The organism is Sporosarcina ureae, assembly GCF_029267015.1.
Lineage (GTDB): Bacteria > Bacillota > Bacilli > Bacillales_A > Planococcaceae > Sporosarcina > Sporosarcina ureae_D.
In genome coordinates, this window is record NZ_JARIEA010000035.1 from 1 (window position 1) to 57,671 (window position 57,671).

General features: G+C 42.4%; 61 protein-coding genes and 2 riboswitches. Of the genes, 17 read left to right on the forward strand and 44 right to left on the reverse strand.

Going from position 1 to position 57,671, the window contains the following annotated elements; all coding sequences use genetic code 11:
- The 11 genes from Q7P97_RS05040 to Q7P97_RS05090 all read right to left on the reverse strand — a co-directional run.
- On the reverse strand, positions 1-794 hold a 794-nt coding region (locus Q7P97_RS05040), incomplete at its 3' end, for an undecaprenyl-diphosphate phosphatase (RefSeq protein WP_303967436.1).
- A gap of 275 nt (positions 795-1,069) precedes the next feature.
- Positions 1,070-1,702, reverse strand: a complete 633-nt coding sequence (locus tag Q7P97_RS05045; protein WP_303967439.1) for a response regulator — start codon at positions 1,700-1,702, stop codon at positions 1,070-1,072.
- Positions 1,677-2,720 carry a sensor histidine kinase gene (locus Q7P97_RS05050; RefSeq protein WP_303967442.1) on the reverse strand — a complete coding sequence of 348 codons (1,044 nt, stop codon included), beginning with the start codon at positions 2,718-2,720 and terminating at the stop codon, positions 1,677-1,679. Before Q7P97_RS05050 ends, Q7P97_RS05045 begins: the two co-directional genes overlap by 26 nt.
- Positions 2,717-3,418: a cell wall-active antibiotics response protein LiaF gene (gene liaF / locus Q7P97_RS05055; protein ID WP_303967445.1), complete on the reverse strand. Its 702-nt coding sequence runs from the start codon at positions 3,416-3,418 to the stop codon at positions 2,717-2,719. The genes Q7P97_RS05050 and liaF overlap by 4 nt, the downstream gene beginning before the upstream one ends.
- 50 nt (positions 3,419-3,468) lie before the next feature.
- Positions 3,469-4,101: a PspA/IM30 family protein gene (locus tag Q7P97_RS05060; protein WP_303967448.1), complete on the reverse strand. Its 633-nt coding sequence runs from the start codon at positions 4,099-4,101 to the stop codon at positions 3,469-3,471.
- Positions 4,102-4,116: 15 nt separating this feature from the next.
- The gene (locus tag Q7P97_RS05065) at positions 4,117-4,461 is read right to left on the reverse strand and encodes a lmo0954 family membrane protein (RefSeq protein ID WP_303967451.1); all 345 of its coding nucleotides are present in this window, start codon (positions 4,459-4,461) and stop codon (positions 4,117-4,119) included.
- A 1,107-nt stretch (positions 4,462-5,568) separates the two neighbouring features.
- Positions 5,569-6,030 carry a DinB family protein gene (locus Q7P97_RS05070; RefSeq protein ID WP_303967455.1) on the reverse strand — a complete coding sequence of 154 codons (462 nt, stop codon included), beginning with the start codon at positions 6,028-6,030 and terminating at the stop codon, positions 5,569-5,571.
- Positions 6,031-6,085: 55 nt separating this feature from the next.
- Positions 6,086-6,448: a hypothetical protein gene (locus Q7P97_RS05075; RefSeq protein ID WP_303967458.1), complete on the reverse strand. Its 363-nt coding sequence runs from the start codon at positions 6,446-6,448 to the stop codon at positions 6,086-6,088.
- Positions 6,449-6,595: 147 nt separating this feature from the next.
- Positions 6,596-8,791, reverse strand: coding sequence for a sensor histidine kinase (locus tag Q7P97_RS05080; RefSeq protein ID WP_303967461.1), 2,196 nt, complete (start codon positions 8,789-8,791; stop codon positions 6,596-6,598).
- The gene (locus Q7P97_RS05085) at positions 8,791-8,970 is read right to left on the reverse strand and encodes a hypothetical protein (protein ID WP_303967464.1); all 180 of its coding nucleotides are present in this window, start codon (positions 8,968-8,970) and stop codon (positions 8,791-8,793) included. The genes Q7P97_RS05080 and Q7P97_RS05085 overlap by 1 nt, the downstream gene beginning before the upstream one ends.
- Positions 8,948-9,637 carry a response regulator transcription factor gene (locus tag Q7P97_RS05090; protein ID WP_099625371.1) on the reverse strand — a complete coding sequence of 230 codons (690 nt, stop codon included), beginning with the start codon at positions 9,635-9,637 and terminating at the stop codon, positions 8,948-8,950. Before Q7P97_RS05090 ends, Q7P97_RS05085 begins: the two co-directional genes overlap by 23 nt.
- A gap of 296 nt (positions 9,638-9,933) precedes the next feature.
- On the opposite strand from Q7P97_RS05090, the gene Q7P97_RS05095 reads away from it, so the two are divergent.
- Positions 9,934-10,113: a hypothetical protein gene (locus Q7P97_RS05095; protein WP_303967469.1), complete on the forward strand. Its 180-nt coding sequence runs from the start codon at positions 9,934-9,936 to the stop codon at positions 10,111-10,113.
- A gap of 155 nt (positions 10,114-10,268) precedes the next feature.
- On the opposite strand, the gene Q7P97_RS05100 is transcribed toward Q7P97_RS05095, so the two are convergent.
- The 6 genes from Q7P97_RS05100 to Q7P97_RS05125 all read right to left on the reverse strand — a co-directional run bounded on the left by Q7P97_RS05100 (position 10,269) and on the right by Q7P97_RS05125 (position 18,702).
- Positions 10,269-10,967, reverse strand: coding sequence for an ECF transporter S component (locus Q7P97_RS05100; protein WP_303967471.1), 699 nt, complete (start codon positions 10,965-10,967; stop codon positions 10,269-10,271).
- Positions 10,940-12,613, reverse strand: a complete 1,674-nt coding sequence (locus Q7P97_RS05105) for an ABC transporter ATP-binding protein (RefSeq protein ID WP_303967474.1) — start codon at positions 12,611-12,613, stop codon at positions 10,940-10,942. Before Q7P97_RS05105 ends, Q7P97_RS05100 begins: the two co-directional genes overlap by 28 nt.
- Positions 12,595-13,437 (reverse strand): energy-coupling factor transporter transmembrane component T, encoded by an 843-nt coding sequence (locus tag Q7P97_RS05110; RefSeq protein ID WP_303967647.1) that lies wholly within the window; start codon positions 13,435-13,437, stop codon positions 12,595-12,597. Before Q7P97_RS05110 ends, Q7P97_RS05105 begins: the two co-directional genes overlap by 19 nt.
- Positions 13,438-13,550: 113 nt before the next feature.
- Complete coding sequence (locus tag Q7P97_RS05115) at positions 13,551-15,869, reverse strand: S-layer homology domain-containing protein (RefSeq protein ID WP_303967476.1); 2,319 nt, start codon at positions 15,867-15,869, stop codon at positions 13,551-13,553.
- Positions 15,870-15,948: 79 nt separating this feature from the next.
- Positions 15,949-18,057 (reverse strand): DUF4430 domain-containing protein, encoded by a 2,109-nt coding sequence (locus Q7P97_RS05120; protein WP_303967479.1) that lies wholly within the window; start codon positions 18,055-18,057, stop codon positions 15,949-15,951.
- 144 nt (positions 18,058-18,201) lie between these two features.
- Positions 18,202-18,386, reverse strand: a riboswitch (cobalamin riboswitch).
- Between the two features lie 139 nt (positions 18,387-18,525).
- Positions 18,526-18,702 carry a hypothetical protein gene (locus Q7P97_RS05125; RefSeq protein WP_099625366.1) on the reverse strand — a complete coding sequence of 59 codons (177 nt, stop codon included), beginning with the start codon at positions 18,700-18,702 and terminating at the stop codon, positions 18,526-18,528.
- Between the two features lie 362 nt (positions 18,703-19,064).
- Here Q7P97_RS05125 and Q7P97_RS05130 point away from each other — a divergent pair, with 362 nt between their 5' ends.
- Positions 19,065-20,555, forward strand: coding sequence for a glycine betaine uptake BCCT transporter (locus Q7P97_RS05130; RefSeq protein WP_303967486.1), 1,491 nt, complete (start codon positions 19,065-19,067; stop codon positions 20,553-20,555).
- Positions 20,556-20,602: 47 nt separating this feature from the next.
- Here the strand turns inward: Q7P97_RS05130 and Q7P97_RS05135 are convergent, their stop codons facing one another.
- The 7 genes from Q7P97_RS05135 to Q7P97_RS05165 form a co-directional block, all read right to left on the reverse strand.
- Entirely contained in the window at positions 20,603-21,883 is a 1,281-nt protein-coding gene (locus Q7P97_RS05135; protein WP_303967489.1) for an O-acetylhomoserine aminocarboxypropyltransferase/cysteine synthase family protein, read from the reverse strand.
- A 497-nt stretch (positions 21,884-22,380) separates the two neighbouring features.
- Positions 22,381-22,484: riboswitch (SAM riboswitch) on the reverse strand.
- A 168-nt stretch (positions 22,485-22,652) separates the two neighbouring features.
- Positions 22,653-23,429: a sulfite exporter TauE/SafE family protein gene (locus tag Q7P97_RS05140; protein ID WP_303967491.1), complete on the reverse strand. Its 777-nt coding sequence runs from the start codon at positions 23,427-23,429 to the stop codon at positions 22,653-22,655.
- A 57-nt stretch (positions 23,430-23,486) separates the two neighbouring features.
- Positions 23,487-23,714, reverse strand: a complete 228-nt coding sequence (locus Q7P97_RS05145) for a sulfurtransferase TusA family protein (RefSeq protein ID WP_085427863.1) — start codon at positions 23,712-23,714, stop codon at positions 23,487-23,489.
- A 57-nt stretch (positions 23,715-23,771) separates the two neighbouring features.
- On the reverse strand, positions 23,772-24,893 hold the full coding sequence (locus Q7P97_RS05150; protein ID WP_303967495.1) for an MBL fold metallo-hydrolase: 1,122 nt from the start codon (positions 24,891-24,893) through the stop codon (positions 23,772-23,774).
- On the reverse strand, positions 24,890-25,468 hold the full coding sequence (locus tag Q7P97_RS05155; RefSeq protein WP_303967497.1) for a sulfurtransferase TusA family protein: 579 nt from the start codon (positions 25,466-25,468) through the stop codon (positions 24,890-24,892). The genes Q7P97_RS05150 and Q7P97_RS05155 overlap by 4 nt, the downstream gene beginning before the upstream one ends.
- A 45-nt stretch (positions 25,469-25,513) precedes the next feature.
- Positions 25,514-25,993 (reverse strand): DsrE/DsrF/DrsH-like family protein, encoded by a 480-nt coding sequence (locus tag Q7P97_RS05160; protein WP_099634248.1) that lies wholly within the window; start codon positions 25,991-25,993, stop codon positions 25,514-25,516.
- 90 nt (positions 25,994-26,083) lie between these two features.
- Complete coding sequence (locus Q7P97_RS05165) at positions 26,084-26,347, reverse strand: metal-sensitive transcriptional regulator (protein WP_085427859.1); 264 nt, start codon at positions 26,345-26,347, stop codon at positions 26,084-26,086.
- A 295-nt stretch (positions 26,348-26,642) separates the two neighbouring features.
- On the opposite strand from Q7P97_RS05165, the gene Q7P97_RS05170 reads away from it, so the two are divergent.
- Together Q7P97_RS05170 and Q7P97_RS05175 are read left to right on the forward strand one after the other, a co-directional pair.
- The gene (locus Q7P97_RS05170; RefSeq protein ID WP_085427858.1) at positions 26,643-26,864 is read left to right on the forward strand and encodes a DUF2187 family protein; all 222 of its coding nucleotides are present in this window, start codon (positions 26,643-26,645) and stop codon (positions 26,862-26,864) included.
- A 107-nt stretch (positions 26,865-26,971) separates the two neighbouring features.
- Positions 26,972-27,628, forward strand: a complete 657-nt coding sequence (locus tag Q7P97_RS05175; RefSeq protein WP_303967502.1) for a substrate-binding domain-containing protein — start codon at positions 26,972-26,974, stop codon at positions 27,626-27,628.
- Here Q7P97_RS05175 and Q7P97_RS05180 read toward each other — a convergent pair.
- Entirely contained in the window at positions 27,611-28,498 is an 888-nt protein-coding gene (locus Q7P97_RS05180; protein ID WP_303967503.1) for a DMT family transporter, read from the reverse strand. The two genes, Q7P97_RS05175 and Q7P97_RS05180, sit on opposite strands and share 18 nt — an antisense overlap.
- Positions 28,491-29,411: a LysR family transcriptional regulator gene (locus Q7P97_RS05185; RefSeq protein WP_303967506.1), complete on the reverse strand. Its 921-nt coding sequence runs from the start codon at positions 29,409-29,411 to the stop codon at positions 28,491-28,493. Before Q7P97_RS05185 ends, Q7P97_RS05180 begins: the two co-directional genes overlap by 8 nt.
- A 113-nt stretch (positions 29,412-29,524) precedes the next feature.
- Between Q7P97_RS05185 and hutG the strand changes: the two genes are divergently transcribed.
- The 4 genes from hutG (at position 29,525) to Q7P97_RS05205 (ending at position 34,450) form a co-directional block, all read left to right on the forward strand.
- Entirely contained in the window at positions 29,525-30,484 is a 960-nt protein-coding gene (gene hutG, locus Q7P97_RS05190; protein WP_303967508.1) for a formimidoylglutamase, read from the forward strand.
- On the forward strand, positions 30,481-31,671 hold the full coding sequence (gltS, locus tag Q7P97_RS05195) for a sodium/glutamate symporter (protein ID WP_303967511.1): 1,191 nt from the start codon (positions 30,481-30,483) through the stop codon (positions 31,669-31,671). The genes hutG and gltS overlap by 4 nt, the downstream gene beginning before the upstream one ends.
- Before the next feature lie 594 nt (positions 31,672-32,265).
- Positions 32,266-33,492: a peptidase T gene (gene pepT, locus Q7P97_RS05200; protein ID WP_303967514.1), complete on the forward strand. Its 1,227-nt coding sequence runs from the start codon at positions 32,266-32,268 to the stop codon at positions 33,490-33,492.
- Between the two features lie 4 nt (positions 33,493-33,496).
- Positions 33,497-34,450, forward strand: a complete 954-nt coding sequence (locus Q7P97_RS05205; protein WP_303967516.1) for a DMT family transporter — start codon at positions 33,497-33,499, stop codon at positions 34,448-34,450.
- 49 nt (positions 34,451-34,499) lie between these two features.
- Here the strand turns inward: Q7P97_RS05205 and Q7P97_RS05210 are convergent, their stop codons facing one another.
- From Q7P97_RS05210 to Q7P97_RS05225, 4 genes are all read right to left on the reverse strand, one after another.
- A complete protein-coding gene (locus Q7P97_RS05210; RefSeq protein WP_303967518.1) occupies positions 34,500-35,393 on the reverse strand; it encodes a DMT family transporter in 894 nt (297 codons plus the stop codon).
- A 279-nt stretch (positions 35,394-35,672) separates the two neighbouring features.
- Positions 35,673-36,743 carry an ABC transporter substrate-binding protein gene (locus Q7P97_RS05215; protein ID WP_303967650.1) on the reverse strand — a complete coding sequence of 357 codons (1,071 nt, stop codon included), beginning with the start codon at positions 36,741-36,743 and terminating at the stop codon, positions 35,673-35,675.
- Positions 36,744-36,775: 32 nt separating this feature from the next.
- Positions 36,776-37,555: an ABC transporter ATP-binding protein gene (locus tag Q7P97_RS05220; RefSeq protein WP_085427851.1), complete on the reverse strand. Its 780-nt coding sequence runs from the start codon at positions 37,553-37,555 to the stop codon at positions 36,776-36,778.
- Between the two features lie 5 nt (positions 37,556-37,560).
- The gene (locus Q7P97_RS05225) at positions 37,561-38,319 is read right to left on the reverse strand and encodes an ABC transporter permease (protein WP_303967653.1); all 759 of its coding nucleotides are present in this window, start codon (positions 38,317-38,319) and stop codon (positions 37,561-37,563) included.
- 167 nt (positions 38,320-38,486) lie between these two features.
- Here Q7P97_RS05225 and Q7P97_RS05230 point away from each other — a divergent pair, with 167 nt between their 5' ends.
- A complete protein-coding gene (locus Q7P97_RS05230; RefSeq protein ID WP_303967523.1) occupies positions 38,487-39,194 on the forward strand; it encodes a hypothetical protein in 708 nt (235 codons plus the stop codon).
- A gap of 38 nt (positions 39,195-39,232) precedes the next feature.
- Here the strand turns inward: Q7P97_RS05230 and Q7P97_RS05235 are convergent, their stop codons facing one another.
- The 3 genes from Q7P97_RS05235 to Q7P97_RS05245 all read right to left on the reverse strand — a co-directional run bounded on the left by Q7P97_RS05235 (position 39,233) and on the right by Q7P97_RS05245 (position 42,145).
- Positions 39,233-39,511 carry a hypothetical protein gene (locus tag Q7P97_RS05235; RefSeq protein WP_303967525.1) on the reverse strand — a complete coding sequence of 93 codons (279 nt, stop codon included), beginning with the start codon at positions 39,509-39,511 and terminating at the stop codon, positions 39,233-39,235.
- A 97-nt stretch (positions 39,512-39,608) separates the two neighbouring features.
- Positions 39,609-40,688: an AI-2E family transporter gene (locus tag Q7P97_RS05240; RefSeq protein WP_303967528.1), complete on the reverse strand. Its 1,080-nt coding sequence runs from the start codon at positions 40,686-40,688 to the stop codon at positions 39,609-39,611.
- A gap of 260 nt (positions 40,689-40,948) precedes the next feature.
- Complete coding sequence (locus Q7P97_RS05245) at positions 40,949-42,145, reverse strand: MFS transporter (protein WP_303967529.1); 1,197 nt, start codon at positions 42,143-42,145, stop codon at positions 40,949-40,951.
- Between the two features lie 153 nt (positions 42,146-42,298).
- Between Q7P97_RS05245 and Q7P97_RS05250 the strand changes: the two genes are divergently transcribed.
- A complete protein-coding gene (locus Q7P97_RS05250; protein ID WP_303967531.1) occupies positions 42,299-42,421 on the forward strand; it encodes a hypothetical protein in 123 nt (40 codons plus the stop codon).
- Between the two features lie 141 nt (positions 42,422-42,562).
- Complete coding sequence (locus tag Q7P97_RS05255) at positions 42,563-42,772, forward strand: CsbD family protein (RefSeq protein ID WP_303967534.1); 210 nt, start codon at positions 42,563-42,565, stop codon at positions 42,770-42,772.
- 91 nt (positions 42,773-42,863) lie between these two features.
- Here Q7P97_RS05255 and Q7P97_RS05260 read toward each other — a convergent pair whose 3' ends face one another.
- Positions 42,864-43,337, reverse strand: a complete 474-nt coding sequence (locus Q7P97_RS05260) for a general stress protein (RefSeq protein WP_303967536.1) — start codon at positions 43,335-43,337, stop codon at positions 42,864-42,866.
- A gap of 196 nt (positions 43,338-43,533) precedes the next feature.
- On the opposite strand from Q7P97_RS05260, the gene Q7P97_RS05265 reads away from it, so the two are divergent.
- The 3 genes from Q7P97_RS05265 to Q7P97_RS05275 all read left to right on the forward strand — a co-directional run bounded on the left by Q7P97_RS05265 (position 43,534) and on the right by Q7P97_RS05275 (position 45,119).
- The gene (locus Q7P97_RS05265) at positions 43,534-43,800 is read left to right on the forward strand and encodes a DUF3243 domain-containing protein (protein WP_085429050.1); all 267 of its coding nucleotides are present in this window, start codon (positions 43,534-43,536) and stop codon (positions 43,798-43,800) included.
- A 15-nt stretch (positions 43,801-43,815) separates the two neighbouring features.
- Complete coding sequence (locus Q7P97_RS05270; RefSeq protein ID WP_303967539.1) at positions 43,816-44,055, forward strand: YczO family protein; 240 nt, start codon at positions 43,816-43,818, stop codon at positions 44,053-44,055.
- Positions 44,056-44,216: 161 nt separating this feature from the next.
- The gene (locus Q7P97_RS05275) at positions 44,217-45,119 is read left to right on the forward strand and encodes an EamA family transporter (RefSeq protein WP_303967541.1); all 903 of its coding nucleotides are present in this window, start codon (positions 44,217-44,219) and stop codon (positions 45,117-45,119) included.
- A gap of 166 nt (positions 45,120-45,285) precedes the next feature.
- On the opposite strand, the gene Q7P97_RS05280 is transcribed toward Q7P97_RS05275, so the two are convergent.
- From Q7P97_RS05280 to Q7P97_RS05315, 8 genes are all read right to left on the reverse strand, one after another.
- Positions 45,286-46,317, reverse strand: a complete 1,032-nt coding sequence (locus tag Q7P97_RS05280; protein WP_303967543.1) for a DUF4179 domain-containing protein — start codon at positions 46,315-46,317, stop codon at positions 45,286-45,288.
- On the reverse strand, positions 46,314-46,883 hold the full coding sequence (locus Q7P97_RS05285; protein WP_303967546.1) for a sigma-70 family RNA polymerase sigma factor: 570 nt from the start codon (positions 46,881-46,883) through the stop codon (positions 46,314-46,316). Before Q7P97_RS05285 ends, Q7P97_RS05280 begins: the two co-directional genes overlap by 4 nt.
- Positions 46,884-46,963: 80 nt before the next feature.
- Positions 46,964-47,527 carry a hypothetical protein gene (locus Q7P97_RS05290; protein ID WP_303967549.1) on the reverse strand — a complete coding sequence of 188 codons (564 nt, stop codon included), beginning with the start codon at positions 47,525-47,527 and terminating at the stop codon, positions 46,964-46,966.
- A complete protein-coding gene (locus Q7P97_RS05295; RefSeq protein ID WP_303967552.1) occupies positions 47,520-48,407 on the reverse strand; it encodes a hypothetical protein in 888 nt (295 codons plus the stop codon). The genes Q7P97_RS05290 and Q7P97_RS05295 overlap by 8 nt, the downstream gene beginning before the upstream one ends.
- Positions 48,408-48,419: 12 nt before the next feature.
- Positions 48,420-49,049, reverse strand: coding sequence for an alpha/beta hydrolase (locus Q7P97_RS05300; protein ID WP_303967554.1), 630 nt, complete (start codon positions 49,047-49,049; stop codon positions 48,420-48,422).
- 89 nt (positions 49,050-49,138) lie between these two features.
- Positions 49,139-50,113, reverse strand: coding sequence for a c-type cytochrome (locus tag Q7P97_RS05305; protein WP_303967557.1), 975 nt, complete (start codon positions 50,111-50,113; stop codon positions 49,139-49,141).
- Between the two features lie 194 nt (positions 50,114-50,307).
- Positions 50,308-50,985 carry an ABC transporter ATP-binding protein gene (locus Q7P97_RS05310; RefSeq protein WP_303967559.1) on the reverse strand — a complete coding sequence of 226 codons (678 nt, stop codon included), beginning with the start codon at positions 50,983-50,985 and terminating at the stop codon, positions 50,308-50,310.
- A 1-nt stretch (position 50,986) separates the two neighbouring features.
- Positions 50,987-52,018 carry an ABC transporter permease gene (locus Q7P97_RS05315; RefSeq protein ID WP_303967562.1) on the reverse strand — a complete coding sequence of 344 codons (1,032 nt, stop codon included), beginning with the start codon at positions 52,016-52,018 and terminating at the stop codon, positions 50,987-50,989.
- 168 nt (positions 52,019-52,186) lie between these two features.
- On the opposite strand from Q7P97_RS05315, the gene Q7P97_RS05320 reads away from it, so the two are divergent.
- Positions 52,187-53,137 (forward strand): ABC transporter ATP-binding protein, encoded by a 951-nt coding sequence (locus tag Q7P97_RS05320; RefSeq protein ID WP_303967565.1) that lies wholly within the window; start codon positions 52,187-52,189, stop codon positions 53,135-53,137.
- Positions 53,130-54,647 carry an ABC transporter permease/substrate-binding protein gene (locus tag Q7P97_RS05325; RefSeq protein ID WP_303967569.1) on the forward strand — a complete coding sequence of 506 codons (1,518 nt, stop codon included), beginning with the start codon at positions 53,130-53,132 and terminating at the stop codon, positions 54,645-54,647. Before Q7P97_RS05320 ends, Q7P97_RS05325 begins: the two co-directional genes overlap by 8 nt.
- A 119-nt stretch (positions 54,648-54,766) precedes the next feature.
- Here the strand turns inward: Q7P97_RS05325 and Q7P97_RS05330 are convergent, their stop codons facing one another.
- On the reverse strand, positions 54,767-56,008 hold the full coding sequence (locus Q7P97_RS05330) for an acyl-CoA dehydrogenase family protein (RefSeq protein ID WP_369823517.1): 1,242 nt from the start codon (positions 56,006-56,008) through the stop codon (positions 54,767-54,769).
- A gap of 404 nt (positions 56,009-56,412) precedes the next feature.
- Here Q7P97_RS05330 and Q7P97_RS05335 point away from each other — a divergent pair, with 404 nt between their 5' ends.
- Complete coding sequence (locus Q7P97_RS05335) at positions 56,413-57,015, forward strand: YgaN family protein (protein ID WP_303967576.1); 603 nt, start codon at positions 56,413-56,415, stop codon at positions 57,013-57,015.
- Between the two features lie 51 nt (positions 57,016-57,066).
- Here the strand turns inward: Q7P97_RS05335 and Q7P97_RS05340 are convergent, their stop codons facing one another.
- A complete protein-coding gene (locus tag Q7P97_RS05340; protein ID WP_303967579.1) occupies positions 57,067-57,504 on the reverse strand; it encodes a GatB/YqeY domain-containing protein in 438 nt (145 codons plus the stop codon).
- Between the last annotated feature and the right edge of the window lie 167 nt (positions 57,505-57,671).

The window sequence follows — 57,671 nt, forward strand, 5'->3', positions numbered from 1 at the left end:
ACGATACGATAAATCGCAAACGGCATCAACTTGACTTTCGAAATCAACTTCAGGAAGAAACGGATTGAAATCAGTGCGAACACAAACGCACTCAAGAAACCAACCACGTAAAAACCAATGTCATCCATCGACATATACTCCCAGTTCTTCAACACCGACACAAGACTTGCGCCCATCATGATCGGAACCGCCATGATAAACGTGAAATCAGCTGCCGTCCGATGATTCATCCCGAACAACACACCACCGGAAATCGTCGCACCCGAACGGGAAAACCCTGGCCACAACGACAAACACTGAACAAGCCCAACCGTGAATGCCTGTCTGTATGTAATCTGATCCAACGACACCACACTTGGATTTTTCGGTCCAAACTTATCCGCTGCAATCATCAAAAATGCACCTGCGACTAGCGCAATAATAACTGTTTCCACGCCGAATAAATAATCATCGATCAAGTCCTTAAACGCAAATCCGAAAATGACAGCCGGCAACATGCCCACGATCACGTGAAGTAAATTGAAACGCTCACTCATCTTGACATCGCTATCGACTTTATACAAACCGACTAAACTAAATAACCGTTTCCAAAATACCACGACTACAGCTAGGATGGATCCGAGCTGAATCACAATCTTAAATGTAATGGCAGGATACTTTCCTAAGAACTCTTCCGTCTTCAGCCACATATCATCAACAATGATCAAATGACCTGTTGAAGAAACGGGTGCGAATTCAGTCATTCCTTCTACGAATCCTAAAATCAACGCTTTAATTAAATCAAATAATTCCATATGACTCTCTTTCCGCGAAGGCTGTCCTTCTGCTATTCTATTTTCTGTTATACAGTCTACCATGACGACACAAACAGTGGATAAGTTTCCGGAAAAATATTTCTATCCACATGTGTATACTTTTTTATTTTGCATATAACTGAATACTTATACACATAGTACGTGGATAGTTTGTGGGGAAGTCCGTAATTTCAGTTTATTTCTGTTGGAATCAATGCTTATCCACAACTTCACCGTCTATCTACTCATATGTGGCGACTTTTACTTGTAGACTATCAATTCGTTAATTTATTTTGAAACGCATAAATAACCGCCTGTGTGCGGTCTTGGACTTCCAATTTGGATAACAGATTACTGACATGGGTCTTCACCGTTTTTAACGCGATGAACAGCTCATCCGCTATTTCCTGATTAGATTTTCCCTTAGCCAATAATAACAACACTTCCAGCTCACGGTCGGTTAAATCTTCATGCAAGGCATGTGTTTGACCGCCGCGCATCTTCGTCATCATTTTCGATGTCACTTCAGGCTCAAGCACCGTTTGTCCTTGCATTGTATCTCGAATAGCATCTGCCACACGTTTCGCATTAGACGTCTTCAAAATATAACTGACAGCTCCCGCTTCAAGTGCAGGATATAATTTATCATCATCAAGGAAACTGGTGACAATAATCACTTTCGCTTCGGGCCATTTCTCGATGATCGCAGCCGTCGCTTCAGCCCCGTTCATGACTGGCATCACCATGTCCATTAAAATAATATCTGGTCGTAAATCCAGCGCTTTTACCACTCCGATTTGACCATTCTCCGCCTCCGCAATCACTTCGATATCCGGTTGCATTTGCAAATACGTCGACACACCAATGCGCACCATTTCATGATCATCCACCAACAGCACTCGAATCATCCGCCAGCTCCCCTTTCAAAATCGGTAACTTCACTTCCACAATCGTCCCTTGAGATGGTACCGAGACAATCTTACAACTGCCGCCAATCTCAATCGCACGCTCCTTTACGTTCTGCAAACCGTACGACCCGCCTTTGCCGTCATCTTGCTTAAATCCGACGCCATTATCCTGCACGCGTAAAATTGCCAGCCCATCTCGTTCGATTAATAAAATCTCCACTTCTGTCGCTTTTGCATGACGCAGCGTATTTGACAACGTTTCCTGAGCAATCCGGAACAAATGATCTTCCGCACCTTTAGACAACTCGATATCCTCTAAACGATGTGTAATATCAAACGTCACTTTTTCCTGTAATTCACTTAATAATTCTTCCAAACCTTTCGCGAGCGTCTGATTATGCAGGGCAGCCGGACGTAAATGAAGAAGCAACGCACGCATTTCCAATTGTGCTTGCTGAACCATTTTTTCTACTTGTAGTAACGGCTTATGAATTGGACCTTCTTCCGCCTGTTCCGCAAGTGCCGACAACAGCATCGAAGCCGCGAACAATTGCTGGGACACGGAGTCATGCAACTCCCTTGCTAATCGCTGACGCTCTTGTATTATACGTTCCTGAATGAGTTGGTCTTGCGTCTCTACTCGTTCATCCGTAATACGACGCAAACTATTTCGCTGCGCTTCCAGTACTTCGTATAGTTGTTCAATCGAACGGTTGGTCTTCCTCTTCACTTTATTCGACTTCGTAAATTCCTGCTTTGCATATAGATCCTGTAATTTCCCGATAATAATATTCTCTTTTGTTCTGCCATTCTGGCCAATCCAACCCGCAATCACCAAGCTAATAATGAAAATCGTCGAAAATAACCAAGCAATGAGGGGCATATCCGCAGCTTCCATATTAAACAACAAATACTGATATTCTACGAGCCTGCCATCAATGAAAAAATAGAAAAAGACCGCGACGATTGCGCTGAATGTCAACGTCAATAGAATGGTGCGACCAATGATTGCCTTCATTTTCTACGCACCTCCACATCACCAATCCAAGTGAATACCGAAATAATCAACTCAGGATCATTCGGACGCTTCGTTTCATATCCATCATGCGCTTGCACGCTTTCATTGAATAGCTGTTGCGGCGCATTGCCTAGAAGTTCTGCTTCGCCGTATAATGTCGCATAATGAATTCTTACCGGTATATCATAGGGCAATTCAATCAGAACCTTCCCGAAGATTTGCCGAATCGAAATGAACGAAGCTCCCCTTGGCAAGACCGTATCCGTTACATCGACATGTACATCCCCAAAAAATCCTTGCATATGCACGTCTTCCCACTCGTACGTCGAAAGCGGTGTTGACTGTATGGAAAACAATCGATTCCTCCACAAACCTTGCGATCGTCTCTCTCTTGGTTTCTGTAGATTACCGAACACTTCGCTGGCAGGCGTGCCTCTCCATAATTTCATTATAATATACAAGACAATTACCAAAATCAGCAGTCGCACACTCCACAATGTCAGGAGCGCAATGACGATGAAAACAATCCCTGTTATCGCTGTCCACTTTCCACGTTTTCGATAACCATAATCAAGAAATCCCCAACCGAGAAGGAGGAAGATGAAATTGCCGTTTGAAAACAGCATCGATTCGACGAAAGCAATCGCCAATAGAGCAAGCAAGTAGACCGAAACTTTAGTTGAATCCCTTTTAGCCATTCCATTCTCTCCCTTCTCGATAGAGGAAGCGTAATGCTTCCTCTTACAGTTTACACAATATCTTGAGTTTTTGCGTTAGATTTCTCTAATGAATCTAATCGTTGTTCCATCGATGAGTGGGATTGCGTCGTTCTTCTGCCGCTACCCAAGTTTTCGATGTATGAATGTAAGTCATCCAGTGTGGAAAATGATTGATCGGGCTTAACGAAACGATCCATCTTTTCCTTCGCTCGCGTAACATTCTCTTTGCCCATCAATTGCAGTTGACGAACACGCATGTCCTTCACCCGGTGCTTCATCTCTTCGAATTTACGTTCCAATGAAAGCAATTCTTGCGTAGCATCTTGAATACTTGCCGATAAACGCGCTACCCGTCCTTCATACGCTTCTATTTCTTCTTGTGCGAACGTAATTAATTCAGTTTCTCCTGCCCCTTCAGCAAGTTCTAATTGATGACGACGCTTCATCGCCATTAACTCTGCATCCTGTCGTTCATTTTCCAATTCCTCTTTCAGTTTCCCTTGACGTTCCAATAGCTTACCAATTTCCGCAGTCTGCTTTTGTGCATCCAGAAAATATTGATTGAGCATTTCTAGCGGGTTTTCTTTCCTTTGTGGCTTGTCCATCAACTTATTGAGATCTTCTTGTACGGTATATTTTACTCTATGCCAAAATGCGTTCATACTGCATCTCTCCTTTTATTTTGTAAGTTCGTTCCACTGGCGTTCAAAGTTTGTGAATGGGTCATCTGAAATGACGTTCGGGTTTACGTTACGGTCGTTCCACTTGCGGTATACATAGTAGATTCCAATGACTGCGACGATACCGATGAATGCACCGATGTTTGAAATCGAGCTGATGACGCTAATGACTAGGACGGTCATCCAAAATACTTTCGCGAATATCGAGTGACTCTTTCTCCAGTAGTGGTAGCTAACGAGCGCGATCGCCCCTGTGACAGCTAGTACGACGATGGACCCGAGATTCAATACGGCAGCCAGGCCTGCGATAATGCCAAGCAAGAATAAACCAATTTTCTTCATGTTGATGTCCTCCCTTCATTTGTAACCTTAGTTTATAATGAATTCCGGCTTTCTCCGACGGTCCCATAGCGGATTTCTAACTCAGACTTAGGGCTGAGTGTGAGTAGGTATCGAAATTAGGAACGGGTTGGTGGAAGGACTTTGACGATGTGGTTGCGGGTCTTTGTTAGTTATTTTTGGGGGCGTTGCTCGACTGGTTGTTGGGGACTGAAGTTAGGGAGTGTCTGCTTTCTGGACTCGCGCAGGCACGTGGGGGATTGCCTCCAGCCATGAGCCAGCTGGCGGTGGTGCTGCCAGTTGTCTCACGGCCACGGCCTACCCCGCAGTTGTGCCTGCGCTGCTGAGGGGTATTTATTTTGGTTGTGGTTTTAATAGGTAAAAGATCAGTGACATCGTGATATCTATTATGTAATTCTTGCGAAGGAAGTGTAGGAACTGCCCTACACCCAATCCAACGAAAGCGCCTGCTGTGGTAGGCGTAGCGAGGAGACAAAGACAGGCGCTCTTCCTGTCTATGGCTCATCGCGAAAGCCATCCACCAGCGCCGAAGTGGGGACAACGAACTAACCACTTACATAGGCAGCTAAACCACAACCTCCTGCTAAAACAAGGAAAAGAAAATGCACGCGCAAGAACCATAACCCAACGACGCTTATTACGCACTCTTAACAGAAACATAATCCGACGGCACTTCAACAAGTAAAAACAACTACCCGAACTGCCCTACACCCAATCCAACGAAGGCGCCTGCTGTGGTAGGCGTAGCGAGGAGACAAAGACAGGCGCTCTTCCTGTCTATGGCTCCTCGCGAAAGCCATCCACCAGCGCCGAAGTGGGGACAATGAACTCTCCACTTACATAGGCAGCTAAACCACAACCTCCTGACCAAACAGGAAAAAGAAAACGCACGTGCAAGAACCACAACCCAAAGCCGCTTATTACGCATACTGAACAGAAACGTAATCCGACAGCACTTCAACAACTAAAAACAACTACCCAGAACCGCCCTATACCACTCCCTACTTACCAACTGAATAAATCCCAATCCCAACACAAAAAAGCTGTTCAAGAAATCCATTACGATCTCCTGAACAGCTATCTTCGAATTTATCTACTTGCCTTAAGTAAGCCATCAATCAAACCGGCATGCATACCTTCATGCCACGTTAGAAACTGCAGTACTTCTTCGACTGTTTCCAACGTAATGAACTTGCCGATTGAAATGGGTGTGTTCAATCGATGCGACAGCTGTAGTTCGGTCAGTTGCGAAATACGCTTACCTTGACCTTTCATCGCAACGATTAACTCCTCTTTTGCTGGAGGAGTGCTTGGCCAAGTAGATGGACTTGTTCCTGGCGCAAAGAATTCTGCCCATTCCAACTTGTCGACTGGGTAGTCATTCATTGCACGGTTAAGAAGATCTTCAGTCAATGAATAAATATGTCCTACATTCCATTGAACGGTATTAGAAAAGCCTTCCGGTTGAGCGTCCCACGCATGCTCATCCGCTCGTTTAATGAGGCCTAATGTATACCCTCTTGCCATGGAAAACTGTTGCAATGCACCCATTCATTCCACCTCTTCTTCTAATCTAAAAACAGCCTTGCACTTAGGCAGGCTGACTTTACGATGGATTTTCTTCTTGCTTTTTGATATTTTTATGCTGATTCCACTGGTCATGCGCTTCGGTATTGTATTCACGATTATATTCTTCCTGATCTCCATAAGGGAATTGCTCACCCGGTGTCAGATCATGATAGTTTTGGCTCGGTGATTTATTTTGACTGTAAGCGGAAGGTTTATGTTCTCCTGAGTCTTCTTGAGCGTTTTCCCTGAACGATTCGCTTGAATCAGAATCTGCTGGATCCGCAAGTGGCAATTCATCAGGTACTACTACGCCTTCAACTGCATCTGTTTGTTCATCCATCTCTTTAACTTTTGGAGTTAGATCTCTTTTGTTTGGATACTTTCCATCAACGATTGTCATAAAACATTCCTCCCTTTCATGCAGTCAATAATAGATAGACTGCACTCCTTATACTTACCCTTATTCGCCATAATCAAAACGTAATCCTTTTAAAAATTTAAAAACAGAACAAAATAGGAATTTCCTCCCATCTTGTTCTGTATCCATTTAACTACCGATGATATCAATCGTTACTTTGAACAAATCTCCGTCGACTTCCACTTCCATTCGTCCTCCATGTAGCTCGACAATAGATTGCGCAATCGCCAAACCTAGACCAGAACCTTCCGTTTGTCTAGATTCATCGCCCCGTTTAAAGCGCTCGAATAACTCATCTGTATTATCCCCCAGCTCATATCTAGCGACGTTTTTCAAGATAATGCGCGCGTTTGATCCGACTTGCTGGAGATTGACGTACACTCTCGTTCCTGGCAATGAATATTTCCACACATTGACCAGCAGATTGTCGAGCACTCTCCACCATTTTTGACCGTCTACCATCGCAAAGACTGGTTCGTCAGGTAAAATAGTTCGAATGTGCAAATCTTGCTTAACAAACTCTTCCGCATGTTCCGCCAATGCCTGTTGCATCAACTGATTCAAGTCCACACGTTGCTTGACCATTTCCAAATTACCACTTGCCATTTTCGAGACTTCGAATAAATCTTCAATAAGCGTTTTCAAGCGCTGTGATTTCTGATCTAGAATGCCGACATACTTCGCTCGGTCTTCTGCCGATAACGTTTCGTCTTTCAACAAATCCGTATACGTGATAATAGAAGTAAGCGGCGTCCGCAAGTCATGACTAACATTCGTGATCAATTCCGTTTTTAAGCGTTCACTTTTTGCTTGTTCATTGATCGAGACACGCACACCTTCACGCAAATTATTCAAATTGGCTGCGTGTTTCGCAAGTTGCGACTTGCCTTTGACCGGAATCGCCTGTGTCAGGTGACCGGCTGCCATATCATTTGTCGCAGCCAATATACGATTCAAATAGGCTGCTTTTTTCACAAAAATGAATAAGGCAGGTATGGCGACAAGTACTACACAAAAGATGTAAACGACAATGAGCGCCGGATCCATGAACCCACCTACGAATCCTATTCCGGCTAGGAAAAATATAACTAGCAGTAAGGACAGCTGGATACCGATCGACCGGTTGCTGAATACATCCCGCACATCTTGGATGAATTGCATACTATAGCTTTCTTGAAACGCTCTTTCTAGTGCTCGAGGTTTCCGATATTGCTCAACTAGATGAGTCGCTTGGAATGCTAGTAACGCGGTAAACAGAATACCCAATAGTACAAAACTAACGATTATGTTTCCTATGACACCTAGTCGTAAACTTGTTAACTGATACATTGCATTGTAAATGGCCGACTGTATATAAAGAGCCAATATACTTCCTGTCAACAACAACAGGATTACTTTCACATCTATTTTCCAACGACTATACATCGTTGCAAATCGCGACTCAAGCACCCACTCTTTGCGAAACTTCATAACCGTGAACAACGCCACCAGCGCTAATGCTCCTACAACCCACAGCGCATAGATCATATACTTCCCACGTATAAAGTTATCATTTTCTTCCGCAAGCGAACCTAACACAGCTGCATCTGACGGAATAATAATAGTACCTTCAAAATATTGCGGAGGATTGCTGATCGTCGCAATCTCCTCGTCAGAAAATGATATACCTTCCTCCATTGGGTATTCATAGCCATTATCAAACTGAGCTGAATCTGCTTTAAAATAGCCTCGTGCGTCATTGAATTGTTCTGTGAACAGCGACGTCACTTCGACATCACCTCTAGTAAATCGTTCGCCTGTTTCTGTGTTCACTAGATCATAGGCGATTGGAATATTCGTTTCTTGATAACTTTGCGTTTCATTTATTAAGCGCTCTAGCTTTTGAGCTTTATCAGCACGTATTTTATCTTTTACATAACTATCGCTTTCAAAGTTCTTCTTAATATCATCTAGCTTGATATTCCGCTCTTTGACGAGCGCTAACAGCAATGTTTCGTTTTGATCTTTTTTTGCTTCCGTGATCCTATCGGCATACTGTTGCTGGATATTGTCCAGCTGTTCAGGTAGCGTACCATATCGCTCGCGATACTCTTTGACGTCGCCATCTGAGACATATAGTTCCTTCTCCACCTTTTTCAAGTCTACGGGATTCAGAATAGATTCAGACAGATTCGTGTACACTTGCTCCATTCGATATTTAAAATCATCTTGATCGGTAAACGACTTCCCAATCAATTGCGGTCCATAATGAATGATGGAAGGCAATGCGATTAACACAAGGGTCACAAGCGCTGACCAGATGAGTAGCTTTATATTTTTATTCATCACGCGTTTCCTCCCTTTATAATTCGTACAAAGTAATCGGTAGCTAAACTTATTCGATCCAAACCGTTGATGAATAGATCAATCGCAAATGAAGCACAGTATATAAGAGTGCAGAATGCGAGCGCAATCGCAAACAGTGACCAAACTATTCCACTTTTATTTCTCGATTTTGTAGCCAACACCCCACACCACCTTCACGTAACGCGGATTTTTCGGATCTACTTCAATTTTTTCTCGGATTTTCCGAATATGCACCGCCACTATATTTTCCGCGTTATACGCTTGTTCATTCCAAACGCGTTCATATATTTCATTGATCGAAAACACACGTCCTGGATGTTTCATAAGAAGTTCCGTAATCTTGAACTCAATCGGAGTCAGCCGAACCGGTGTCCCATCCACCGTCAACTCTTTCGCCTCTTCATTTAATACGAGACCATTGACTTCAATCACTTTCTGTCCTTCATACGTCCCAAGCCGTACATATCGGCGAAGCTGTGATTTCACGCGCGCCATGAGTTCTAATGGATGAAATGGCTTCGTGACATAATCGTCAGCGCCAACCGAAAGTCCGTGAATCTTATCCGAGTCTTCCGCTTTCGCACTTAGCATGATGATCGGAATATTTTGCATTTCCCGTATTTTAAACGTCGCCGTTATCCCATCCATATTCGGCATCATAATATCCAATATCAACAAATGAATTTCATTATTTTGTAGTAACGCCAACGCCTCTAGTCCATCTTCCGCCTTCAACACATGATATCCTTCATTTTTCAAATAAATCTCAATTCCATCACGAATTTCCTTATCGTCATCCGCGACCAACACTGTAAATTCCGCCACGTCCGTCACCCCGTCTCACTGATAACTTCATTCTATCACCCAACTCTTAACAAAGAACGAGGATAAATATGAAGAAATTCTTAAGAAGTTTTCGAATGAAATTCTTTGCGCTCATTGCTCTGCCGCATCCGCTCTTAGAAACCTGCAAGTGATCATAGCCAGTGCGCTAACGCTCATAGGATCCGTTTAACTGATCATAGACGACCAGTAACTGCTCATTGCGCGTCGTGAACCGCTCATAGCCCATGCATAATCCTTCAAAAACGAGCCACACTTCTATAACGGAGGTGACAAACATGCCAAACAAGAAAAACAAGAACAATACTAACAATATGCGTGAGGAATATGGCTTCGGTTATGATCTGAGTCCGGATGATTTTGATGTAGTTGGACAAAACGACGCGGCCAAGAAGAAAAATGCCAATACAAAAAAGAATCCATTGACGGAAAAGGATCACCCGATTAATCATCCTTAAATTTAGAATGTAGCACTAGTAAATAGTCATTCTGAAAGTGCTGGGACCTAAGCAGATAATCTATTCCAAGTAAAAAACCCAAAACAAAAACCGCGTGTACCCAATATGCTTGTAAATTGGATTCACGCGGTTTTTCTATTTGTACTCAGCCTTTCCTATCCAGGCTGTTCCTGCAACAATCCATACTTCCCCTGAATTCGCCGCAAGATCTTCATCCAACTGGCACTAAACACTACAATGAAAAACACATTCGATATAGCATGCGCCAAGTCAAAGTAGACACTCGAAACGAAGATTCCAACGACATAACTCCACGTCAGCGCTTCGATATTTCCAACAATCACCCACATATTCATGATCCAACCGAAAATATAGCCCCAGATGAAACCGAATGTACATTTCCCCCATAACGTTTTCATCCATGACGTGTTACGTAATAATCCCGCCGTCATCCCCATCATGCCCCATCCGTACATCTGCCAAGGCGTCCATGGACCTTGTCCTAGGAAGAAATTCGAAACAATCGCCGCCACTGCCCCCACGATAAAGCCTGACTCCGCCCCAAAAACCAACCCCGCCATAATGATAATAAATGAAGTTGGTTGGATACTCGGAAGTCCCGCAAATGGCACGCGCCCGACTGCTGCAATAGCTGCCATCATCGCTAGTAAAACAACTTCCCTTCCCCCTACATCCCGCCACTCAAAACGGGCAAAGAAAGGTATCATAATCGCCGCAATCACAATCATACTCAATAGAAGATAGGCTTTATAATGAAAGAAGACAATTGAAATCACGAGTAACGCCAATAATATAACCGATACTATTAATAAATACTTTCGCGAACGCCCCATGTGCTAGCAGCCTCCTCATACGTCAACACTTCCGGCCGTCTAGTTTCCCTTGTTGCTCGATTAATAGCCGTCGTGTAGAAATAATTGCCTTTGAATAACTCATCTGGTGTACCGTCTGCTGCTATTTCACCGTCGAACATCATCGCACATCGCTCTGCATAACTTGCCGCAAAGCCAATATCATGTGTCACCATGAAAATAGTCAGTCCGTCTTGCTGCAACCCATATAATAACTCGCCCAGATGTCGTTTAGACACTGGATCCATCCCTTTAGTAGGCTCATCAATGAACAACATCTCGGGCTCACCCATCAAAATACAAGCGAGGGCCGCTTTCTGAACTTCGCCACCTGAACAATCGTACGGATGACGCGCACGTAAATGGGAAATCCCAAACGACTCAAGCAGACGAATCATACGTTCTTCCGTATCGGATAGCTTTAAGCGCTCCCCAATCATTTGCATCTCCTCTTCAATCGTTTGCTGAACAAAATACGTTCGAGGATTTTGCGGTAAGTAGGCAATTTTCCCAAGCCACTCAGAATCCTTCATCTTCTTCATGTCTTGCCCAAGTAAACGCACCTTGCCTCGCTGTGGTTTAATACTGCCAAGACTTGCACGTAATGCAGTCGTCTTCCCGCTACCATTTCCTCCGACCATCGCGAAGAACTGGCCTTTTTGGATGCGCAACGTAAAACTCTTCAAGATAAATGGCGCTTTCTTTTGATATTGGAAAAACACATCATCCATTTCAAGTATTATTTGCTTCTTAGATAGGGTAGATTGCAATTCAACAGGCACAATCTCCCGCTCTTCCCGGCCAACCCACTGTTTACATTCTTTCACCGTAAGCGGTATTTCAGAAACAACGGGATTTTCTTCAAATTCCATATAAAGCCGTGCAAAAGCAGGTACATAGGGAAAGAACTGCACCGCTTCCTCTGTGTACAGATCACTGATCACTTGTCGACTATTCCCTTCGTATCGAATCTTTCCTGATCCCATCAGAACGACACGATCTGCCACTGCATACAATTCTTCCAAACGATGCTCTACCAATACGATCGTCATGCCAGTTTCTTTATTCAATCGCTCCAGCATCAGCACCAATTCTTTTGCCGCCACCGGATCAAGTTGTGATGTCGGTTCATCAAGTAATAGTACACGGGGCTTCATGAGCAGTACGGATAATAGATTCAATAATTGTTTCTGACCACCAGACAATTCGGAAGGCTTTGCGTTCAACAAGTCCTCTACTCCAAAAAAATGCACCATTTCCGCTACACGCTTGCGCATTTCAAACGTCGAATATCCTAAATTCTCTAGCCCAAATACAATTTCCTGCATCACTTCATCCATGACGATTTGATTGTCCAGGTCTTGGAACACATAGCCTACTTGTTCGACCATCTGCCTCTCTTGCCACTCGCTGATCGGTTTATCTTTATAAAAAACATCACCTTCAAGCTTCCCGACAGGCGTCAATTCCCTCTTCAACAGTTTCAATAAAGTCGTCTTGCCACTGCCACTAGCCCCGCCAATAACGAGGAATTCCCCTTCATTAACGGAAAGTGTAACGTCCGATAGCACTTGCTGATCTGTAGTAGGAAAAGAAAACGAGACGTGCTTCAAATTGAATAATTCCATTTCAGTTGTTCTCTCCCCTCTACAAATACTGGAAACAACGCAATGGCCATTCCACAAATAAATACTATCCAATCAGAGAATGACAAATGCAATGTACCTAGTTCTGGATAAATCATGATTTTTCCATAGCCCATCAATCCACCCATGACACATAAAGCAAAGAATATAACTAAATAGCTCAACCAGTACGCATCAGATTTCGTCATGCGATAGGGGATATAGGGTCGCCGTTTACCTAAACCATAGCCTCTTGCTTTCATCGAATCTGCCGTTTCTACGGCTTCTTCCAATGACCACGACAACAGAATTTGCAACATTGACATGCCACTCTTTGCTCTCTCACGCAACGTCCCTTGTGTCATAGTCATTCCTTTTAAACGTTGTACATCCTGTATTTCCGTTAATCGTCTTTTCAATAACGGTACAAAACGAATCGACATCATAATCAAAAAAGCGGTACGTGGTAAGATTCTTGCAAATATGTATAATAATTTATTGCCATTCAATACATTGTTTAGCGAAACGAAGACCAGCAGAATCATCAACAACGACAGTGCAGTCACGACACCGTACAACGTCGCTTCGTACGTCACTTGTTTCCCAAAGATATAAAACCATACATGTGTCCCTCTTGAATTAATGAACGGATTGATCACAATAATAACTACCGTCATCATGATCATCAACGGTGCCCACTGCTTCATAGCTCGACCGCCGTCATGTGATAAATTGACTGCAATCAATGAAAGACTGCCCGCCAGCAAAAAGAGCGGATGGTTAAAAAACATCGCAAAAAATCCTACGCAAATATAATAGAAAAACATCACGAAAGGGTGAATTGCCTGTATTCCATTGCCCACAGCCCTTCCCCTCTCTCTCCACACAATCTACGATAAAGACAGATAATCTTGCACCACGTGGATGCAAGATTTCCTGATCATTTTGTATTCAAAAACTCGATTAACATTTTTACCGAATGCGCACGAGACGTAGAGTTATTTGGCATGAAGTTGCCTTTTTCTCCCTTAGCCATATTCAAATCATATAGCATCGTCATCGCCCGTATTGCTTCCATATTGTATGAATGAATATCACGGAAAGGTGCTACTTGCTTAATCGTATACGCTTCACCATTCTTCACTTCATACGCACGGAATAACATCAATGCCATTTGAGCACGCGTTACTTTTTGTGCCGGCATAAATTTACCGTCTTTTCCATTTACGATTCCATTATGGTATGCAGCCGCAATTTGTGCTTGCGTGCTTGACGCATAATTTTGCGTATCCAAGAATGGTGCTTTCTTATCCGTCTTCAAGTCCAGTGCACGCACGATAATAGATACCGCTTGAGCACGCGTCAATGATTGATTCGGCTTGAACGTACGATCCTCATAACCGCTTGCGATTCCTTGCTCCACTGCCTGATTAATATATTCTTTTGCCCAGTGCCCTGTAACATCCGTAAACTGTGGAGTTGGAGTGGGTTCTGGTTCTGGTTTTGGATCTGGGTTAGGTGTTGGTTCAGGATCTGGCTTTGGTGCCGGAAGAACCGGTACATCTTTGAAGTCGTACAATACACCTTTATTTTTCGTGAATAAATCAAATGCTACTAACGCTTGCAAAGCTTGCTCTGTGGCCATGCTATTCGACCGGCTATCTCCCGCTGTATGCTGGAATCCACCGTCGGATGTTTGGAAACTCAATAGGTGATCGATCAAGTTGATGCCGTTCTTCGTAAACACGGGCATACGTGGATCGATCTGATTCGCAGTCAAGCCGATAATGACTTGTGACGTCGCTTCACTGGAAATACCACCAACAAACGCTTCATCAAAACCACCTGTCGGACCTTGTGCATCCGCTAGAAACTTCACTGCTCGGTCCATCGCTTGGCGAACTTTCGGCTGATCGGTATACGGTGCAATTCCGATTAACGCCATTGCCGTAATGTCATAGCTCGTTGATCCTTCTTTACTCGTTGACAAGCTCCAAGAACCATCGTCTTTCTGGTGTTTCAATAGTTCTGCAACTAGGCTCTCACGTGTCCACTTCGAGTTACTTGGCACTTGGTAGCCTTTTGTATCAAGTGCAATCAATGCGAAAATGATGCCGTTATTCCCTTGATACGTCAGGCTATCTGCGCCTGTCAAATGCATTTCACTATTTAAGATTTTATCGATTAAATTAAATCCTTTGCCGTCTGCGTTCATCGGATCGATACCGATTGCTGAGGCTGCCATCGCTAAACGTTCTACATCCGTAATCTTCATGCGGCCTTTGCCAGATCGGCTCGTCACTTGATCCTTCAAGTTTTCATAGAACGCTTTATTATAAGAAGCTGGAACTTTCTTACCTGCTTTGACAAGTCCGATTGCCTGCCATTCACTTTCGATCGAACTAGAAAGCATCTGCGCACTTGCCTTGTCGATTGCTGAAGTGACAAGCTGTGCATAATCTTTAACAGGTGGTGTTTCCGGTTCTGGCTTCACTACCGGTGGCTCCGTTGGTGGGTTTGGGTTCGGAACCGGGTTTGGTACTGGGTTTGGATTTGGTGAAGGATTCGGTTCAGGTTTCGCAGTTGGCGCATATGTAACCTTCACTGTTTTCGTAACCGAATCATTCTTCGCATCCGTCGCCTTCAAAACGATAGTATTCTCACCATTTTGCAATACTGCGTTTACTGTATTTCCCGTCACGACTGCTTGCTTACCGTTTACAGTAGCGATCGGCTGAAGTGCTGTTCCGAAATAACTAGCTGCGTTCACTTGGAAGGAAAGAGTAGACTTCGTAACGGTTGTTCCGGAAGTCACTCCTGATACTGAAATCTTAGGCTCCAAGTCTTCACGGAACGGGAATAGATCCGCGTTTAGATCCTTACCTAAGTTCGTCGTATATTTCCATTCCACTTTATCGCCAGGGATAAGCTTAATGACGCCCGCTCCACGATTCGGGAAAGTACCGTTGACACTGTACATCCAACCGCTGCCTTGTCCGCGGTCGAATTCATATACATTATCTATCCCTTCTACATAAGCAGTCGCACCTTCACCGCCACTATATTCCATTTGAATGCCTCTAGATTCAACATTCCGCTTCAATACACTTAAAACCGTGTCGCCTTCTTGTACTTCGACAGTAGACAACGGCATCGGAACTTCCGTATCAGAAATTGTAATAGAGTGCTGTAATGTCTGTGTGGATTGATTTTCATAGATCGGCGTCGGTTGATCTGCAAATGAAGGAGTTACCGGCATAAGGATCGCAGCACTCGCTAATGCGAATGTTGCTGTTATTTTCGTAAAATTTTTGATGATAGAAATAACGCATACCTCCTTACTTAATAATGAATAGTTTACGAGCTGATTGTTTTACTATTATTCCTTCTGTGGAGACTGGATCAATTACGACTAAAGAATATAATTGACCTTCCATATAGTCTTCTTCAGGTGTCACAGTGACTGTTACACCGTTGGCCTTTACTGAAACTGGCACTCGCTTACCTGTAACGTCTTCAACATAGATTTTATTTAAATTCGATTTTGAGTCCTGAATTTCTTTGTTGAACGTGACTGTAAACGCATGAGAAGGTTTCACTACTTCAGCATCGAAATAACGATACGGACGATCATTATCTACTATAAATACTTTTTTCGTCCCTTCAGGAATCAACGTTTCTTTTTTCGTCCCTTGTTCTCCCGCTTGTACAATATAATATCCTTCTATCATTTCCGTGTTTTCAATAAAAACGGAAGACCATGCTTCATTTTTCTTTTTCTGTACGTTTAAAAGGCTGTTATTCATAATTCCTTGAAGAGTAGTATGACTTGAAACTTCAAGTTTTGTTGATTTTTCCGAGAAATCGTACAGACGGCCTTCACCTTTTGTAAATAGATCAAATGCGACGAGTCCTTGAATGGCTTGCTCTGTAGCCATTCCGTCTGTTGAACCTGTCATAGTATGCTTGAAACCTCCATTATCGGTTTGGAAGCTTAACAAGTGATCTATCAAGTTAATACCGTTCTTTGTAAATTGTTCACCTTGTGGATCGATCTGATTCGCAGTCAAGCCAATAATGACTTGTGACGTCGCTTCACTGGAAATACCCCCAACAAACGCTTCATTAAATCCACCAGTAGGACCTTGACTTTCAGATAGAAAAGTTACTGCTTTCTCAACAGCTTTTTTAACAGCGGGTTGCTCATTATAAGGAGCTAATCCAATGAGAGCCATTGCCGTCATATCATAACTCGCAGTGCCTGTATTGCTTGTAGACAAACTCCATGCACCATCTGCCCTTTGATAACTTAATAGGGCTTTAACTATCTTTTCACGATTCCATTTTGCATCTTTAGGAACTTCATAATTTTTCGTATCGAGCGCGACCAACGCAAAAATCAAACCATTCGTTCCTTGGCGAGTCATCGTATCCACGTTTCGTATATCTATACTGTTATAAATTTTATCGAGTAAATCGATACCATTAATATTTTTGGGATCTCTCCCTATCGCTGCTGCCGCTATCGTCAAACGTTCTGCATCTGTTATTTTTAGTCGTTCCAAGTTCGCAACAATTTGTTGTTGAACATTTTGTTCGAATATTTCTTCATAGCTTTCCGGTACAACGACTCCAGCTTTTGCTAAACCAACTGCTGTCCACTCGCTCGAAACAGATTTACTCAGTATATAATCTGTAACTTTCTTAATTGCTTCAGGTACGCGTGCCTGAAGCGAAACTACCGTAATTTGTAGTGCGTCTGCAGCTTTCCCCACAACGGTTGCTTCCGATGCAACTAGCGAGAAGTTTTCACGTCCCACTTTGCCGTTTAATTGAATCGTTACTTGCTGATCCGTATCTTGAGTAACTTTAGAAATTGTCAAATTAGACTGTCCGATAGTCCAATTTTTCGGTTCTAGCGCTGCTGATGTAAAGGTATCTCCTATTAGATTCACTGTAATTGTAGGACTTTCACTATGTTCTATGACCTGCGTAGTCGTAGAGATAGCAGCCCAACGACCGTAGAAGAACTTTACAACGTCAGTATTCTTTAACACATAAGAAGCAGCTCCAACAGAAGGAGCTTTTCCGTTAACTGTATAATTCCAGCCATCCCAACCACCTAATTTTCCTGCTTCTTCATTATTAATAGAAGATACATAAGCTCCCCATTCACTTTCTATGATTGAGTAGTCTATGCTTTTACTATCCAATGCTTTCTTCAGCGCATCTAATGCATGTTGGCCCTCTGTAACTTGAATCGGTTCCTTTAAAATCACACCTGACAAGCCCTCTACTTCTAAATCTACCGCATAAGTAGCAGCTTGCATGCTCGTGTTAGTCTGTTGAACATCCGTATTAGCTAAAGCAACTGAACTACTTGCAGGTAACAGCATCGTTACTGCTAGTAAAACACTTGCCATGATGGATACATAACGCTTAAACAAATCAATTCCCCCTCGTCCTAGTTTGGTAAATTGAACACAAAAAAGCCCTTGCCTCCAGAAAGAGACAAGGGCACTATGTATAGACGGACTTCAGTCACTAAATTATTACATCCAATACAATATGCATACCTCTTCCTGGGAGGCGTAACGCATGTTATTTTGGCAAGTCTCCTGACTTATGGATCATCATATCTTCAACCTTCCCAGTTTTTCACCAGTGGTATTATGAAGATACTTCCCATTTACAGTGGCCGGACCGTACAGGATTTTCACCTGTTTCCTTTTTCATCTTTACAGTAATGTAAAGAACCAAAATATTCTATTCAATTTTACAATAGTATATCACAAGCTTACTTGCTACTTTTTGTTATTTCAAAAGAATAGTATAAAAGACCGATAAAAGAAATCTTTCATCGATCTTTTTTGAAACTATTTATTTCAATTCACGCTCTATCATCGAGTAAATGCTTACAGTTCCTGATAGTCTCGCTGATACACTCCGCCGTCTTTCACTTCTGCGTGATAGAGTGCTTTCAAAGCAAAGCTTTTTTCAAGTTCATGTTCTTTCATGATTTCTTTCAAACGTCTGTTCAACTCGGGACTATGTTTTACAAGCTGAAGCATTTTAGGTTGTGAATATTGCATGGTAATCTCCTCCTCATATCATTTGTTTCTTTAGTATAACACGGCTGTACTTTCTACGTTACACGAACACTGAACACTGCTATACGTGGAAATTCTTCACTAAGTGTTGTACACTGTCACAATGCATCCGACACGAAGTTCCGTAAAAGTAATCCAGTATATAGCCGAATCCCACATCTGTGCGTGAGAAGAATTGTTTTTACTATGAATCATTGTAGTAATGAGACCGTAAAGGACATGTAAGAATTTTAACGTTTACACGCTATGAATGTGGGTAGTGTTAAGTGTATGTCTGTAATTTTACGAAGACGATGCAATTATTCAGCTCCAATGTGGGACTACATGAAATATAAGGAGGACGTATGAAAAAAGTATCGATATCATTCTATATTACGTTAGTGGCTGTCGTATTGGCAGTCGGTTACGGCGTGATTGCGCCCGTGCACTTCGAAGAAATCACTTCTTCTATAAAGAACTTTATTTCAGATTCATTTGGTTGGTACTATTTACTGACTGTTTCCATGTTGTTCTTCGTTTCAGTATATTTAATATTCAGTCCGATCGGTAGAATCCGATTGGGGAAAGATACGGATAGACCACAGTTTTCATTATTTTCATGGCTTGCTATGTTATTTTCAGCAGGTATGGGGATCGGTCTTGTATTCTACGGGGCAGCAGAACCACTATCGCATTATGCAGTAGACCCTGCTACAACAGCTCCTGAAACGAAAGCTGCTTATAAAGAAGCAATGCGCGAAACATTTTTCCACTGGGGTTTCCATGCGTGGTCCGTTTACGGTATGACGGCTTTAGCGTTAGCGTACTTCCAGTTCCGCAAAGGACAACCCGGCTTGATCTCCGCAACACTTCGTCCAATCTTTGGTGACCGTGTAGACGGAAAACTAGGAACGGTTATTGACGTATTCGCGATATTCGCTACTGTTTTTGGTGTAGCTACATCACTTGGATTCGGTGCGGTTCAGATTAACGCCGGACTCAATTACTTATTCAATATCCCAATTGGATTCTGGTCACAGTTCGTCATCATCGCAATAGTGACGGTATTATTCATGATTTCTGCATGGAGTGGACTAGGAAAAGGAATAAGGATTTTATCCAATACCAATATGATATTGGCATTAGCTTTGCTAATCTTCATTATCGCGCTCGGCCCGACATTATTAATCTTTAACATGTTCACTGATTCTATCGGAGGGTATTTGGAACATCTGATTCGAATGAGTTTCCGTACAGCACCGCTGACGCCTGAAAATCGCTCATGGCTCAATGACTGGACGCTTTTCTACTGGTCTTGGTGGATAGCTTGGTCACCATTTGTCGGTATGTTCATTGCACGCGTTTCAAAAGGCAGAACGATTCGCGAGTTCATGATTGGCGTACTAGTTGTACCTACAGTATTGAGTATGGTTTGGTTCGCGGCATTCGGTACTACAGCGATCGAAACACAAAGAGCAGGCATTATCGACCTAGCTTCAAGCGCAACTGAACTGACAATCTTTGAGATGTTCAGTGGACTACCTTGGTCATTTGTGATTTCCGTTATCGCCATTTTGCTGATTACATCATTCTTCATTACTTCAGCGGATTCGGCTACATTTGTACTCGGCATGCAGTCGTCGTACGGTTCATTGACTCCACCTAATAATTTGAAAATTGTATGGGGTGTCATTCAATCTTCCATCGCAATTATCCTACTTTATGTGGGTGGATTGGACGCATTGCAAAACGTCATCATTATTGCCGCTTTGCCGTTCTCCATCATACTGATTATGATGGTTACTTCTCTGTTCAAATCATTGAAGGACGAACGAAAACGAATAAAACGCAAGTAAAAAAAGGAACACCAACGCAAATTTGCGAGGTGTTCCTTTTTTGTATATCAGTTTGTTGCTTTTTCAATTGCTTGTTTCAAATCCGCAATAATATCCTCTGCCGATTCCAATCCGACTGACAGACGGATTAGTTCTTCGCTTACACCCGAGTTCTTTAAATCCTCTGCTGATAACTGTTGATGTGTAGTAGAAGCGGGATGGATGATCAACGACTTTGCATCTCCAACGTTCGCGACATGAGACCAAATCTCCACATTATCGATAACTTCGCGACCTGCATCGCGCCCACCTTTGATTCCAAATACAATGATGGAGCCATACCCATTCTTCAAGTGTTTAGTAGCCAGTTCCGCTGTAGGATGATCTTCAAGACCCGTATATGTCACCCATTCTACTGCTTCGTGACCTTGCAGGAATGCCGCCACTTTCTGCGCATTTTCATTGTGGCGAGGTACGCGTAAATGAAGTGTTTCTAGACCTTGCAGCAAGTTGAATGCACTGTCAGGAGCCAGACATGGACCAAAGTCTCTCAGCAATTGCACACGCAGTTTTGTTGCGAAAGCAGCCGCTGCAGTATCGATACCGTAACGTAAGCCATGGTAAGACTCATCAGGCTCCGTGAAACCCGGGAACCTTCCTTGTGTCCAGTCAAATTTACCTGCATCGACCGCTACTCCACCAATTGTCGTGCCATGCCCTCCAATCCACTTCGTTGCCGAATGAATAACAACGTCCGCACCAAATTCAATCGGATTCGAGCCATATGGAGATGGGAATGTATTATCGACAAGCAACGGAATCCCATTTTCATGCGCGATATTCGCAACAGCTTCCACGTCCAGAACCTGCAGGCTTGGGTTACCGATAGTTTCTGCAAACAAGGCTTTTGTTTTATCCGTAATGGCTGCTTCAAAATTCTTTGGAGCTGATGCGTCCACAAACTTCACAGTAATACCGTAACGCGGTAATGTCACAGCGAATAAGTTGTATGTACCACCGTACAGATTGCTAGCTGCAACAATTTCATCGCCAGCTTCGGCAATGTTCATAATAGAGAACGCAATGGCCGCCATTCCGGAAGACAACGCGACCGCCGCGGTACCACCTTCAAGCTGTGCAACGCGCTCTTCGAAAACAGCTACTGTCGGGTTCGTGATACGTGTATAGATATTGCCTGCTTCTTTCAAGGCAAATAAATTTTGAGCATGTTCCGTGTCTCTGAATACATAAGAAGTCGTACGATGAATTGGCAACGCACGTGAACCCGACTCCGGATCCGGCTTTTGCCCTCCATGTAATAAAATCGTTTCTGGCTGTAAATTCGTCATAACCATTCCCCTTTTTTATCATGTCTTTTTATCATATATCGATGGAACACCAGAAAAGTGGCAGAGGGCGTCTAGCTGCGACAGGCGTTGGAGGGCTGAACGCAAAGGAGTGTTCTTCTCCTTTTCGTTTAGACCGAAACGTCCCGAGCAGCTGCCCTCTGGAACTAGACACTCGAAAAGTGGCAGAGGGCGCCTAGCTGCGACAGGCGTTGGAGGGCTCAACGTAAAGGAGTGTTCTTCTCCTTTTCGTTTAGACCGAAACGTCCCGAGCTGCTGCCCTCTGGAACTAGACACTCGAAAAGTGCAAGAGGGCGCTTAGCTGCGACAGGCGTTGGAGGGCTCAACGCAAAGGAGTGTTCTTCTCCTTTTCGTTGAGCCTGAAACGTCCCGAGCTGCTGCCCTCTGGAACTCGACACTCGAAAAGTTGCAGAGGGCTCCTAGGTACACAAAAAACCCTTCTTCCTAATAAGAAGAGGGCTACGCTTTCGCTTATTCCCCCCTTATCTTCCAAACTACATATAGTTTGTAGGAAGTAGCACCTTTGCTTTCGCCGGTTGCCGGGCATCACAGGGCCTAATCCCTCCGCCTCTCTTGATAAGAGTGTGTCTATTTGTTTTCCATCGTTGAAAAATAGTATACGGCTATTCCGAGTCTATTGCAAGGTAATTTAATAGAATGTTTAGAAATTAGTATATATTTTCACTTGCCACTTTACTAAAAATCGCCAGAGACATGTTCAATGAACGATGTTCTGGCGATGTTGATTTTATTAGAATATATCCCACCAAATCTTCACGGCTGATGCCATGATGAGAACGGCAAGGATGCCTTGTAGGATTTTGGTGTTTACTCTACGGCTGACTTTCACGCCGATTGGAGCTGCGATAATGCTTGCGATTATCATGACAAGAGCAGGCCCGTACGGCACTTGCCCAGTAAAGAATTTACCTGACGCCGAACCTACTGATGATAGTAATGTGATGGCCAATGATGTAGCAATTGTGACGCGTGTTGGGATCTTTAGGATGACGAGCATAATCGGTACCATGATAAATGCACCACCAGCTCCAACGATTCCCGCTGCCAATCCAACAATGAATGCCGCACTGGAAGCTATGACGCGATTGAATGTAATTTCTTCAATCGGCTGATCATCCAACCCCTTTTTCGGAATAAACATCATAATTGCCGCAAGCACAGCCAGGATACCATAGACGATATTTACAGTCGCTTCTGACAACATGCTGGAACCTGCGCCGCCGATCACACTGCCGATCAACACACTAATCCCCATATAAAGAACAAGTGGCTTCAAAATCAAATTACTTTTTCGGTACGCCAAAACTCCTGAAAGCGACGCAAAGAATACTTCAACTGCAGTAATCCCCGATACTTCATGTGGTGTAAACGCAGTAAAACCAAGTAATGCAGGAATAAATAACAACATTGGATATTTGACAATCGCGCCCCCGATTCCCATCATTCCGGAAAGGAACGAGCCGACGAGTCCAATGAGGAAGATCGTAATAATAAATGGAATAGTCATGATGTTCTCCCTTCTTCCTGATGAAAGAGGGAGACAGCTATTCCCTCTACCCTAAGTTTATCCTTTTTGGATCCAAAATTTAAAGACATCGGACTCTTGTTGCTGGTCTTTTATTTCATGATTACCTGAAGCCGCCCAAGCTGTTAAGTCGGACACTGACCCTTTGTCTGTCGTATGAATCTCCAGTACATCTCCTGTTTGCATATCCTTCATTGCTTTCTTTGCACGTACGATCGGCATTGGACATGCCAGGCCTTTTGCGTCTAAAAATGTTGTTGAACTCATATTTATCTTCTCCTTTTAATGTGGATTATTGTTTTCCATCTGATTTAAAATAACTATTTACCGTACCGCACAGCGATTCGGGCCAATCTCCATCTCACGTTGTGTTTCTTCATCAGGTTGGATTTTCCCCATATTCATCTGACGTATTTCCTGATACGCATTCGGCTGCGGAGGCAAGTTCCCCGTGACTAACTCTCTGAACTCTTTTTCATCTTCAATGTTCAAGCCATGGTTTTGCTTATACAACACGCCGAGCTTTTCCGACACGCTACCATCTTCATTCAACTCATCTATAATCATGAAGTGAGCCGGCAAAACTGTTAGTTCTTCTGACAATTCCTTATAACGACTATACAAGGACTCACGTAAGTCGCCTACCCAATCTTCTGCCAAACCTGCTAAATCCGGACGTCCAATCGAATCAATGAACAGAATATCACCAGTCATCAAATAGCTATCATCGACAATAAATGAAGTCGAACCAATGGTGTGTCCTGGCGAATACAGTGCCTGAATATCAATTTTAGTATCACCTATTTGAATCGACGTATCGTCTTCTAAAGCAGCATATTCAAATACGACCTCCTCTGCATCTTTTGGCGGTAGCCAGTACATTGCTCCCGTTGCTTTTGCAATCTGACGACCACCTGAAATATGATCCGCATGCAAGTGCGTGTCGAGTACATTTGTGATCTTCACACCGCGTTGCGTAGCAAAGTCTATAAACACATCTGTCATCCGCGTCGCATCAATGATTGCCGCTTCTCCGCCTGATATGACCATATAAGAAAGACATCCTTTACCAAGACGGACGAATTGATAGAGCTCGCCGCCTGATTTCAAATCGGCAATCTTCACCGGCTCAAGATACTCGCTCCATGCTTTCATTCCGCCTGAAAGATAACCTACTGGATAGCCTGCTTCCTCAAGGATTTCTGCCACCATGACGGACGAACCTTCTTTAGCACAGACTACTAGGATCTCTTCATCTTTTGGCAATTGATCTTCAATTTCTTCAATGCCATCCAATAAATCAAAGTACGGTACGTTTAAATGACGCACTTGTTCTCCTTCGATTTTCCAATCTTCAAATGCAGTTTCATTTCGAACATCCAAAATGAATAATGACTCCTTGGCAATAACGCGCTTTGCTACTTCACTTGATTGAATGATTCTCATTTATTCATACCCCCTACCGTATTTTCTATTTCACCATTCCATTTTGACATACCAGGAATTACATTCGTGACATTTTCAAATCCCTTTGCCACAAGTTTTCGACAGGCCATATCACTGCGGTTACCTGTTCGGCATACAACGAAGAACTTCTTATCTTTACTCAAGTACGACATTCGTTCATCCAATTGGCCAAGAGGTATAGATAGGGCACCAGGTATGTGAGCAAATGCGTATTCTGCTTCTTCGCGAACGTCTAGTAACACAGCATCTGGATGTTGCAGTTGATCCAACAACTCATTATTGTCGACTGTAACTGGATATTCTTTTTGTGACTGATCTTCCTGACCCGCTTTTCGTACGAAGTGGCGCCATACATCAGCTTCTTTCACATTACCGACGTATTGATGCCCCACACTTTCCGCCCACGCCTGTAAATCTGCCGTGGTCCCTGAATCTGTCGACTGGACTTCGAGCACCTGACCATCATCCATCTCTTTCATCATCTTTCTCGTCCTCACAATCGGCATTGGACAAGCAAGTCCTTTTGCATCTAACACGTTATCTGACTGAATCATTGTACTCCTCCTATACACCCTGGGGTATTTATTTGTATAAAAAAATTAAATAAACAAGTTCACTTGACCATCTTGCGCCTCACCTAAGTAAGCCGCCACACCGCCATATTCCACCTCTTGTAGAAGCTCTCCTTCATTCAGTCCTAGCAAATCCATTGTCATCGTACAGGCAATCAATCGCACGTCCTGTTCTATTGCCATATCAATCAGTTGTGGCAATGTCATCGCGTTATGCTTTTTCATTACTTGCTTGATCATCTTAGGGCCCATTCCTGCAAAGTTCATTTGCGATAATCCCATTTTATCTGCTCCACGCGGCATCATTTTACCGAACGCCTTTTCAATGAAACTTTTATTACTTTTAATCGGTTCATCTTTGCGCAATGCGTTCAATCCCCAAAACGTATGGAAAATTGTTACTTCATGGTCATACGCTGCTGCGCCGTTCGCGATAATATAAGCCGCCATCGCCTTATCGTAATCCCCACTAAATAATACAATCGTTGTTTTCTTTTGCTCTGTCATGCTCTCGTCCCTTTCTATTTGAAAATCATTTTATTAAATACCTATGGGGGTATATTATATGTTATAAAAAAAAGAGTCAAGTGATGTTGCTCATCGACTCTTTACTAGAAGATCCACGGCTTCACTAATAATAGATTCGTGTGTACGTTCATCTGCTTCATCTAAATTTTCAATACAGGCAATCAAGTTGGAACTAACGATTACACCAATTGTACGGTCAATAGCAGAACGACTGGCTGATAATTGCGTGATCACTTCTTTACAATCCTTGCCCTCTTCCATCATACGCAAGACGCCTTTGATTTGACCCTCTAGACGCTTCAAACGATTTTTGACTTTGTCATCATACTCCATATCGCTCAACCTCCTATATGTTACCCTAATAATATACCCCTACAGGTATAATGTCAACCGATTGATTTATATGTTTGAGTATATCATGTCGGCTTCTATCTTTAATGATCAATACTTTCTACTTCATCAAGTGATTATACAAAATACTTGCCCAATCGACAAAGTTCTAGTATGATGAATAATTTCCCGAAATGTGTTATACTAGATCTAGTAAGCTATTGTACGCATTTTCCGTTTTGATTTACTGACAAATTGCGACAGACTAAATTCCACACTACTGAAGGAGTTGATTCGATTGGCATTCCCACGAAAAGATCGTCCAGTTTCTGATTTTGTAGCATCACGGTATGTAGACGAAGTCATATCTTTCAACCGTAATGATTATGAAGTTTCCGGGACTATACACAAAATCCTTGAAAACTCCGTCATTGTAAAAATTTCTGAACAAGACGCTGAAAATATTGGAGCAGCTTCCAACATGACTGTCGTCGCACACAAAAATTATACAGTTCAATAATGGTGTGTTCGATGCCTTGCAGATTATTGCAAGGCTATTTTTTCACAAAAAAACCAGTCACAGCCACAAGTCTTTCACTATAAAAAAGTGTATTGGAGATGATTGATTTGATTAATCATACAAATATAGATTTAACGCGAACAACCTCACTAAAAGGGACTTTACGTATTGGCGCTTCGCCAGTTATTTCGCAAGCTATTTTACCCGACATACTCACTCGTCTACACGCGAAGTATCCCGACATGCGACTCGAACTAACAACTGCTCCTTCTTCTGACATTGTGCGATTACTGAAAAGTCATAAGGTCGACGTTGGTTGCAGTGAACTAGACAACCTACCATCGGCTGAAGCATTTATGCAAGACGAACTAGTACTTCTTTCTTCTGCTACACACCCGCTTGCACGTAAGAGAAGCTCATCCATTCTAGATTTGCAAAATACACATTGGATTTTACCTGACACCGCAGATCCTAGCCGTCTATTAATTGATCAATCGCTTAAACAGTATGGAGTTCAAGTACAGCCTACTATTATGAGCTCACCCGAAAGTATCAAACAAGCCGTTCTTAGTGGGCTAGGCATCGCTATTTTGTCACGCCACAGTTGCAGACAGGAGCTCGCACAAGGTGATCTAACTGTACTAGATTATAAAGTTGCACCAATCAAACGTGTTTTTTATACAGGAACCCGTTCTAAGACGAACGAAGTACAAGCATTTCTCAGCGAGCTTAAAGCTTATTGCCGTCTATGGCAAGTCAACTAGTCCTCTTCTAAGCTCTCGTTTGCTACGCCAGTTTACAAGGAATATTCCTAAACTGATGAGCATGCCCCCTAAAATCAATGACATGGATAACTTCTCATCCAACAGAACCCATCCCGATAATGTCCCGAAGAATGGTGCCAAAAACAGAAACGCACTCGTTCTCTCGGGATTTCCTGTCTGCAATAAATAAAACCAAATAGAAAACTGTACAATGGATGCGGCAATCGCAAGCCATCCTAAAATCGCCAATGACAATGGATTCGCTATGAAAAACGGTTCTTCAAGTACATAACTCGCTACAAATAAGATCAATCCGCCAAATAGCATTTGATATGCAGTCATCACCCATGTATCAAAACGATGGCCATGTACTTTGACGAGCAACGTCGCACAAGCCCATGCTACAGCAGATAAAAACCCTAACACTGTACCAATCTTCCAGTCTAAGTGACCGCCCATTGTAATGAATACCCCAAACAAACCACAAACAACGCCAACCCATTGTTGCAAGCGGTAATGAATTTTCAATACTAACGTCCCAATGACAACGACAAGCAGCGGATTTGTAAATGTTAAAATAGACGTTTCACCTGACGTGATCGTACGAAGCGCCATAAATATACATCCCATGACCGCAGCTGTCTGCAATGAACCAATCAGCACAAGCCACTTCCACTCTCCAAATGTTTTCGGATGTGGCTTTTTTAATATCTTTACTACCACCGCCATAATGACGCCTGCAATCGTAAACCGCATTGCCACTAGCAATAGCGGTGAAGAATATTCCAACCCAATTTTCCCAATAGCAAATGACGAGCCCATTAAAGCGGTTGTAATGACAACTAAAATGCCGAATAAAAATTTATTCATCCAGTTCCCCTCCCTCTTTCGACTTTACAGAAGGTTCTCGCCGCATTTGCATACTATCGATCAACACCTCAATAGCTGGTGGCATATAACGCTTTTCCAAATAAGTTAGATACACTGTACGGGTTAACGTCTTTGAATTAGTTGTTTTAATGACAATGGTCGGGTCAGGTCCGTGCGCAAAATACTTTTGTGGAATAATCGAAATTCCGATATTCTCCCGTACAAGTTCTACTATCGTTTCAAAACGCTCTACTTCGTAACATATATTCATTCGTACGCCTTCTTCAGCAAACGCAGCAAAAATATCTTGTCTCGTTTGCAACCCAACACTCGTGATAATGAATGCCTCATCTTCTAGGTCGGCTAGCGTAATGGAATCCGTGTCTGCCAGACGATGTTCAGGATGCATGACAACTGCTAATTGCTCTTGATACAAAGGTATCGAGACAATATCTGAAGCTTCTATAAATTGATTGGTTAAACAGACATGGACAGCGTACTGACGGAGTGCTCGCTCAACATCCCCACGGCCTAATACTTCTATTAACTTCACATGCATCGATGGAAACTCCTGGCGATAGGCAAGTAATATAGAAGGAATCCAATTCTTCACGGATTCAATCATTCCGATCTGCACACTTCCACTGCCTGTCCACTTCACTTCTTTAATCTCTTGTTGTAAGATATCTGCCTCATGAAGAATTTGCAATGCACGCTCATAAATTACGCTACCCGATTCCGTTAGTTGAACACGTTTAGTCGTTCGTTCGAGCAACTGAAACCCGACTTCTACCTCCAAATTCTTAATCGCTTTACTGAGCGAAGGCTGCGAAAGATGAAGTTTTTTAGCCGCTTCAGAAAAGCTAGATTGCTGCACTACCATGACAAAATACTGCAATTGCTTGAATTCCATTCATCTCACCTCCACTTATAGCCTACACGCATGAATATATGAAAAACATGTATTAGAATTAATAAGTACAAACCAGTATAGTAAGAATATCACGTTGGAAAGGGTGAAGTATATTGTTAATTCCATCAAATGAAAAGTACTGGTCAGGTCGTACCGATAGTGAGACCGACAGAGCTGCATTCCGAATGCATCAAATCATCCAATTTTCCGAATTAAAAGAAAGCGCTACCAATAAAACTTGTGCCCTCATCGGATTTTCTTCAGAAGAAGGTGTACGTCGAAATAATGGCAGACTCGGTGCTGCTGAAGGACCGAATGCCCTACGTAATGAACTAGCGAAACTACCTTGGCGTTTGCCTGCTGAGTGTCAAATAGTTGATGTGGGTACTGTAGTATGTGAGCATGGTCAGCTAGAACAAGCACAAGCTGAATTAGGCACAGTCGTTCAAAAGAGCCTTCTCCATCATACGAAGCCCGTTATTTTAGGCGGCGGACATGAAACCGCTTACGGTCATTATACAGGAGTTCGAGACTTCCTTGGCCCTGACGCAAAACTTGGTGTCATAAATATTGATGCCCACTTCGATTTGCGTGGCTACGACGAACAACCTTCTTCAGGCACGATGTTCAAGCAGATGCTCGACGTCGATCCACATGTTGACTACCTCGTGCTAGGTATTCAAGAATTTGGCAACACGGACGCATTATTCGCAGAAGCCGATGCAAAAGGCGTGACATATGTCACAGAACAAGAAATTTCGACAAGTCCTTTAGACGATACATTGCAAAAGATACAGTTATTCATTGATAAACAAGACGCTATTTTGTTAACATTGTGCTCGGATGTCCTGAATTCCGCGTTTGCTCCAGGTGTAAGTGCGCCGTCTCCCTTCGGATTAGATCCGTTGATTGTACGCTCTTTCATTCAAACAGTTGCATCGCATAAGAAAACACTTTCATTCGACATTTCAGAAATAAATCCGTCACTTGATCATCATAATCAAACGGTTAAGCTCGGGGCTTATCTTACAAATGAAGCAATCTATGCATTGCTGGGAGGTCGAATCACATGACAATTGAGCTAAATCAAATTTCTACGCTGTTTTTAGCGTTAGCTCTCCTAACACTGGGTACGATGTTAGTCCGTAAAGTCGGCTTTCTCCAGAAATTCTGTATCCCTGCCCCTGTTGTCGGCGGTTTACTATTCGCGTTTTTAGCGACCATTTTGAAGTATTTTGATTTAGTAAGTTTTTCTTTAGATACTTCATTGCAAAATCTATTCATGCTGACATTTTTCACAACAGTCGGTCTGGGTGCTAGTTTCCGTTTGATTCGTCTAGGCGGAAAGCTATTGATGATCTACTGGGTAGCTTGTGGCTTCTTAGCACTGATCCAAAACGTCATTGGTGTCTCTATGTCCTATCTATTTGGATTGCACCCGTTGATCGGTATGATGGCTGGTGCTGTCTCGATGGAAGGCGGACATGGTGGTGCTACTGCTTACGGGGAAACATTAGAAAGCCTTGGGATTGATTCCGCCCTATCCGTTGGTATTGCAGCAGCAACTTTCGGACTCGTAGCAGGCGGTCTAATCGGTGGTCCAATCGTTAAATACTTGATCAATAAATATGATTTAAAATCTACGGAAGTCGAGCATGAAAAAGCATACTCCGTGGAATCATTGGAAAAACCAATTAACACTGACAACTTCCTAACACAAACGTTATTGATTACTCTTTGTATCGCAGGCGGTACATTTATCGGGGATCTGTTCTCTAACGCTACTGGTTTCGTCATGCCAGGTTATGTAGGCGCAATGTTTGTTGCAGTTATCGTTCGTAATATTGTGGATCGCGTGAAGGAAGATGCGGTTCATATGACAAGCATCAATTTGATCGGCGACGTTTCACTCGGTATTTTCTTATCGATGGCGTTAATGAGCATCAAGCTATGGGAAGTTGCAGATTTGGCACTTCCATTGTTGCTGATCGTCTTTGTACAAGTAATCTTCGTCGCGTTGTTTGCGATCTTCGTCCTGTTCCGTTTGCTCGGTAAGGATTACGACGCAGCGGTTATGATCGCTGGTTTCGCAGGTCATAGTCTGGGTGCGACGCCAAATGCGATGGCGAACATGGCAGCCGTTACAGGACGCTATGGCCCGTCACGCAAAGCCTTCTTGATCGTTCCTATTGTAGGCGCCTTCCTCATAGACGTCGTCTCGATGCCGATCATCATCACTACGATTAATATATTTGCTTGATTGTCGTAAATTAAACGCCTTAAAAATGTAAGCTAATTAGTGAGTGGGAAGGGATTGAAGCTCCAGCTGGGGACGCTTTCCTGAGGGCGTGGCCCGAGCCGCTTCCCTCACTTCGTTCAGTCCAGGGTCTCGAACTCACGCTGATCCTCCAGGAGTCGCCCCAGCTTCCGCTTCAATCCTACTTACCGAGTGGGGTTACCTATATCGCTCATTGTAGATAGTGTGTGAATTATTCTTGTGTTTCAACTTATTTAAGTTCAAGGACAGATCAAGTTCTAGATCAAAACTAATTTTAATGATGAACAGTAAGTGTCAACCACTTGCTATGCAAGGGATTTGAGCGAGAGCCGTAGTGATGGACGGCTTTTGCGAGTAAAAGCGAAGCGTTAGGTGCAAATCTTTGCACTAGGTGCGGCGACTCCTCCAGAACGCGTCCGCCTAGAGCGCAAATCCCGTCTCCAACACTAACTAAACCTTTATCATTTCCTAAGAACCGAAATTTTCGGTTCTTTTTTTATTCTTTTTAAGCGTAATATTCACACCCTTCTGTTAAAATGAAAACATTAATTCGCATCTTGGAGAGGAGCTTGCTATATGAAAGAAGAACTAATCGAACGACTCACACGCTACGCTAAAATTGATACACAATCTGACGCTACTTCGGACACAACACCGTCCACAGAAAAACAATGGGACCTGTTGCGGGTGCTCGAAAAAGAGATGACTGATATTGGTCTTGAAGACATTTCAGTCGATGAAAACGGCTACCTATTTGGTACACTCCGATCAAATACAGAAAAACAATTACCAACGGTCGGCTTCTTGGCGCATATCGACACAGCTCCTGACTACACGGGCACGAACGTCAATCCACAACGCATTGATAACTATGACGGTAAAGATATCTCATTAAATGAATCAACAATCATGAGCGTACAAGCATTTCCAGAGCTTAACAACTACATTGGCCATACCCTGATTACGACAGACGGCACAACTTTATTAGGTGCAGACGATAAAGCTGGCATCGCGGAAATCATGACAGCGATGCACTATTTAGTCGAGCACCCTGAAATCAAACACGGGAAGGTACGCATAGGCTTCACACCTGATGAAGAAATCGGGCTTGGTCCACATAAGTTTGACGTAGAACGTTTTGGCGCTGACTTTGCTTATACAATGGACGGCGGACCACTTGGAGAACTACAGTATGAAAGTTTTAACGCTGCAGGCGTTGAAGTGATTTTCCATGGTGCGAATGTCCACCCAGGAACAGCTAAAGATAAAATGGTCAACTCCTTGCTGATCGCGGCAGAATTCCAGCAAGCTATGCCACAACACGAAATCCCGCAGGAAACGGAGCATTATGAAGGTTTCATTCACTTAATGAATATCGATGGTTCTGTAGAAAAAACGACCTACGACTATATCATCCGTGACTTTGATAGAGATTCTTTTGAAGCTCGCAAGCAACTTGTACAAGATACTGCTACACAGCTTCAGGAAAAGTACGGTCAACATGCGATAGAGCTAACAGTAACGGATCAGTACTTCAATATGGGTGAGAAAATTACGCCTGTAATGGAAATCGTCGATGTAGTAGCGGATGTCTATCGGAGTCTTGATATTGAACCGAAAATCGCACCCATTCGTGGAGGCACAGATGGTTCCCAACTTTCCTATATGGGAATGCCAACGCCAAATATCTTTACGGGCGGCGAAAATTACCACGGTAAATACGAATTCATCTCAGCAGACAATATGGTGAAAGCTACGCAAGTTATTATCGAGACATTGAAACTTCAAGAACAACGCGGTTAAGCGTATGAAAGCAATTTGGATTGGCATTTTATCCGCACTATTCTTTGCGGTGACATTTGTACTGAATCGATCCATGGAACTGGATGGCGGTAGCTGGATGTGGAGTGCTTCACTGCGCTATTTCTTCATGGTTCCATTTCTACTCATTATTGTAGCGATGCGTAGAGGTTTGCATGGCGTCAAACGGGAAATGACTGTTGCTCCATGGCCTTTTTTCATCTGGATTTTCGTCGCATTCGTTCTGTTCTATGGTCCGCTGACGTTTTCAGCTGGCTATAGTCCGGGATGGCTTGTTGCGGGAACGTGGCAAATGACGATTGTGGCTGGGGTTTTGCTAGCACCCTTCTTCACGTTCCAAGCGAAGACGGAAACAGGTGAATTCCGCACAATCCGCCACCGTATTCCGGCAGCATCGTTGGTGATTTCATTGGTCATCTTAGTGGGTGTCGTGTTGATCCAGATTCCACATGCGAGTAGCGTATCGACTAAAACTATTTTGCTCGGTACGTTGCCGCTTGTCATTGCAGCATTCGCCTATCCACTTGGTAATCGGAAAATGATGAACCTAGTAGGCGGACGTCTTGATATGTTCCAACGTGTACTTGCGATGACACTAATGACGATACCGATTTGGTTAATCCTCGCGTTCTATGCTTGGTCGACGGTCGGATTGCCTTCTACAAGCCAAGTGGTGCAGTCATTGATTGTCTCGGTGAGTTCAGGCGTTATAGCCACCTCTCTCTTCTTCATGGCAACCGATATAGTGCAACATGATCAAGGAAAACTAGCGGCAGTTGAAGCTACGCAGTCTGTCGAATTAATTTTCGCCATGCTTGGTGAGATGCTGTTGCTAAGCTTGCCATTACCTGGCGTTCTTTCATTAGTAGGCGTGCTAGTAATTATCGGTGGCATGTCGTTGCATAGTTATCAAACTGCATTAGCCAGTAAAAATACATAGAAAAGGGTTGTCCGATAGTCAGTTTATGACCCGTTGGACAACCCTTTTTTCATATTTTACGCTCTTTAATTTGTCGTGGGATACGCTTTCGCAATAATTGCGGTCTGACTTCAGATAATAAAATGGCGATAAAGATAATCAATGCGCCAAGAAACATTCGAAATGTCAGTAATTCGTAAGCAAGAGCTACGGAAAAGACCATCCCCCACACGGACTCCGTTGACAAAATAATTGCAGCTTTCGTTTCCGACAGATGCTTCTGTGCAACGGTTTGCATCAAAAATGCAAGTGTCGTCGAGAACACTGCTAAGTACAATACTGAACTTAAGGCTGCCGGATCCATAGAGAACGAAGTCTCGCCTATTACAATGACGGTGATACAGCTGATCACTGCGGCAACCGTCATTTGCAATAATGTCAGCAAAATAGGATCCACCGAACTGACGAATCGTCCTGTGTAGAAGATATGGAATGCGAACATCACGGCGCAACCAAGTGTAAGCAGGTCTCCTATATTTATGCTTGAAGACCACTGCAACGATAAGACTGCTACTCCGATGAGTGCCAAAACGGCACCAGCTAACTCAAATTTGTCGAGTTTTCGCTTATATAGGATAAATGCGATAAACGGTACCATCACTACATTCACACCCGTTAGAAAGGCATTTTTTGAAGGTGTTGTGAATTGAAGTCCTACTGTTTGTAAGGCAAATGCTGCGTACAGCAAGATCCCGAGCACTGTTCCTTGCCATAGTATTGATTTGTTTAGTTGGCGTAGCCGCTTGTGGAATACGAGTGCTAGTAATAGTGCACCGATTGTGAAGCGCACTGCTAAGATTTGATACGGTGTGTAGTAATCCAAAGCGAGCGCGCTCATCACAAAGCCGCTACCCCAGATGATGGCGGTGATTGTCAATCCGATTTCGCCTATGTATTTTCTCATTTCTTTCACCATGCTTCCGCTAGTCAGTCGTATTATTCTAGCACGAATTTCTGTCGGATTATAGATGAATTTGTAATCAGGAGCCTCTTTTGCGAATGGTGAGGGACTTTGTAAGTGTGATGGGATGGAAGCTCCAGCTGACGAGCCCTCCAGAAAGCGTCCCCTCCGAAGCGCCAATCGCCATTATCCAACACTATCGCCAGCCTATCTAATTCCACATCAAAAAGCTGTCCAGGAAGTCACATACATCATGACTTCCTGGACAGCTACGTCTACCTATTACTCTTCATACAATCCTATCTCCTTAATAGCACGCTCGACTAACGATGGATCTACAGACTTGTCAAAGTCGATTTCGCCACGTATAGCGCCATTCGCTTTGTACATCTCATACTGCTTCTTAATATCGTCGATGAACATCTTACCGTTCGGATCGAGCCCTGTAACGAATACTCTCTCCCATAGTTCATGATCCTTCAAAGCGGTATGTTTCACCATGATGTCGATGATCTCATCTTTTCCTTGATCCTTAAAGAACGCGTCGTTGTAGTCACGCACTCCTTTTAGGTAGGCTGCCATGAAGCGCACCGATAGATCTTTATTGGCCATGAACTGCGGTGAAGCCAATACCATGGCGATCTGAGACTCGGGTGCATAGTCTGTCGCATCACCGAAGCGTACGTGGAAACCGTTGTGGATTCCTTGTGCGATCAATGGTTCAATGTTCAATGCAGCATCAATTGTTCCTGAATCAATTGCTCCGAGCATCGCACCGAAGTCTGCGATATGGACATATTCCACGTCGTCTTCTGTCAAACCTGCGTGCTTTAACATTTCTTCATAGATATACCCATCAATCGAATTTCTTGATGACACAGCAATTTTCTTTCCTTTGAAGTCGCTGTACTCCTTAATTTCATCCACCATATGATTACCAATGACGAAACTGAAGTAGGACTTGCCAAGCATATTATGTCCTTTATCTGCGATAATTCGAACATCGATTCCTTGGGCAATCGCGTTGAAGAATGATGCGGTAGAAACGCCACCCGCGATATCCACTTCTCCGGCAGCTAGTGCAGGCAACATATCATCGCTGTTGGCAAAGTCCGCAAAATCTACACGTATATTATAGTCGTCAAAATAGCCTTTTTCTTTCGCAATATAGAAACCAGCTCCAGAAGCAGCCCCATCTTCCGCAATGAATACCTTCGCCTGCTTTTCAAGCGGAGCTAAGTCACCGGATATCGGCTTATCATCGTTCGCTACAGGCTTCACAACTTCTTTTGGAGAGCATGCACCCATCATCAATACAACCGACAATACGCTGAATAAACCTGCCTTTTTCATCCACTTCCTCACATCATCTCTCCTTTTATCATTTATTCCCTCGATTTCAATACTTCTTCTTGCAAGTGATGCCAAATCTCAATGAATTTTGCTGCCATTTCAGGATCTTTCCGAATATCTTCCATCTTTCTCGGTCTAGGTTTATCAATGATAATCTCTTCAATAATTTTTCCTGGCTGTGCGCCCATCAATAGAATTCGATCACTTAACAACAATGCTTCATCAATACTATGCGTAATGAACAACACCGTCTTCTTCGTCTCTGCCCAAATACTCAATAACTCTTCCTGCAAAATGAAACGATTCTGTTCATCGAGCGCGCCAAACGGTTCATCCATCAATAGGATCTCCGGATCGTTTGCGAATGCTCTGGCAATACTCACTCGTTGTTTCATTCCACCAGACAATTCCTTTGGATATAGCGAAGCGAATCGCTCCAATCCTGTCTTCTTCAAATAAAAGTCCGTTCGTTCAGCAATGAATGCTTTCGGCAAATTACGCATCTTCAATCCAAAGGCGACGTTTTCTCGTACCGTCAACCACGGAATAACCCCACGTTCTTGGAATACCATTGATTGCAGAGGCCGATCATTCGATTCCGTTTCAATCGTAAAAGTGCCAACACTTGGTTGTTCAAGTCCGGCAAGAATCCGCAGTAATGTCGTCTTGCCACATCCACTCGGTCCGACTATACAAACGAACTCACCGTCTTTTACAGTCATGGAAATATTCTCAAGCGCGACGACACTATCTTGTTTCTTATAAAAGGACTTCATTAATCCATCTACTGAAATTTTAGGCTTCCCCTCCATTTCCCTCACCTCCATGGCAGTAACTTATTTTGAAGCGCGCGCAGTAAAAGCGAGAATAAATAACCGAAAAACGAGATCAGAATTAATCCCACATACATTTCGGGTAATAAAAAGGCCTTATAGGACGTCCATATCAAATAACCAATCCCTGAAGTCGCTCCCATCATCTCTGCCGCCACAATCGTCAACAACGCAATCGCCTGCCCCATCTGGATTCCTTCGAGCATGACAGGCAACGCGCCGGGAAGGGCAATTTTGAAGAAGAAATTCCACTGGCTCGTTTGATAGTTACTCGCAACATCCAAATAAATCTTATCAATATTCAATACACCTGCCGCTGTGTTGATCACAACTGGGAAAAACACACTTCCCGCAATCGTCACCACTTTCGATAAATCCCCGATTCCGAATAAAATAATAATGATCGGCAATAACGCCAATGTCGGAATAGGCATAAGCGCCATAACAATCGGCTGTACAAAATGTCGGATCGGTGAATATAATCCCATCAGCAAACCGACAATAATACCTGGTATTACACCTGCCAGAAATCCGATGAATATTCGATACAATGATACACCAACATGCTTCGCCATCGCACCGCTCACAATCATGTCATAGAAAGTTTGCACAATTGTAGTGGGCGGTGGGAAAAAACGAATATCCAAGATACCTGTTCTGGACATTACTTCCCATAACACTAGCAAGAAGATCGGCGACACAATCGTCAGCAATTGCTTGCCGCGTTCTTTACGTTGCCGCATCTTCCATTCTCTTTGCTCCACCTCAAATGATTCATTACGAGCCAATTCTTGGGTCTCCACCCTTCACCACCTCTTCACTGCCTATTGTATGTAAAGGCCTAGGAAACTGGTTGGGCAGGCATAGCATTCAAGTTGTTTCTATCAAAATAATTGATTATACTGAAACCATGACTACACTTACATCAGACCAAATCAGAGAATTGAATAGTTACAGCATCTACCTGAATCCACCAGCACATCCCGTCTTTACACTAGCGGATGTATTGGACCATTCAAAAGTACAGAGTATCGTACAAGTGATCCAAACCGTCAGCCAAAGTCCAAATGAAGTCGTCGCTACTTCATTCTTCGTTCGCCGACTCGGTATGTTTTTCGCTATGCAGTTGTATAATCTCGCTGCGTATGATGAGATGTGGAACGGATCAGCGGAAGATTTACAATTTGGCGCTCTAGAAGAGTTCGGCAATAAAACGATCAGTACTTTTGCAGATGGCTCAGATTGGGAAATGATTGATGACGAAGATCGCCAATCGCATATTAGACGTGTTCTGGATGATGCACACGCAGTGATTACGTCATTGCGTACAGCTGTCTCCGTATCTCCCTTAACTTTATGGGAAAACATCTTCGGCTTCTGGCTATGGCAGTATCATGTGCTATTGACTGATCCAGGATCGGAAATGGAAGCGAGAGAAGACTTAGACATACTAAAAGACGATACCATATGGACGGGTATCGCCGATCACTCACGTTTCGCAAGCTATTTGAATGGATCAGAACCGTCCGCTTTATTAAACACCACTGTCCGCAAAACTTGTTGTTTTTCTAAAGACGTACCAGGATTGATGCGGTGTGGATTTTGTCCATTACCATGAAAAAAGCAGGCTTTCGCTCATTACGCGAAGGCCTGCTTTTAACGTTTACGATACGCATGATAGGATTGTTTGGTCGAATAGATGATCCCCATTGCCGCACCACTATAAAAAAACCCCATGAAGATTCCGGCAGATAAATTTTTTGGATGGCTAATAAATATAGACAAGCCGAGCGCAACTACTGTGGCTACTGTCGAAAGCCAGGTTAGTGGCACTTTAAATAACCACTTGGCAATCAGTACCACGACTAGAACAACTGGCACACCCCACATCGCATCCCATACATTGGTATGGATAACGGGAAATTCCGTCAGCATATGCTACATCCTCTCGTTTTTGTTAGGATGTACAATTATTCTTGATTTATCCATCAAAAAACCTTCCAGTCCATAGACTAGAAGGCCGGTTCCACCGCTATACGTTCTTCGTGGCGGCTTCACTAATTTCTTTTCGCATTTCATAGATGTTCTGCACAATGACTTTACCTACCGCATAGGCAGGTACAGCTACTAGGATGCCTAGGAATCCTGCGAGACTTCCGGCTACTAGCAACACCGTAATGATGGTCAGTGGATGAATATCAAGAGATTTCCCCATGACGTTTGGCGTAATTAAGTTACTGTCGATTTGCTGTGCGACCAACGTAACAACTCCGACCCAAATCACTAACTTCGGTTCCTGTAAATACGCAATTATTACAGCGGGTGCCACCGCAATCCATGGTCCGATGAATGGAATAATATTCATGAACAACGCTAAGATTGCCAACAATAAAGCATACTGCAGTCCGATAATGGAGTACCCAATCAAAATAAGTGTTGCTAATATTGCACTAATCAATAATTGTCCTTGAATATATGAACGCAATACGTGATCAATATCTTCTAAAGTCTTTTTCATCCATAAACGTCGTTTTCCCGAAAACAGATTGTAAATTCTCGGTGCCAATTTTTCATGATCCTTCAACATAAACAGGAAGAAGAATGGCACAAGCAATAGTAAAGCAACTGCCTGAATGAACGACTGTACAAATTGTACTAGCCATTTTCCAAATGTTACAGCGAACGTTTGGATCGATTCAACTGCCGAATTCAAAGAATCCTGCAATCCTTCGGGAAGATTATCTTTTTCATTAAGAACTTGATCTTTCAGTTGTTCAATTTGGCGAGTAAGAGTAGGCCCATTATCCACTAAGTTATTCACTTGTTTCGTAACCATTGGACCAATAATTGCAACTAAAATCCAAATAACAGCCACGAGGATCAGCATGATTGTGATGATACTTCCCCATCTTGGCATGTTCTTCTTTTCCAAGTAATGTTGAATAGGTACTGTAATGTAATAAAGAAGTCCACCAAAGATTAATGGCATAATAATTGTCTGTAAGATGATACCAACAGGTTTAAAAATATAATTTACTTCTAAAAAGTACTTGGTGATCAATAGCGCCAATAAGACGCCGACACCGGCCTGAAACCATACCTTTTTCGTCAAAGCTTCACGTCCCTTCCGTTACATTTTATGTAGTTAGTTTAAGTATACGTTGTGTAGCCCTCTATGTCGAAAACCAACCTAGCTACTTCGATAGTATGATCAAAGGTTTTTCTCTAATTTAGTACATGGCTTTATATTAGAAAAGTCATTGGCTCACTACTTGTACTTCTGTTGTTTTCCCTACATACAAATTTCTTCAAACCTACTAAATTATGATAAACAAAGGATCCTTGGATAACAACCTGCATCCAGTTTACTTTTTACGCATGGCTTAACGCCTTTCGCCGCAAGCGGATCATCAATACGTAGACGACCGGTACGACAGCCGAAAACATCGCAAGTCCAGTCCAACCCGCAAATTGCCACAAAGGCGTTACAAGCGTACTACCCGCCGCCATACCTACATAATAAGATACCAAGTATAGACTAGCTGCACTTCCTTTATGATGCGTCGCTTCCTTGCTGACAGAAGCCGCTGTCAAAGAGTGAGCTGAAAAGAAGCCTAAACAAATGATACAATACCCGATTATAATTAAAGGTAATTTGACGGCAATAGTCAGAAGGCAACCGACAGCCAACAACAGAACACCCGTAAAGCGCACAGTATTCATACCATACTTGACTGCAATTGAACCAGCCAGTGGAGCCCCAATAATACCAAATGCATAGGCAAAGTAGATATAAGACACTTCATCCAGCGTCAGGCCAAAAGGTGATACAGTTAAATGAAACGGTAGGAACGTCCACATACCTGTGAAGCTAAGTTGCAGAACAATACCTAAGCCAAAAACAATGAGCAAGGCAGGATTCTTCAAATGATAGCCGAAGCCCTGAATATCCTTTTTTATCGACTCTACGCTTGGCTCGAAGAACGCGGATTTCGGCAAGAAGAACAACAAGATAGCAAACACTACTATGCCAACAACGGTTAATAACTGAAGCGATAGTTCCCACGACCAGCGTTCCGCCAAATAGCCTGTCACAAAACGTCCAAGCATGCCTCCTGTCCCATTAAATGAAATATACAACGCAGTCGCTAAACTAACTGACCGTTCATGGATTTCTTCATTGATATAAGCAAGGGCTGCCGCAAGTACCCCAGACATAGCAAAGCCCTGTAAGAATCGCAGTATAAGTATGACAGTGAAAGAGTCAGTCAAAAACATCGGAATGAACAAAAGTGCAGTAAGTAAGATGGATACTTTCACAAAAACAGATCTACCAAGACGATCGGAATAAAACCCCAGAACTACAAGTCCTAAAATCAGTCCGATGGTGTTGATGGACATGGCCAAACTCGCAGTGGATACAGAAATGTTAAATTGCTTTGTTAATATAGGCAACAAAGGTTGGATGGCATACATCGCAGCAAAGATTAGCAAAGATGCGATACCAAGACCAATGACAATGCGCCAAAATCGTAAGTCACGAATTGTCGATTTAGCTTGTATATTCATGTTGACACTTCCTGTCCATTGAATGCGAATACTGGAATTATATCATCATAGCGTCAATTAAACAGGAAATCATCAGATAAGTAATTGAATTATATAGATTTTTGTATATTACACCAAATAAGCACCATACTGTATTGCGGAGGTGTTAGACAAATGAACAAAATGGCGATGACAGCTGTCGGACTTGGCGCACTCTATCTCATGCGAAATAAGCAGTCACGGGAAAAACTTATGGAGCAATTTAGTCACCTTGCAGGAACGAGCAGTAAACCGTAATGCCAGACATTTGCAGACACTTGAAAACCGGAGCCTACAACAGGTCTCCGGTTCTTCCCAGTACATGGCTTTTATAAAAATATGTTTTCACGAACGAAAAGTGGGTATTTATATAGTAACAAACGAAACGGAGGAGATAGTATGAGTAACAAAGATCATGGTACAGAAGATAAATTAAAAGGTATGGGAAACAAACTTAAAGGTAGCGTAAAAGATACAGTAGGCGATTTAACCGATAATGCCAAAATGCAAGCTGAAGGTAAATGGGACAAAGCAAAAGGTTCTGCACAAGAAAAAATTGGTGAAGCAAAAGAACACTTCAGCGATGACGAAGCGCATCCTGAAAAGTAATATGTACAGTAAGCCTGCTGCTCAATCAGCAGGCTTTTTCACGCACATAAAAAAAGAAGGATCTTCCATTCCAATGGGAGATCCTTCTTTTTCACAACTGGTCTGTACCTATTCGAGGACTATTTGGAATAGGATTCCCTACTTCTTCATTTGGATCACTATCCAGGCTTTCACCGCTATCTGTTTGCTGTCCGGCACTATCCTGCAGATCTACAGATCTTGCCCGTTCCCCATCTGTTAAGTGGTCGACAAACAAAGCAATGCCGCCTTCTTTTAAATCAGTATAGAATGTTTTTGATTCTTGCTTTGTAAAACCCATTTTAATAAAAATTGTTAACATTTCGTCCTTACTATTAAACAAACGGCGCGCATGATCCCAAACTGAACTGTCTTGTAGTCCAATTAATTCAATTTCAGAATCACTTTCTAAAACTTTTAAATCATCGCGTACGTTGGAAACAGCACACATATGATTCTTTTTAAAACCTTGCGCTTCTAGTTCCGTTATTTTATAAAGGACATTATCAACAGAATGAAATGTGCCAACATATTGTTTATCAGCCATTATTGCACCTCCTTTTGTTAACACTCTGCTTTACTTCTACCCATCGAGGACTATTTTCACACATGGTTTCACATACTTTACATATAACAAACACATGCATAATTCTTCACTCCTTGCACAAGCTAAAGTTATCACGATGAAAAGGAGTGGTTGAGTAGTGGGAGTAAAAGACAACGTGGAAGCCGAAATTTCAAAAATGGGTGAGGAAAAGAAAGAGCAAATTTTGCAGAACTTCAATCATTTTAAAGGCTATCTTGCTGACAAAGTAGAAAAAGGTGAAAGTCTTGGCTTAAGCGATGAGCAGTTGGCGAAAACGACTGCGTTTATTGCCAATTATTTGTCACGTAATGAAGAGCCTCGTAACCGTGAGCAATATTTATTGCAGGAGTTATGGGATTCAGGTTCTAAAGAAGAGCAACATACTTTGGCACACATGCTTCTGAAAATGGTTCGTCAAGCATAATAGGAGGCGATTGATATGGTATCTAAAGAAAATCGTACCCCTCACTATCACCCGAATACGTATCGCCTGATTCAAACACATCCCGAAAATCTACGAACGAATACAGTTAGTCTGTTCGATTTGCATGAAGATATGCAAACGGTCGATTCCATCTCGTTACCCGACCAAAGGAAAGATATGATGAAGGAAAAGATCAACCACTCCCCTCGCTTAAGTGGCGGCAGCTTGTCGGATGACTACGGCGCACCCCACTGATTCGCCAATAAAAGCCGTACAGTGCAAATTGCATTGTACGGCTTTTCCACGTTCGTTCGAAGTAGTTGTCGATATTTCCCGGGAAATGAGATGGATAATACACAATCTGGAAGACCTTTTCCGTGATATACTATGATCCGATGGAAATGGAGGTTGTGTACATGAAACCGTGGATGTATCCGCTGCTCGTTGTTTTTGGGGCTGCTAGTTATGGAATTTTATCGACGATTATTAAATTAGCAATTCAAGACGGCTTTACCGCTTCAGAAGCAGTGACGAGCCAATATTATACAGGTTTTCTGTTGGCACTTATTATATTTATTGTTGTTAAACGCTCTAAACCTACGTTTCGCGGTAGTTTTCCAGTGTTGATTGCAGGATTATTTACTGCGATTACAGGCACCGTATACGGTAAATCCGTAGAGTATATGCCTGCGTCACTAGCGGTTGTCCTATTGTTTCAATTCACATGGATCGGTATGCTGTATGAGTGTGTATTAGCCAAGCGTTTACCAAAACAGTCCGAAGTCGTGTCGCTTCTGTTTTTATTTGGCGGGACAATTCTGGCTGCAGGTTTGATAGATGTGGACTTGAGTGGTATTCCATGGCAAGGATGGGCATGGGGAATTGCTGCGGCATTTAGTTTCGCTGCATTCGTCACGGCAAATCAAAAGCCCGTTCCTGGGATGGATGTCGTGACACGGTTGTTTTTGATGTCGTTTTATGCAGCAATCGCGATTACATTTTTCCAGTCTCCGGAAATTTTATGGAATGGAATGCTTGGCGATGGATTATGGATTTACGGTGCTATTTTAGGTGTGTTTGGCATTGTTCTACCTATATTTCTGTTTTCAGTCGGAGTTCCGAAAGTGGGTGCCGGTATGTCTTCCATTTTGAGTGCTGTGGAGTTACCTGTGGCGATTATCGCTTCAATGTTGTTGCTTGGTGAAAGACTAACGCTGCTGCAGTTTCTTGGAATATTCTTTGTATTGTTCGGGATGACTTGGCCTGCTATGTTACAACGTTTTGCGATGAGAACAAGAACGCGATTAAAACGGGTGTGATAAAGGAAGGCAATGTTGATCGAACTGCAGGATCATCGCCTTCAGCTTACTATCAACTGGTGTTAATTTTATAAGTAAACTACTAAAGCAGTAAATAATCTATTGAATTTACACGTAATTTTTGATTCATTTATATCTATATGACTCTTTAAACTTATCACAATACCTACTTCTTCAAAATGACTTCTATTGGATCTAGAGTGAAGGATTGATGTTCTTTTCCTTCTTTACTCCATACTACTTCAGGTTTAAATATGAGTGACGCTGCATTCTTGTCTACATTCTGCATTGTAGCGCTCCAATAGAAGTTCTGTTCTTCTTCACTGTATCCACCATTGCTGTTTACCCTGTATTTATTTCCTAGATTGTCGACAACCTCAAGATCTGTAGTTACCCATTCCCATTCTTCCAAAACGGATGTATCAACCTTTTGATTATATTCGATAACAGTAGAGATATCTGTTGAACGAATTTCATTGATCCACACTTCCACTCCGTTTTCAGCTGAAGATTGTCCTACTGTTTGAATATCCCCTCGCACTTCTTTTAATGTGAAATTAAACTTCCAATTCCCTTTTACTTCATTCATCGTATCTTGATTTATGATGCTCCCGGGCTCCCAATTGACGATAACTTCTTTTGGTTTGTTATTGAAAATTGGTGTGGATGTAACCATTCCTACATACTGTGTATCGCTCACTTTTTTCAATGCAGTCGTCGTTCCAGTACCCCCTATCTCATCTTTCACATTTACTGGTGCATTCACTCCAATATTCTCTCCAATTTCTTTCTCTGTTTCCACTGAATACGTCATTGTGATGGTCTTTCCATCGTATACTGCATAATCCACTGTCATAGTGATTCCATTACTAGTCTGCACTTGTCCGATACCTGTAGCGAACTCCTCATATTTGGAATAAAATTCATCTTGTTCGTCATTGAATAATGCGAAAATATTATTGACGATAGGTATCTGATTGGCGAGTGTCGGGAATCCGATGCCAATCGTTGCAATAGATGCAATAGTAACAACTGCCGCTGCTGCGATATTTCGCCAAACTTTCGGCACTCTTCTACTCTTTCGAATTTTCTTGGTAACTCGATTCTTCATATCCATCTTCTCTTCCTCTGATACATCCAATGGTTCAATATTGTCATCCCAATTTAGGTCGTTAAATCGCTTATAAATGGTTTTCATATGCACTCTTCCTCCCATTCACTTTTCATCCATATTGATAACTGCTTTTTTCCACGGTATAGTCGATTATCCACAGCTGCCTTTGTTACACTAAGTGATTCCGCAATGTCACCGTTCGACATTTCAAGAAAATACTTCATAGTAAAAATATCGCGATCTAATTCGGTTAGTTTACTCATAGCAAGTAATAGTTCTTGCCTTTCTTCTTTTACAAGTAAGACATTTGTTACGTTACTTTTATCCGCTAACGGTAATCCATCTAACTTTACTTCTTTATTCATGCGCTTTCCCATCCGACGATACTGATCAATCGCTTTATATTTCGCAATCATACAAATCCATCGTTTAAAGTCTGAGGATTCACCTTCAAATTGGTTACAATTCTCCCAGGCAGCTAAAAACACATCACTCATGCACTCCTCCATATCTGTTTCAGCCTGAATCGGGCCTAGTATTTTATGGACAACCGCTTTGACAAAAGGCATATATGTATCTATTACGTATTCAATTGCATCTTCTTTTCCACGTTTCAGACGTCTAATAAAGTTTTTATCTGTAGATTTCATGAGCACTTCTCCTTAACCAACTGTTCTTACTTAATACAACGAATGAACGTCTAACTTATTCTCACCAAAAGAAAAAGCCCTCATATTTCTAATGAGGACTTCTCTATCGATTCTAACCAATCCACTCTACGCAAAGCTGCGATAAGGAACAGAAGAATAATATCCATCGCAACGACTGCAAAACTGGCAGCGATATAAAGTGTTGAAAATGAGTGGTCTCCAAAGTTTAATGAAAATGCAGTCATCAGCATCATCAAGAAATTAATACTCACATACCAAATATAAGACATGTGTAGACGATTGCGAATATGCGCTTGACCGGCTTCTTTAGTCATGGATTTCCAAGTACTGAACAAGTAATATACAACGATTACTTTCCAGACAAAAAGGAATTCTGCATACAACGTCCAACCACCACTCGTGACTTCGCCTAAGTTCACAAAGACACCGGGTACAGAAATCAGCATGCCAATAAACGCAGTAAGTTCCACTTTTTTCGCTATCGGAAATCGTTCGGCAAGTAGGCCTGCTCCCGAATAAATCATATAGTAACCGATCGGTGCTGCCAGTATGTCGATGCCTATTTGCAACCGAAAGAATACGAAGAGATAGCCCCAGAAAAACAGCCTGAATGCCTTATTCATGATGGGCCACCTCCATTCGCTCGTCGATAATTTGTTGAATGGAATCTTTCGTCAAATCCGGTTCGTACTGGAGATGACCGACTTGTGCAGTAAATGGTTTACCGGTTTCCGTCGTACCAGACAAATTAATCTTCACGTCCATGGCGGCATGTAGTGAAGGATCAGCATAACTTTTCACGGTCAGCCAGTCTTTTTTATCCAAATGCAAAGGAAAATTCACCTCACGCACATCACTACCTGTCACTTTATTCCACTCGTCGTTTTCTATTACTGGATTGGGTTGTACAGTTTCATTACTATTTGCATTTTGCAATTTGATGTGAAATCGATCTTGTAACGCATCATCAAATGCTGTACTTACTGATTCAAGTGCTAACGCTTCCGTCACGACCAGACGGGTTTCTGTGTATTCACCGGACGAGCCGGACTTGAACGACAAAGGATTCCGCTCTTCTTTTTCGGGCTGGAAAACAATTTGCCCTATTGGATAGTTCGTTGTACGATTTTCCGAGAAGTAGACAGTCATTTTATCGAACTTCTTCGTCTCACTGGATGTCACATATGTTTCAGGATTGAATTGGATATACACTCTCTTCAGCGAATACCTCCCGAATTGCTCCATTTCTTCTATTCCATTATCTCCACGGAATTGATCTGGCATTCCACGAACACTTCCCAATTCCACCGTTTGAATGAAAGACGTATCTTCTTTATTCGTAATAAAATAAAACGGAATATACTGTTCGTAGTCTGCATTTAGATCCAGATAGTGATTTAGAAAGATTGGATGCTTGAGCTTATGCTTTTCCGCGTATATATAGTTGCCAACCCACATAAGCACAATTACCAATAAAATTGCCCAAAACGGTTTAATCTTCATCGGGCCAGCTCCTTATAGTGACCGAATAAACGTCACCAAGTCTCGTTGATTTTCGGGTGTAACTCCATGTCCGTCTTGATAGGTCTTGAATGTTACATCCGCACCAAGTGATTCGAAATATTCCTTGCTTTCGACTCCTGATTGGGAAGGAATTACATAATCAAAGTCGCCATGGGAAATGAATATTTGCTGATTTTCTACTGATTGTATAGCATATTCATTTTTTACGAAATCGGGTACATATCCGCTAAGGGCCACTACGCCACGAAGTGATGGGATCAAAGTTAATCCAAGTGCTTGTGCTAACACGGCTCCTTGGCTAAAGCCAACGACTGTTAAACGTTCTGGATCAAGATCGTACTCCTGGATGGCTTCGCGAATAAATGATTGAATATAAACTAATACTTTATCAAATACATTCCGTTCAGGTTTGCCCTCCTCTTCAATCGTGAAGAACGCATAGCCTGGTGCATGGACGACGGGTCCTCTTAAACTGAAAATATGATGTGTTTCTTTAAAGTCTTTGACTAACTGCGGCAAGTCTTCTTCATGACTCCCCATTCCATGAAGTAAAAATAGTGCAGGCATTTTTCCTGAGGTATTCGTTGGTGCAGTGTGTGCAAATGTAAATGGTGATTGCATGGATATATTCCCCTTTTCTGTTCTATATTCCACTAGTTTACCATAGAAAAAAACGCCTGCCACTTTATGTGACAGACGCGTTGAAGAGCTTATTTCTTTTCAGGTTTCGCTAATACTTCGTCCCAGTTGATCGTTCCATCTTTAATTTGATCGCGACGTTCTTTAGTCATTGTATCATTCGGACGACCGCCGTCTGGCCAATCTTTGTCGTGATTTTTCCATTCAGGACGATCTTTTGACAGGACATATGCTGCCAAGTCACTTGCATCTTGGTCAGACAAAGAATCTTCCTGACCAACTGGCATGTTTTTCTGTATATAACCCGCCATTTTAGTCATACGTGCAATTCCTGCTCCGTCGTTAAATGATCCCTCACCCCATAGTTTCGGGCCTGTATTGGAACCAATTCCCTCACCGTTTTCACCGTGACATGCGATACAAGATTGCTGATACAATTCCTCACCATTCTCTACGTTCGGTGTCGGTAGATCGTCAAGAGTGTTCTGGTGGCGCCAATCTAATTCTGCACCTACTGGAATTCCTTCTGAGATATACGTCATGTATGCAACCATTGCATCCAAGTCTTCATCGTCATCCGCAAATTTCTGTCCATCCATACTTCTTACCATACAACCGTTAATACGTTCTTCCAATGTAACCATTTGGCCTGATCTTCCGATATACATCGGGTACACTGCGGACATCCCGACCATGGACGAAACACCTTCATCAGTTCCGGCACCTGCGTGACAGCTTGTACAAGATAATTCGTTCACTCGTGCGAGCCCGTCTTCTACTGAAGCGGCTTCGGAACGTAAGACATTGGACGTATCATCAAATAAATCGAATCCGCGTTTGATCGCTTCTCCTTCTTTACCTTCTGGAACATCGTCCATTGAAGGCGGGTTGTGCTGAATTCCAGCTACCTCTTCTGTTGGCGCTTTTACCTCTGTAGTTTCTGATGCTTGGTCTTTATTCACGCGCATTTGGTTGCCCATAAATGCTATAACGACTAAACAAACTACGACAATAAAGCCTAGGGCTAATCCCGTTGTTCTTTTCATGTCCACCCCTCCTTTTTCCTATTATTTAGTATATATACCACTTTTAACTTATCATACTTATATATGCCAGTCTACCCGATTATGACTGATATTCATTGTCATTTAACACTAAACCTTGTCGTGTAAGTAGTTCATTCGCCTAAAATAAATGTGACAGAATGCAAAACAATCGACGGCGTCATGCCGTCGATTGTTTATTCCACTATATAGCCGTCACGCATCGTAATAATACGATCTGCGTAAGGAAGCATTTCTTCATCATGCGTCACCATCAGCGTCGTTAAATTCAGTGTACGTGTTAGTTCCTGTAGTAATTCCATGACACTTTTCGAGCGTTTAGTATCAAGACTGGCTGTTGGTTCATCCGCAAATAAGATTTTAGGACGATGAATGATTGCACGGGCAATCGCCACACGCTGACGTTCTCCCCCAGACAACGAAGAAGGATACGCATCTTTACGGTGTTCCATATCGACCAACTTTAAAATATCTGCTATCGCTGTAGTCTGCTCTTTTTTACTAATTTTTGTTTCCGATACATCGAGCATCAACTCTAATTGCTCTTCTACGGTCAGGAACGGAACTAGGTGAGAAGATTGGAAGACAAACCCAAAGTCTGTCGCACGTATATGACGAATTTCTTCTTGGCTCATTTTAGTCATGTCTTTTCCTTCGAATAAAATCTCACCACCGGAAGCTTTCTGCAATCCAGCCGCAATCGTTAGAATGGTAGACTTGCCAGAACCTGAAGGGCCGACCAACGCTGTGATTTCCCCTTCTTTTAACGATAAATTTACACCCTTTAATACTTCTTCTTCAATTTCACCGTTAGAAAATGTTTTTTTCACTTCGCCAATTGTAAAGGTAGACATATTACATCTCTCCTTGTTGAATCGCTTGTAGCGGTTCAATTCTTTTCACTTGGAATCCAGAAATTGTTGCTCCTATAAAACCGACTACCATAAATACTGCCGACAGCATCAATACGGTATTCATTGTTAAATGGAATGGCATGCCATCAGGGGCAATAAAGCTAAATGCTTGGCTGAGCGCAATGGAAAGCACGAGTGAAATAGCTGTAATCACAAGCATTTGATACCAAATCATCTTAAATAATGACATAGTCTTCATGCCGATTGCTTTTAATATTCCGTACAAACCAATTTTTTGCACGTTCATCATATAGAAGAAAATCGCAAACAACATGCCACTGATCATCACAAGGAACCAAACAATCATATTTAATGACATCTGTTCCGCACTGTAACTTGGAATGGCATTCAGAAATTCTTTATTGGAGAATGAATCTAATGCACTTAGTGTTGGCGTATCTTTTCCTGGAATGAAAATCGTCTGCATTTCCATTACACGATAGATTTCTTGATAGTTAGTCATGTCGATGAAAGCGACAGGTGCGTGACTATATTTTTGCTGGTCAACGAACCCTTTGACGACGAATTCACCGCTAAATTGATTATTTGTTAAGACGTCCCCAACTTTAATGCCCTCATCTTTTAATGTACTATCCAGTACAATCTCGCCTTCTCTGACGTTTTCAAACAGCTGCGAGCCGGTAGATGCAACGAATGCAACACTATGCTGTTTGTCTTCCGAATCATTGACAAAGCCCATCTGAACCGAAAATGCAGTTGCATCGGGTCGATCGATGAGAACTTGTTTCTGTACCTCTGCATCTATTTTTGAAAGATTATACGTACTATCTGCGTCCTTATCCAAATAAAACTGCCCTTGCGGTAAATCTTTGATCAACGCCGCGTTGTCCTGTGATAATCCATTCGCTAATCCTGAAATAATAAATGTCAAAAAACTGACTAAAAATATGATGGATCCTAGAATCAAGAACTTCGCTTTACTTTTCTTCATTTCTTTCCACGCGATTTTCATATCGAGCGCCTCCGTATTTTTCTTTATATGTATATTGTATCTTGTGAAGATGAACGGAGAATGAACAGCATATTACACTTCACAACTTTTATTATTCTGTTTAAAGAGATATAACTTTCTATTTTTCTGGTGATATGTGAAAATTATAACAACAAAGGAGGGATGTTAATGATTCGTTTTGAAGAAGTCTCAAAGAGTTATGATATGTCGCGTTTAGTCGTGGATTCTGTGAATCTAGAAATTAAACGTGGAGAGTTTCTTGTTTTGGTCGGACCCAGTGGTTGCGGTAAGACTACAACACTCAAGATGATCAACAGGCTGATTCCGCTTACAAAGGGCACAATTTGGCTTGACGATAAGAGGATTAGCGACTACCCAATCCATGAGCTGCGCTGGCAAATAGGCTATGTGCTACAGCAAATTGCTTTATTCCCCCATATGACGATTGAAGAAAATATTGCAGTTGTACCCGAACTCGTCGGTTGGAAGAAAAAGAAAGTGCGTGAACGTGTAACTGAATTACTTGAAATGGTTGGTCTCGATCCAGATATTTATAGGAAGCGTAAACCGAATGAATTGTCCGGTGGTCAACAACAACGAGTGGGTGTCGTGCGTGCACTGGCTGCAGATCCGGAGATTCTATTAATGGATGAACCATTCAGCGCTTTAGATCCAATCAGCCGTTTGAAGCTACAGGATGATTTGCTTGAATTACAGCGCCGAATCCAAAAGACCATTGTATTCGTAACGCATGATTTACAGGAAGCGTTTAAACTAGGAGATCGTGTTTGTATCATGAACGAAGGAAAAATTGAACAGGTAGACACCCCTCAGAAAATTCTTATTCAACCTGCTTCACCGTTCGTACGTGAATTTACAGCTTCCGCTGCTGCACAAACATTTTCTATCAAGGACCATATAGAAGATATTCCATCAGACCTGTCATTATCCTTTGCCATTCCATTTAACTCCGAATGGGGCCCATTACTTCAGTTTTTGGCTTCGGAAGAACAAGTGGCGATCCAACAAGATGGACAAGTGATTGGAATGGTTACCCGTGAAGGGATTCTTCGTTTCTTGGCTGAACAAGCGGTGAAGGGAGGAGCATCCAATGAATAATTTCCTTGATGTTTTCCAAGACCGTCGCGGACAATTACTTGGAGCACTAATTGAACATATTCAAATTTCATTAGTTTCTTTACTCATTGCTGTGCTGATCGCTGTGCCATTGGGTATTTATTTAACCAATCGGCGAAAAATAGCGGAATCTGTCATCGGAGTGAGTGCTGTGATGCAAACGATACCTTCACTAGCACTTCTAGGATTGTTGATCCCACTATTTGGCATCGGAAAAGTACCGGCCATCATTGCGCTGGTAGTTTATGCATTGCTACCTATTTTACGCAATACGTATACCGGTATTAAAGAAGTCGATCCTTCCCTTCGCGAAGCTGCTATCGCAATGGGCATGAATACGCGAAAACGATTAACGAAAGTCGAATTACCACTAGCCATGCCGATCATTATGGCGGGTATCCGTACATCGATGGTGCTCATCATCGGAACTGCGACACTTGCAGCATTGATTGGCGCAGGTGGACTCGGAGATTTAATATTACTCGGAATTGATCGGAATAATCCTTCGTTAATTATACTAGGTGCAATACCGGCCGCATTACTCGCATTATTCTTTGATTTCGTATTGAAGATATTTGAAGGTCTTTCATTCAAAAAAGCTATTACGGCATTTGCGATTTTTGTGATTGCCGCCGTCTTGATGATTGCCGCACCATTCATAGGCGTCAGCAAGAAGGACGAATTAGTGATAGGAGCAAAACTTGGTGCAGAACCTGAAATTCTTATTAATATGTACAAGTTGTTGATCGAAGACCAAACGGATTTATCTGTCGAATTAAAGCCAGGGCTCGGCAAAACTTCATTTGTATTTAATGCATTGAAGTCAGGAAGTATTGATTTGTATCCTGAATTTACGGGTACTGCTATATCGGAGTTCTTGAAAGAAGAAGCCGTCAGCAATGACCGCGATGAAGTATTTGAGCAAGCACGAAAAGGACTTGATGAACAGTTTGATATGACACTTATGACACCGATGTCGTTCAATAACACCTATACTCTCGCTGTTTCCAAAGCATTCCAAGAAGAGTACGGGCTAAAAACGATGTCCGATCTAGCTTCTGTGGAAAATGCAGTAAAAGCAGGATTTACACTGGAGTTCAATGATCGTGAAGATGGCTATCTCGGAATTCAAAAACTTTACGGCATTACGTTTTCCTCCATTAAAACAATGGAACCGAAACTACGCTATCAAGCAATCGAAGCAGGCGAAATCAACTTGATGGATGCCTACTCGACTGACAGCGAACTTCGGGAATATGATATGACGGTGCTCGAAGATGATAAAGAACTATTCCCGCCATACCAAGGCGCACCGCTACTTCGAAAAGATACGCTGAAGAAGTATCCTGAACTCGAAGATGCGTTGAACAGTCTTGCAGGAATCGTAACAGACGATGAAATGCGCGAGATGAACTACCAAGTGAACTCTAAAGGTGCGAAAGCTGACGAAGTAGCAGAAGCATTCTTGAAGGAACAAGGTTTGTTGAAGTGAAGATAGCAAGAATTAAAAGTGAAAGGCGAAACGCTACCTACTCGCCTTTCACTTCTACGCCAAAATAAAACAGTCAACAGCAGAAAAATCTGCCGGTGACTGTTTTTATTTTGATTTAATTAATCCATCCAAGGAACTTCTATCATTGTACGACCGATCCATTCGCGCAGCACTTCGTTTGTTGGCCCCATGATTGCACCAGCACGCCCGTCACGCACGAACTTTTCCACCTGGCCCGTCATATAACCGCGGCCACCTGACACTTGCAATGCCGAATTGGTAACATCAATTACCATGTCTGCCGCATGCGTCTTTAACTGCCATAACGGATACAAACACTCGGACAACTCTTTGCCTTCCTTATTGCAACGATCTAGCGCTTCTGCTGTACGATACAACATACTGCGTGCACTATCTACTTTAATCTGCGCCTTCGCCAACTCGTGACGAATCACTTGATAATCTGTAACAGATGACCCCGTATCTGCGTGGACTCTGCGTTTAGCACCATCTGTTGCCATATTCAAAGCGCCTTGTGCAATACCAACCCAACAAGCTGCTGAACCTAGCAAGAAAAGAGGGTCGATTGTGTTATCGTTGAAATAACCCATGCCACCTTCGCCACCAATACGGTTTTCAAGAGCTACTTGCACATCTTTAAAATTCATAGGACCACTTGCGTTTCCGCGTAATCCCATTGCATCGAACGGAAATGCTTCAACTCCTGGTTGATCATTTTCGACCAATAAAAACATTAAATTATCCGGATTATCTGTTTCAGGCGATGTTGTAGCAACTAAATAAAAGTCTGCTTCTCCACCACTTGTGACGAATGACTTTTCTGCGTCCAACAAATAACCATTTACATTTCGTATCGCTTTACTACCGATATTCCAGAAGTGACCACCTGTCGCTCGTTCACTAAACGCTAGGCCACCGATTTGTCCTTCACGCAAGCGTGGTAATAGACGCTGACGCTGTTCTTCTGTTCCCGCCTCATAGATCGTATGCGCTGTAGTCATATGCATAACCCAGCACATCGTCGTAGATGGGCAATAATGCGCAAAGCTTTCGGAAAGTACTGCAAATGCTGTGAATCCGTCTTTCAGACCACCCGCTTCAACCGGGATGGTAACAGCCGAATAACCAGACTTCGCAACTTCACGTAAACTTTCACGTGGATAACTTCTCTCTTGATCAGAAATAAGTGCACGCGGTAGCAATTCTTTCTTGCCTAACGCATGTGCAGCTTTTTGTAATTCTTCATGCCCTTCTGGACAAGTCCACCATTCAGGAATTTGCATAATTCCATCTTGTTGTTTTTGTTTTTCCATCATAGCACTTTTTACCAAAATTACCACTCCATTTTATCATTTACCTACTTTTCTATTAGCAAGCAAGCAGGCTGTTCTCTATCAACATTATCATGTTTTATTAAATAGTAAAGATTGAGCCATAAAATAAATATCTTTTTTATTTTTAATTATAATAAAACATCTAATAAATCCATTCAACTCATCATATGAATTTGTAGTATTTTCTTGAAAATAAAATGTGTAAAACATTGAAAACACTATATTACATATGATGCAACAGTCATTTCAATTCCATAATACCCATCCAAAATTTCATCACTTTTTCATTCAAGTATTACTTATTTAATAAATTTGGACACATTTATATTAAAATCTATAAAAACATGCAACTAGTACGGGCAGTACGTTAAAATGCTATAATGAGTTATAAAGAGAAGGAGGCCTAGGCGATGAAAAAATGGACGAGTATGATGATTTTAAGCTGCCTATTAGTTCTCAGTGCATGTGCTGCAACCGACACGAATAAATTGACGATACCTGAACTTACAGATCGTGAAAAACAAATACTTGAAACAGCAACGAATACTGCATTTGTCTTTGATTATACAGCCGATCAAAACTATAAAAAGGTAACCCTTTGGGTAGAAAAATACAAAGAAGGTAAAAAGGTTGCGGAACCGATTAGCGAGCTATCCACGCCAATGCCTGGAGAGTCAACGAAAGGTAGCATCGTGTTGACAGTCACGCAAACGCTCGAAGAAGAATTATTATTCTCAGCAAGTGTTAGCGATGCTAAGGGTGCTGCAAGTGTTAGTAACCAAGAAGAACTGAAGACATTAAAAGACATGGCCACTCTATTTAACACCAATCCACAAGAAGGTTTACTTCTCTCGGAGAATATGTTGTTGGCGGGTATCATCTACACATCTACAACAGCGGGTACGCCGACAAGTACATTATCTTCTGATTTCTATGAACAAAAAGAAGGCTACTTGGATGAATTAAAAGAATACGATGTAGTATACGTATTACGGGCTTCATTTGAAAAATAAAAGAACTGAACGGCAAGTTCACTACTTGTCGTCCAGTTCTTTATTCATAATTCAATTCTGTAAATACTCTTTAACTGCCTGCGACACGGTCTTTCCTTCCGCACGACCAGCCACTTCCTTCATTACAACACCAATCGTCTGACCCATTGACGCGTCTTTTGAAATACCTAATGAAGCAATTAACTCTTTTACTTCTTCCACATTCATCTGTTTCGGCAAATAAGATTCCACAATCGCAATTTTCGCTTTTTCTGCTTCCACGATGTCTTCACGATTAGCTTTTAGACCTTCATCAAGCGATTGTTTTGTTTGCTTAAGCTCACGCTGAACGATTTTGATTTCTTCTTCTTTTGTCAGTTCGCGCTTTAATTCAATCGATTCATTTTGTAGACCTGCACGCAGTAAATTAATGACACCTTTCTTCATTGTGTCTTTTTCCTTCATCGCAGTTCGGATATCGGCCATTAAACGATCTTTTAATTCTGACATGGAATCCCTCGTTTCTATAGTAGTATGCCTAGTATACAAAAAAAGTATGTGCTCAGTCGCGTTTTTTAACTTGAAAGAGAAACCTGATTGAAATAAGCCTATGATTCTCCTCATTAATTCACGATACTCCAAGTCCCTATCTAACGACTATCAAATATAGCTTAATT

Excerpts from the sequence above, each read along its gene's own strand:
- Q7P97_RS05045 (WP_303967439.1), bottom strand. The coding sequence starts at position 1,702 with ATGATTCGAGTGCTGTTGGTGGATGATCATGAAATGGTGCGCATTGGT.
- Q7P97_RS05050 (WP_303967442.1), bottom strand. The coding sequence starts at position 2,720 with ATGAAGGCAATCATTGGTCGCACCATTCTATTGACGTTGACATTCAGC.
- liaF (WP_303967445.1), bottom strand. The coding sequence starts at position 3,418 with ATGGCTAAAAGGGATTCAACTAAAGTTTCGGTCTACTTGCTTGCTCTA.
- Q7P97_RS05060 (WP_303967448.1), bottom strand. The coding sequence starts at position 4,101 with ATGAACGCATTTTGGCATAGAGTAAAATATACCGTACAAGAAGATCTC.
- Q7P97_RS05065 (WP_303967451.1), bottom strand. The coding sequence starts at position 4,461 with ATGAAGAAAATTGGTTTATTCTTGCTTGGCATTATCGCAGGCCTGGCT.
- Q7P97_RS05070 (WP_303967455.1), bottom strand. The coding sequence starts at position 6,030 with ATGGGTGCATTGCAACAGTTTTCCATGGCAAGAGGGTATACATTAGGC.
- Q7P97_RS05075 (WP_303967458.1), bottom strand. The coding sequence starts at position 6,448 with ATGACAATCGTTGATGGAAAGTATCCAAACAAAAGAGATCTAACTCCA.
- Q7P97_RS05080 (WP_303967461.1), bottom strand. The coding sequence starts at position 8,791 with ATGAATAAAAATATAAAGCTACTCATCTGGTCAGCGCTTGTGACCCTT.
- Q7P97_RS05095 (WP_303967469.1), top strand. The coding sequence starts at position 9,934 with ATGCCAAACAAGAAAAACAAGAACAATACTAACAATATGCGTGAGGAA.
- Q7P97_RS05100 (WP_303967471.1), bottom strand. The coding sequence starts at position 10,967 with ATGGGGCGTTCGCGAAAGTATTTATTAATAGTATCGGTTATATTATTG.
- Q7P97_RS05105 (WP_303967474.1), bottom strand. The coding sequence starts at position 12,613 with ATGGAATTATTCAATTTGAAGCACGTCTCGTTTTCTTTTCCTACTACA.
- Q7P97_RS05110 (WP_303967647.1), bottom strand. The coding sequence starts at position 13,437 with ATGTTTTTCTATTATATTTGCGTAGGATTTTTTGCGATGTTTTTTAAC.
- Q7P97_RS05115 (WP_303967476.1), bottom strand. The coding sequence starts at position 15,869 with ATGCCGGTAACTCCTTCATTTGCAGATCAACCGACGCCGATCTATGAA.
- Q7P97_RS05125 (WP_099625366.1), bottom strand. The coding sequence starts at position 18,702 with ATGCAATATTCACAACCTAAAATGCTTCAGCTTGTAAAACATAGTCCC.
- Q7P97_RS05130 (WP_303967486.1), top strand. The coding sequence starts at position 19,065 with ATGAAAAAAGTATCGATATCATTCTATATTACGTTAGTGGCTGTCGTA.
- Q7P97_RS05135 (WP_303967489.1), bottom strand. The coding sequence starts at position 21,883 with ATGACGAATTTACAGCCAGAAACGATTTTATTACATGGAGGGCAAAAG.
- Q7P97_RS05140 (WP_303967491.1), bottom strand. The coding sequence starts at position 23,429 with ATGACTATTCCATTTATTATTACGATCTTCCTCATTGGACTCGTCGGC.
- Q7P97_RS05145 (WP_085427863.1), bottom strand. The coding sequence starts at position 23,714 with ATGAGTTCAACAACATTTTTAGACGCAAAAGGCCTGGCATGTCCAATG.
- Q7P97_RS05150 (WP_303967495.1), bottom strand. The coding sequence starts at position 24,893 with ATGAGAATCATTCAATCAAGTGAAGTAGCAAAGCGCGTTATTGCCAAG.
- Q7P97_RS05155 (WP_303967497.1), bottom strand. The coding sequence starts at position 25,468 with ATGATTCAGTCAGATAACGTGTTAGATGCAAAAGGACTTGCTTGTCCA.
- Q7P97_RS05160 (WP_099634248.1), bottom strand. The coding sequence starts at position 25,993 with ATGACAGAGCAAAAGAAAACAACGATTGTATTATTTAGTGGGGATTAC.
- Q7P97_RS05165 (WP_085427859.1), bottom strand. The coding sequence starts at position 26,347 with ATGGAGTATGATGACAAAGTCAAAAATCGTTTGAAGCGTCTAGAGGGT.
- Q7P97_RS05180 (WP_303967503.1), bottom strand. The coding sequence starts at position 28,498 with ATGAATAAATTTTTATTCGGCATTTTAGTTGTCATTACAACCGCTTTA.
- Q7P97_RS05185 (WP_303967506.1), bottom strand. The coding sequence starts at position 29,411 with ATGGAATTCAAGCAATTGCAGTATTTTGTCATGGTAGTGCAGCAATCT.
- gltS (WP_303967511.1), top strand. The coding sequence starts at position 30,481 with ATGACAATTGAGCTAAATCAAATTTCTACGCTGTTTTTAGCGTTAGCT.
- pepT (WP_303967514.1), top strand. The coding sequence starts at position 32,266 with ATGAAAGAAGAACTAATCGAACGACTCACACGCTACGCTAAAATTGAT.
- Q7P97_RS05205 (WP_303967516.1), top strand. The coding sequence starts at position 33,497 with ATGAAAGCAATTTGGATTGGCATTTTATCCGCACTATTCTTTGCGGTG.
- Q7P97_RS05210 (WP_303967518.1), bottom strand. The coding sequence starts at position 35,393 with ATGAGAAAATACATAGGCGAAATCGGATTGACAATCACCGCCATCATC.
- Q7P97_RS05215 (WP_303967650.1), bottom strand. The coding sequence starts at position 36,743 with ATGAAAAAGGCAGGTTTATTCAGCGTATTGTCGGTTGTATTGATGATG.
- Q7P97_RS05220 (WP_085427851.1), bottom strand. The coding sequence starts at position 37,555 with ATGGAGGGGAAGCCTAAAATTTCAGTAGATGGATTAATGAAGTCCTTT.
- Q7P97_RS05225 (WP_303967653.1), bottom strand. The coding sequence starts at position 38,319 with ATGCGGCAACGTAAAGAACGCGGCAAGCAATTGCTGACGATTGTGTCG.
- Q7P97_RS05230 (WP_303967523.1), top strand. The coding sequence starts at position 38,487 with ATGACTACACTTACATCAGACCAAATCAGAGAATTGAATAGTTACAGC.
- Q7P97_RS05235 (WP_303967525.1), bottom strand. The coding sequence starts at position 39,511 with ATGCTGACGGAATTTCCCGTTATCCATACCAATGTATGGGATGCGATG.
- Q7P97_RS05245 (WP_303967529.1), bottom strand. The coding sequence starts at position 42,145 with ATGAATATACAAGCTAAATCGACAATTCGTGACTTACGATTTTGGCGC.
- Q7P97_RS05250 (WP_303967531.1), top strand. The coding sequence starts at position 42,299 with ATGAACAAAATGGCGATGACAGCTGTCGGACTTGGCGCACTCTATCTC.
- Q7P97_RS05255 (WP_303967534.1), top strand. The coding sequence starts at position 42,563 with ATGAGTAACAAAGATCATGGTACAGAAGATAAATTAAAAGGTATGGGA.
- Q7P97_RS05260 (WP_303967536.1), bottom strand. The coding sequence starts at position 43,337 with ATGGCTGATAAACAATATGTTGGCACATTTCATTCTGTTGATAATGTC.
- Q7P97_RS05265 (WP_085429050.1), top strand. The coding sequence starts at position 43,534 with ATGGGTGAGGAAAAGAAAGAGCAAATTTTGCAGAACTTCAATCATTTT.
- Q7P97_RS05270 (WP_303967539.1), top strand. The coding sequence starts at position 43,816 with ATGGTATCTAAAGAAAATCGTACCCCTCACTATCACCCGAATACGTAT.
- Q7P97_RS05275 (WP_303967541.1), top strand. The coding sequence starts at position 44,217 with ATGAAACCGTGGATGTATCCGCTGCTCGTTGTTTTTGGGGCTGCTAGT.
- Q7P97_RS05280 (WP_303967543.1), bottom strand. The coding sequence starts at position 46,317 with ATGAAAACCATTTATAAGCGATTTAACGACCTAAATTGGGATGACAAT.
- Q7P97_RS05285 (WP_303967546.1), bottom strand. The coding sequence starts at position 46,883 with ATGAAATCTACAGATAAAAACTTTATTAGACGTCTGAAACGTGGAAAA.
- Q7P97_RS05290 (WP_303967549.1), bottom strand. The coding sequence starts at position 47,527 with ATGAATAAGGCATTCAGGCTGTTTTTCTGGGGCTATCTCTTCGTATTC.
- Q7P97_RS05295 (WP_303967552.1), bottom strand. The coding sequence starts at position 48,407 with ATGAAGATTAAACCGTTTTGGGCAATTTTATTGGTAATTGTGCTTATG.
- Q7P97_RS05300 (WP_303967554.1), bottom strand. The coding sequence starts at position 49,049 with ATGCAATCACCATTTACATTTGCACACACTGCACCAACGAATACCTCA.
- Q7P97_RS05305 (WP_303967557.1), bottom strand. The coding sequence starts at position 50,113 with ATGAAAAGAACAACGGGATTAGCCCTAGGCTTTATTGTCGTAGTTTGT.
- Q7P97_RS05310 (WP_303967559.1), bottom strand. The coding sequence starts at position 50,985 with ATGTCTACCTTTACAATTGGCGAAGTGAAAAAAACATTTTCTAACGGT.
- Q7P97_RS05315 (WP_303967562.1), bottom strand. The coding sequence starts at position 52,018 with ATGAAAATCGCGTGGAAAGAAATGAAGAAAAGTAAAGCGAAGTTCTTG.
- Q7P97_RS05320 (WP_303967565.1), top strand. The coding sequence starts at position 52,187 with ATGATTCGTTTTGAAGAAGTCTCAAAGAGTTATGATATGTCGCGTTTA.
- Q7P97_RS05325 (WP_303967569.1), top strand. The coding sequence starts at position 53,130 with ATGAATAATTTCCTTGATGTTTTCCAAGACCGTCGCGGACAATTACTT.
- Q7P97_RS05335 (WP_303967576.1), top strand. The coding sequence starts at position 56,413 with ATGAAAAAATGGACGAGTATGATGATTTTAAGCTGCCTATTAGTTCTC.
- Q7P97_RS05340 (WP_303967579.1), bottom strand. The coding sequence starts at position 57,504 with ATGTCAGAATTAAAAGATCGTTTAATGGCCGATATCCGAACTGCGATG.